Source organism: Streptomyces sp. NPDC030995, assembly GCF_055571215.1.
The window spans coordinates 1-55,400 of record NZ_JBVIFS010000028.1 but is presented as its reverse complement, the minus strand read 5'-3'; the positions used below and the strand labels follow the sequence as shown (position 1 = coordinate 55,400).

At 71.6% G+C, this 55,400-nt stretch carries 54 protein-coding genes and 1 pseudogene (1 of these 55 running past the window's edge); 26 read left to right on the top strand and 29 right to left on the bottom strand.

Annotated features, from left to right (window positions below; all coding sequences use genetic code 11):
* From ACZ45T_RS30630 to ACZ45T_RS30615, 4 genes are all read right to left on the bottom strand, one after another.
* Positions 1 to 69, bottom strand: partial view of a hypothetical protein gene (locus tag ACZ45T_RS30630; protein WP_468446997.1) — the 5' portion only. It extends 96 nt beyond the left edge of the window; only the first 69 of its 165 coding nucleotides appear in the window; the start codon lies at positions 67 to 69; the stop codon falls past the left edge of the window.
* 13 nt (positions 70 to 82) lie between these two features.
* A complete protein-coding gene (locus tag ACZ45T_RS30625) occupies positions 83 to 685 on the bottom strand; it encodes a hypothetical protein (protein WP_468446995.1) in 603 nt (200 codons plus the stop codon).
* A gap of 48 nt (positions 686 to 733) precedes the next feature.
* Positions 734 to 925: a DUF397 domain-containing protein gene (locus ACZ45T_RS30620; RefSeq protein ID WP_468446993.1), complete on the bottom strand. Its 192-nt coding sequence runs from the start codon at positions 923 to 925 to the stop codon at positions 734 to 736.
* A 282-nt stretch (positions 926 to 1,207) separates the two neighbouring features.
* Positions 1,208 to 2,338: a threonine aldolase family protein gene (locus ACZ45T_RS30615; protein WP_468446991.1), complete on the bottom strand. Its 1,131-nt coding sequence runs from the start codon at positions 2,336 to 2,338 to the stop codon at positions 1,208 to 1,210.
* Between the two features lie 110 nt (positions 2,339 to 2,448).
* On the opposite strand from ACZ45T_RS30615, the gene ACZ45T_RS30610 reads away from it, so the two are divergent.
* The 7 genes from ACZ45T_RS30610 to ACZ45T_RS30580 all read left to right on the top strand — a co-directional run bounded on the left by ACZ45T_RS30610 (position 2,449) and on the right by ACZ45T_RS30580 (position 10,840).
* Entirely contained in the window at positions 2,449 to 3,363 is a 915-nt protein-coding gene (locus ACZ45T_RS30610) for a Rossmann-like and DUF2520 domain-containing protein (RefSeq protein WP_468446989.1), read from the top strand.
* Complete coding sequence (gene panC, locus ACZ45T_RS30605; protein WP_468446987.1) at positions 3,360 to 4,352, top strand: pantoate--beta-alanine ligase; 993 nt, start codon at positions 3,360 to 3,362, stop codon at positions 4,350 to 4,352. Before ACZ45T_RS30610 ends, panC begins: the two co-directional genes overlap by 4 nt.
* Positions 4,349 to 6,100 (top strand): L-aspartate oxidase, encoded by a 1,752-nt coding sequence (locus ACZ45T_RS30600; RefSeq protein ID WP_468446985.1) that lies wholly within the window; start codon positions 4,349 to 4,351, stop codon positions 6,098 to 6,100. The genes panC and ACZ45T_RS30600 overlap by 4 nt, the downstream gene beginning before the upstream one ends.
* Before the next feature lie 2 nt (positions 6,101 to 6,102).
* Entirely contained in the window at positions 6,103 to 7,071 is a 969-nt protein-coding gene (gene nadC / locus ACZ45T_RS30595; protein ID WP_468446983.1) for a carboxylating nicotinate-nucleotide diphosphorylase, read from the top strand.
* A gap of 3 nt (positions 7,072 to 7,074) precedes the next feature.
* Positions 7,075 to 7,884, top strand: coding sequence for a type III pantothenate kinase (locus tag ACZ45T_RS30590; RefSeq protein WP_468446981.1), 810 nt, complete (start codon positions 7,075 to 7,077; stop codon positions 7,882 to 7,884).
* 154 nt (positions 7,885 to 8,038) lie between these two features.
* Positions 8,039 to 9,163, top strand: a complete 1,125-nt coding sequence (locus ACZ45T_RS30585; protein WP_468446979.1) for a DUF5937 family protein — start codon at positions 8,039 to 8,041, stop codon at positions 9,161 to 9,163.
* A 129-nt stretch (positions 9,164 to 9,292) separates the two neighbouring features.
* Entirely contained in the window at positions 9,293 to 10,840 is a 1,548-nt protein-coding gene (locus tag ACZ45T_RS30580) for a M28 family metallopeptidase (RefSeq protein WP_468446977.1), read from the top strand.
* 296 nt (positions 10,841 to 11,136) lie between these two features.
* On the opposite strand, the gene ACZ45T_RS30575 is transcribed toward ACZ45T_RS30580, so the two are convergent.
* Entirely contained in the window at positions 11,137 to 12,123 is a 987-nt protein-coding gene (locus ACZ45T_RS30575) for an SAM-dependent methyltransferase (RefSeq protein WP_468446975.1), read from the bottom strand.
* Between the two features lie 107 nt (positions 12,124 to 12,230).
* On the opposite strand from ACZ45T_RS30575, the gene ACZ45T_RS30570 reads away from it, so the two are divergent.
* The gene (locus ACZ45T_RS30570; protein WP_468446973.1) at positions 12,231 to 13,433 is read left to right on the top strand and encodes a sensor histidine kinase; all 1,203 of its coding nucleotides are present in this window, start codon (positions 12,231 to 12,233) and stop codon (positions 13,431 to 13,433) included.
* A 17-nt stretch (positions 13,434 to 13,450) separates the two neighbouring features.
* Positions 13,451 to 14,128 carry a response regulator transcription factor gene (locus ACZ45T_RS30565; RefSeq protein ID WP_468446971.1) on the top strand — a complete coding sequence of 226 codons (678 nt, stop codon included), beginning with the start codon at positions 13,451 to 13,453 and terminating at the stop codon, positions 14,126 to 14,128.
* A 419-nt stretch (positions 14,129 to 14,547) separates the two neighbouring features.
* Here the strand turns inward: ACZ45T_RS30565 and ACZ45T_RS30560 are convergent, their stop codons facing one another.
* A complete protein-coding gene (locus ACZ45T_RS30560) occupies positions 14,548 to 15,921 on the bottom strand; it encodes a PH domain-containing protein (protein ID WP_468446969.1) in 1,374 nt (457 codons plus the stop codon).
* Positions 15,918 to 16,409, bottom strand: coding sequence for a PH domain-containing protein (locus ACZ45T_RS30555; RefSeq protein WP_468446967.1), 492 nt, complete (start codon positions 16,407 to 16,409; stop codon positions 15,918 to 15,920). The genes ACZ45T_RS30560 and ACZ45T_RS30555 overlap by 4 nt, the downstream gene beginning before the upstream one ends.
* Before the next feature lie 63 nt (positions 16,410 to 16,472).
* Between ACZ45T_RS30555 and ACZ45T_RS30550 the strand changes: the two genes are divergently transcribed.
* Genes ACZ45T_RS30550 through ACZ45T_RS30540 form a run of 3 tightly spaced genes read left to right on the top strand, consistent with a single transcriptional unit; the run spans position 16,473 to position 18,730 of the window.
* Positions 16,473 to 17,615 carry an NADH-quinone oxidoreductase subunit D gene (locus ACZ45T_RS30550; protein WP_468446965.1) on the top strand — a complete coding sequence of 381 codons (1,143 nt, stop codon included), beginning with the start codon at positions 16,473 to 16,475 and terminating at the stop codon, positions 17,613 to 17,615.
* A 21-nt stretch (positions 17,616 to 17,636) separates the two neighbouring features.
* Positions 17,637 to 18,485, top strand: a complete 849-nt coding sequence (locus ACZ45T_RS30545) for an arylamine N-acetyltransferase family protein (protein ID WP_468446963.1) — start codon at positions 17,637 to 17,639, stop codon at positions 18,483 to 18,485.
* 29 nt (positions 18,486 to 18,514) lie between these two features.
* Positions 18,515 to 18,730: a hypothetical protein gene (locus ACZ45T_RS30540; RefSeq protein WP_468446961.1), complete on the top strand. Its 216-nt coding sequence runs from the start codon at positions 18,515 to 18,517 to the stop codon at positions 18,728 to 18,730.
* A 456-nt stretch (positions 18,731 to 19,186) separates the two neighbouring features.
* On the opposite strand, the gene ACZ45T_RS30535 is transcribed toward ACZ45T_RS30540, so the two are convergent.
* The gene (locus tag ACZ45T_RS30535) at positions 19,187 to 20,071 is read right to left on the bottom strand and encodes an NAD(P)-dependent oxidoreductase (protein ID WP_468446959.1); all 885 of its coding nucleotides are present in this window, start codon (positions 20,069 to 20,071) and stop codon (positions 19,187 to 19,189) included.
* Positions 20,072 to 20,187: 116 nt separating this feature from the next.
* On the opposite strand from ACZ45T_RS30535, the gene ACZ45T_RS30530 reads away from it, so the two are divergent.
* Positions 20,188 to 20,796, top strand: a complete 609-nt coding sequence (locus ACZ45T_RS30530; RefSeq protein ID WP_468446957.1) for a TetR/AcrR family transcriptional regulator — start codon at positions 20,188 to 20,190, stop codon at positions 20,794 to 20,796.
* A 54-nt stretch (positions 20,797 to 20,850) separates the two neighbouring features.
* Here ACZ45T_RS30530 and ACZ45T_RS30525 read toward each other — a convergent pair whose 3' ends face one another.
* The 4 genes from ACZ45T_RS30525 to ACZ45T_RS30510 form a co-directional block, all read right to left on the bottom strand.
* Complete coding sequence (locus tag ACZ45T_RS30525) at positions 20,851 to 21,882, bottom strand: hypothetical protein (RefSeq protein ID WP_468446955.1); 1,032 nt, start codon at positions 21,880 to 21,882, stop codon at positions 20,851 to 20,853.
* Positions 21,883 to 21,989: 107 nt separating this feature from the next.
* Positions 21,990 to 22,985: an ABC transporter substrate-binding protein gene (locus ACZ45T_RS30520; protein WP_468446953.1), complete on the bottom strand. Its 996-nt coding sequence runs from the start codon at positions 22,983 to 22,985 to the stop codon at positions 21,990 to 21,992.
* A 79-nt stretch (positions 22,986 to 23,064) separates the two neighbouring features.
* Positions 23,065 to 23,739 carry an ABC transporter permease gene (locus tag ACZ45T_RS30515; RefSeq protein ID WP_468446951.1) on the bottom strand — a complete coding sequence of 225 codons (675 nt, stop codon included), beginning with the start codon at positions 23,737 to 23,739 and terminating at the stop codon, positions 23,065 to 23,067.
* Positions 23,740 to 23,743: 4 nt separating this feature from the next.
* Positions 23,744 to 24,442 (bottom strand): ABC transporter permease, encoded by a 699-nt coding sequence (locus ACZ45T_RS30510; RefSeq protein ID WP_468446949.1) that lies wholly within the window; start codon positions 24,440 to 24,442, stop codon positions 23,744 to 23,746.
* Between the two features lie 131 nt (positions 24,443 to 24,573).
* On the opposite strand from ACZ45T_RS30510, the gene ACZ45T_RS30505 reads away from it, so the two are divergent.
* Complete coding sequence (locus ACZ45T_RS30505; protein WP_468446947.1) at positions 24,574 to 25,536, top strand: ABC transporter ATP-binding protein; 963 nt, start codon at positions 24,574 to 24,576, stop codon at positions 25,534 to 25,536.
* Positions 25,537 to 25,590: 54 nt separating this feature from the next.
* Here ACZ45T_RS30505 and ACZ45T_RS30500 read toward each other — a convergent pair whose 3' ends face one another.
* Complete coding sequence (locus ACZ45T_RS30500) at positions 25,591 to 26,700, bottom strand: alpha/beta hydrolase (RefSeq protein WP_468446945.1); 1,110 nt, start codon at positions 26,698 to 26,700, stop codon at positions 25,591 to 25,593.
* A gap of 152 nt (positions 26,701 to 26,852) precedes the next feature.
* On the opposite strand from ACZ45T_RS30500, the gene ACZ45T_RS30495 reads away from it, so the two are divergent.
* The 6 genes from ACZ45T_RS30495 (at position 26,853) to ACZ45T_RS30470 (ending at position 31,770) form a co-directional block, all read left to right on the top strand.
* Positions 26,853 to 28,703: a phosphatidylglycerol lysyltransferase domain-containing protein gene (locus ACZ45T_RS30495; protein ID WP_468446943.1), complete on the top strand. Its 1,851-nt coding sequence runs from the start codon at positions 26,853 to 26,855 to the stop codon at positions 28,701 to 28,703.
* 82 nt (positions 28,704 to 28,785) lie between these two features.
* Positions 28,786 to 29,658, top strand: a complete 873-nt coding sequence (gene folP, locus ACZ45T_RS30490) for a dihydropteroate synthase (RefSeq protein ID WP_468446941.1) — start codon at positions 28,786 to 28,788, stop codon at positions 29,656 to 29,658.
* Between the two features lie 25 nt (positions 29,659 to 29,683).
* Positions 29,684 to 30,127 carry a nuclear transport factor 2 family protein gene (locus ACZ45T_RS30485; protein ID WP_468446939.1) on the top strand — a complete coding sequence of 148 codons (444 nt, stop codon included), beginning with the start codon at positions 29,684 to 29,686 and terminating at the stop codon, positions 30,125 to 30,127.
* Between the two features lie 130 nt (positions 30,128 to 30,257).
* Positions 30,258 to 30,617, top strand: coding sequence for a dihydroneopterin aldolase (gene folB / locus ACZ45T_RS30480; protein WP_360894955.1), 360 nt, complete (start codon positions 30,258 to 30,260; stop codon positions 30,615 to 30,617).
* Positions 30,614 to 31,222: a 2-amino-4-hydroxy-6-hydroxymethyldihydropteridine diphosphokinase gene (gene folK, locus ACZ45T_RS30475; RefSeq protein WP_468446936.1), complete on the top strand. Its 609-nt coding sequence runs from the start codon at positions 30,614 to 30,616 to the stop codon at positions 31,220 to 31,222. Before folB ends, folK begins: the two co-directional genes overlap by 4 nt.
* A 59-nt stretch (positions 31,223 to 31,281) precedes the next feature.
* Positions 31,282 to 31,770, top strand: a complete 489-nt coding sequence (locus ACZ45T_RS30470) for a DUF3180 domain-containing protein (protein WP_468446934.1) — start codon at positions 31,282 to 31,284, stop codon at positions 31,768 to 31,770.
* 46 nt (positions 31,771 to 31,816) lie between these two features.
* On the opposite strand, the gene ACZ45T_RS30465 is transcribed toward ACZ45T_RS30470, so the two are convergent.
* The 7 genes from ACZ45T_RS30465 to dacB all read right to left on the bottom strand — a co-directional run bounded on the left by ACZ45T_RS30465 (position 31,817) and on the right by dacB (position 39,678).
* Positions 31,817 to 32,206: a hypothetical protein gene (locus ACZ45T_RS30465; RefSeq protein WP_468446932.1), complete on the bottom strand. Its 390-nt coding sequence runs from the start codon at positions 32,204 to 32,206 to the stop codon at positions 31,817 to 31,819.
* Between the two features lie 3 nt (positions 32,207 to 32,209).
* Positions 32,210 to 32,818 carry a GTP cyclohydrolase I FolE gene (gene folE, locus ACZ45T_RS30460; RefSeq protein WP_468446930.1) on the bottom strand — a complete coding sequence of 203 codons (609 nt, stop codon included), beginning with the start codon at positions 32,816 to 32,818 and terminating at the stop codon, positions 32,210 to 32,212.
* A 111-nt stretch (positions 32,819 to 32,929) separates the two neighbouring features.
* Positions 32,930 to 34,957, bottom strand: a complete 2,028-nt coding sequence (ftsH, locus tag ACZ45T_RS30455) for an ATP-dependent zinc metalloprotease FtsH (RefSeq protein WP_468446928.1) — start codon at positions 34,955 to 34,957, stop codon at positions 32,930 to 32,932.
* Positions 34,958 to 35,174: 217 nt separating this feature from the next.
* A complete protein-coding gene (gene hpt / locus ACZ45T_RS30450; RefSeq protein ID WP_030010907.1) occupies positions 35,175 to 35,735 on the bottom strand; it encodes a hypoxanthine phosphoribosyltransferase in 561 nt (186 codons plus the stop codon).
* Positions 35,736 to 35,800: 65 nt separating this feature from the next.
* Complete coding sequence (gene tilS, locus ACZ45T_RS30445; protein WP_468446925.1) at positions 35,801 to 36,835, bottom strand: tRNA lysidine(34) synthetase TilS; 1,035 nt, start codon at positions 36,833 to 36,835, stop codon at positions 35,801 to 35,803.
* Positions 36,836 to 37,015: 180 nt separating this feature from the next.
* Positions 37,016 to 38,152, bottom strand: a complete 1,137-nt coding sequence (locus tag ACZ45T_RS30440; protein ID WP_468446923.1) for a zinc-dependent metalloprotease — start codon at positions 38,150 to 38,152, stop codon at positions 37,016 to 37,018.
* A gap of 56 nt (positions 38,153 to 38,208) precedes the next feature.
* Positions 38,209 to 39,678 (bottom strand): D-alanyl-D-alanine carboxypeptidase/D-alanyl-D-alanine endopeptidase, encoded by a 1,470-nt coding sequence (gene dacB / locus ACZ45T_RS30435; RefSeq protein ID WP_468446921.1) that lies wholly within the window; start codon positions 39,676 to 39,678, stop codon positions 38,209 to 38,211.
* A gap of 139 nt (positions 39,679 to 39,817) precedes the next feature.
* Between dacB and ACZ45T_RS30430 the strand changes: the two genes are divergently transcribed.
* The gene (locus ACZ45T_RS30430) at positions 39,818 to 40,312 is read left to right on the top strand and encodes an inorganic diphosphatase (RefSeq protein WP_008742522.1); all 495 of its coding nucleotides are present in this window, start codon (positions 39,818 to 39,820) and stop codon (positions 40,310 to 40,312) included.
* 321 nt (positions 40,313 to 40,633) lie between these two features.
* Positions 40,634 to 42,277 (top strand): threonine/serine exporter family protein, encoded by a 1,644-nt coding sequence (locus ACZ45T_RS30425; protein ID WP_468446919.1) that lies wholly within the window; start codon positions 40,634 to 40,636, stop codon positions 42,275 to 42,277.
* A gap of 48 nt (positions 42,278 to 42,325) precedes the next feature.
* Here the strand turns inward: ACZ45T_RS30425 and ACZ45T_RS30420 are convergent, their stop codons facing one another.
* The 6 genes and pseudogenes from ACZ45T_RS30420 to ACZ45T_RS30395 all read right to left on the bottom strand — a co-directional run bounded on the left by ACZ45T_RS30420 (position 42,326) and on the right by ACZ45T_RS30395 (position 49,145).
* The gene (locus tag ACZ45T_RS30420) at positions 42,326 to 43,033 is read right to left on the bottom strand and encodes a DedA family protein (protein WP_468446918.1); all 708 of its coding nucleotides are present in this window, start codon (positions 43,031 to 43,033) and stop codon (positions 42,326 to 42,328) included.
* A 132-nt stretch (positions 43,034 to 43,165) separates the two neighbouring features.
* Entirely contained in the window at positions 43,166 to 43,924 is a 759-nt protein-coding gene (locus tag ACZ45T_RS30415; protein WP_468446916.1) for a MerR family transcriptional regulator, read from the bottom strand.
* Between the two features lie 66 nt (positions 43,925 to 43,990).
* A complete protein-coding gene (locus ACZ45T_RS30410; protein ID WP_468446914.1) occupies positions 43,991 to 44,503 on the bottom strand; it encodes a DinB family protein in 513 nt (170 codons plus the stop codon).
* Positions 44,504 to 44,618: 115 nt separating this feature from the next.
* Positions 44,619 to 46,700: pseudogene (gene mrdA / locus ACZ45T_RS30405) on the bottom strand (penicillin-binding protein 2); the annotation flags it as partial.
* A gap of 40 nt (positions 46,701 to 46,740) precedes the next feature.
* The gene (locus ACZ45T_RS30400) at positions 46,741 to 48,198 is read right to left on the bottom strand and encodes an aldehyde dehydrogenase family protein (protein ID WP_468446912.1); all 1,458 of its coding nucleotides are present in this window, start codon (positions 48,196 to 48,198) and stop codon (positions 46,741 to 46,743) included.
* 86 nt (positions 48,199 to 48,284) lie between these two features.
* Entirely contained in the window at positions 48,285 to 49,145 is an 861-nt protein-coding gene (locus tag ACZ45T_RS30395; RefSeq protein ID WP_468446910.1) for a helix-turn-helix domain-containing protein, read from the bottom strand.
* Positions 49,146 to 49,504: 359 nt separating this feature from the next.
* Here ACZ45T_RS30395 and ACZ45T_RS30390 point away from each other — a divergent pair, with 359 nt between their 5' ends.
* Positions 49,505 to 50,014, top strand: a complete 510-nt coding sequence (locus ACZ45T_RS30390; protein ID WP_468446908.1) for an ATP-binding protein — start codon at positions 49,505 to 49,507, stop codon at positions 50,012 to 50,014.
* Positions 50,015 to 50,123: 109 nt separating this feature from the next.
* Here ACZ45T_RS30390 and ACZ45T_RS30385 read toward each other — a convergent pair whose 3' ends face one another.
* Complete coding sequence (locus tag ACZ45T_RS30385) at positions 50,124 to 50,369, bottom strand: DUF397 domain-containing protein (RefSeq protein WP_360894997.1); 246 nt, start codon at positions 50,367 to 50,369, stop codon at positions 50,124 to 50,126.
* 251 nt (positions 50,370 to 50,620) lie between these two features.
* Between ACZ45T_RS30385 and tatA the strand changes: the two genes are divergently transcribed.
* Positions 50,621 to 50,791, top strand: coding sequence for a Sec-independent protein translocase subunit TatA (gene tatA / locus ACZ45T_RS30380; RefSeq protein ID WP_468446905.1), 171 nt, complete (start codon positions 50,621 to 50,623; stop codon positions 50,789 to 50,791).
* 19 nt (positions 50,792 to 50,810) lie between these two features.
* On the opposite strand, the gene ACZ45T_RS30375 is transcribed toward tatA, so the two are convergent.
* Entirely contained in the window at positions 50,811 to 52,022 is a 1,212-nt protein-coding gene (locus ACZ45T_RS30375; RefSeq protein WP_468446903.1) for a DUF2786 domain-containing protein, read from the bottom strand.
* On the bottom strand, positions 51,992 to 52,393 hold the full coding sequence (locus ACZ45T_RS30370; RefSeq protein WP_468446901.1) for a winged helix-turn-helix transcriptional regulator: 402 nt from the start codon (positions 52,391 to 52,393) through the stop codon (positions 51,992 to 51,994). The genes ACZ45T_RS30375 and ACZ45T_RS30370 overlap by 31 nt, the downstream gene beginning before the upstream one ends.
* 81 nt (positions 52,394 to 52,474) lie before the next feature.
* Between ACZ45T_RS30370 and ACZ45T_RS30365 the strand changes: the two genes are divergently transcribed.
* Positions 52,475 to 53,311 carry an NAD(P)H-binding protein gene (locus ACZ45T_RS30365; RefSeq protein WP_468446899.1) on the top strand — a complete coding sequence of 279 codons (837 nt, stop codon included), beginning with the start codon at positions 52,475 to 52,477 and terminating at the stop codon, positions 53,309 to 53,311.
* A gap of 251 nt (positions 53,312 to 53,562) precedes the next feature.
* Positions 53,563 to 55,266 (top strand): bifunctional 3'-5' exonuclease/DNA polymerase, encoded by a 1,704-nt coding sequence (locus ACZ45T_RS30360; protein WP_468446897.1) that lies wholly within the window; start codon positions 53,563 to 53,565, stop codon positions 55,264 to 55,266.
* The last annotated feature ends 134 nt before the right edge of the window (positions 55,267 to 55,400 follow it).

Here is a 55,400-nt window from a genome sequence, read left to right as displayed (position 1 = left end):
CGTCACGACGAGAGCGATGAAGAACGCGGCCATCGCGATGGGGGGCACGAGCGCGGAGACGTAGTCCATGCCCCCAGACTAGCTACCCGCAAGCCCACCCGGCCGCCGGGGGCGGAGCGGGCTTGCGACGCGGCGGGAAGACCTCGCCGGGGGTCGGAACCGGCCGCTCGGGACGCGGCGGCTCCTTGGGCTGCGGCGCGGGACGCGGCGGCTCCTCCTTGCCGCCGGCCAGGGCGAGCAGCCGCGTGCGGGGCGCGCGGGCCGTCGACAGCCGACGCCGTACGGAGCGCTCCGCGACGGACTGGGCCCGCTCCAGCAGCGCGGCCGCGACCGGATTGGCGCGGAGCGCGCGCAGGGCGGCCAGGTCGTCGGGCACCGGCTCGTAGCCGGCGGCCAGGGCGTCCTGGAGCAGCTCCAGGTAGCCGGAGAGGCTGCCGGGCAGGGCGCCGCGGTAGCGGGCGAGATCCTCCAGGAGGAACGCTCTGAGCCGGCCCGCCTCCTGGACCGCGTCGTCCACCGACTGCGCGAGGCGCAGGCAGTCCTGGACCTCCGCGGCCGTCAGAGCCGTCAGAGCCGGCAGGGGGGCCGAGGAGGGCTGAAGGGCGTGGGCGAGGAGGCGCCTGAGCACGTGCAGCTCAGCCGCGCTGAACGCCATGCCGCCGCGGGATCCGTAGGGCGTGGGCATGGGCCGAAGATACGCGCTAATCGGACAAAATCCCCTGAGGGTGAGCGGTTACGGCGCGGCGGTTTCTTTGACGGCCCGGATGAAATCGGCCCAGGCGGCCTGGGTGGTGGCGAGCACGAGATGGGCCGGGTCGACGCGGTCGGCGACGCGGACCAGGGCGCCGGGGGCGGTGGCGACGTAGACGCAGGCGTCGCCCTCACCGCAGAACGAGGACTTCTGCCACGCGGGCTGTGCGGTCATGGTGTCTCCTCCGGGTGCGGTGGCCGGTAATTGCCGTGGAGGGACGGTATCGCCGTGACCGGCCCGGGCCGATGACTTTCCCGGAATTCGGTGTTTCGTGGCGAAGCCCGTCCTCCGGGGGGTGCGGGGGTGCCGCTGCGCGGAGCTGGTCCCCGCCCCGCCCTTTCTCCGTATCCCGGGGCTCCGCCCCGGACCCCGGTCCTCAAACGCCGGACGGGCTGGATTTTCAGCCCCGCCGGCGTTTGAGGCGCGGGGTCTGGGGCGGAGCCCCAGTTTCGGGGGCTACAGCCTGGCCACGAAGGCCGCGACCGCTTCCTTCACGTCGGACTCCGTCCAGGACAGCCCCGGCTGCGTGATCTCCAGTTCCGTCATCGACAGACCCGGCGGCCCGTCGGGAGACCACCGGCGGAAGAGGACCGTCCCCGTCTCCTCCGCCTGCCGCAGGCCCGCCTCCGTCAGGCGGTCCGGCTCGTACGGGAGCCACACCTGGAACTGGTGCGTGTGCGGCTCCTGCGGGTGGATCCGGGACCACGGGACCCCCGCCTCGTCGAACGCCGTGCGCAGCGCGCCCGCCACCACCCGCGCCTGCGCCACGTACTGCGGCAGTCGCGGCAGCTCCCGCTCCAGCCCGGCCAGCGCGGACAGGGCCTGCGGGAACTGCCGGAAGATCTGGCCGCCGTACCGGTGGCGCCAGACCCGGGTCTCCTCCACGAACTCCCGCGACCCCGCCAGCGCGGCCCCGCTCAGGCCGCCCAGCGACTTGTAGAAGGAGACGTACACCGAGTCCGCCAGCGCGGCGATAACCGGCAGGGTGCGCCCGAAGTGGACGGTGGACTCCCACAGCCGGGCCCCGTCGAAGTGGACCACCGCCTCCCGCTCGCGGGCCGCGTCGACCAGGGCTTCCAGCTCCTCCCAGGAGGGCAGGAGGAAGCCCGCGTCGCGCAGGGGCAGCTCCAGCATCAGCGTGCCGAAGGGCTCCCGGAGCCCCGTGACCTCCGCCGGCGTCGGCTGGCGCGACTCCGTCGTCGGGTGCACCACCCGCAGCCCGGAGACGGCCGACAGCGCCTCCCCCTCCCACTTCTCCGGATGGCTCATCGGGTGCAGTGCCACCACCGGGTTCCCGGTCCGGCCGGCCCAGCACCGCAGCGCGATCTGCTGCGCCATCGTCCCGCTCGGGAAGAACGCCGCGTCCTGGGTCCCCAGCAGCTCCGCGACCCGGCGCTCCAGCGCTTCCACGACCCCGTCGCCGTACACGTCGGCGGGTCCGTCCATGTCGTACGGGGCTTCGGCGAGCGGCGCCAGCAGCTCGCCGACCGTGGGTTCCAGCAGGCTGCGGGAGAGTTTGCGCTCCGCCCCGCGCCAAGCGGCCACCAGCCGCCGCGTGCGTTCCGTGTCCTCGGTGTCGTCGCTCATAACGCCTGATCCTCGCCCCTGTCGCCGCCGACCCGCCAATAGCCCAGGAGCTAGCATGGCCGCGTAACGTCCGGTACCCCCCGCGGACTGGAACGGAAGGCCCTCCCCGCGTGAACTCATCACAGCAGCCGCGCCCTGCCCGGCTCGCCGTCGGCGTCGTCGGAGCCGGCCGCGTCGGTCCGGCGCTCGCCCGCGCGCTCCAGCAGGCCGGGCACCGGCCCGTCGCCGTTTCCGGAGTCTCCGACGCGTCCGTGCGCCGCGCCGCGCGGATGCTGCCCGACGTGCCGCTCGTAGCGCCCGGCCGGGTGCTGGAGCTGGCCGACCTGGTCCTCCTGACTGTGCCGGACGACGCGCTGCCGTCCCTCGTGGAGGGCCTCGCCGAGACCGGCGCGATCCGGCCCGGGCAGCTCCTCGTCCACACGTCCGGGCGGTACGGGACCGCCGTGCTGGATCCCGCGCGACGCGCGGGCGCGCTGCCGCTGGCCCTGCACCCCGCGATGACCTTCACCGGTACCGAGGTCGACGTGCAGCGCCTGGCCGGCTGCTCGTTCGGCGTCACCGCTCCCGAGGAGCTGCGGCTCGCCGCCGAGGCCCTGGTCATCGAGATGGGCGGGGAGCCCGAGTGGATCGCGGAGGAGAACCGTCCGCTCTACCACGCGGCTCTCGCCCTCGGCGCGAACCACCTCGTCACCCTGGTCGCCCAGTCGATGGAGCTGCTGCACAAGGCCGGGGTCGAGCACCCCGACCGGATGCTCGGCCCGCTGCTCGGCGCGGCCCTCGACAACGCCCTGCGCTCCGGGGACGCCGCCCTGACCGGGCCGGTGGCCCGCGGTGACGCCGGTACGGTCGCCGCGCACGTCTCGGAGCTGCGCAAGCACGCACCCAGCACGGTCGCCGGCTACCTGGCGATGGCCCGCACCACCGCCGACCGGGCCCTCGCGCACGGTCTGCTCAAGCCCGAACTCGCCGAGGACCTGCTCGGTGTTCTCGCGGACAGCGCCGACCCCGAAGGTGGTGACCAGTGAGCGAGCTGCTGATCGACTCCGCCGGGGAGCTCCTGGGGCTCCCGCGCACCGGCCGCCGGGCCGTGGTGATGACCATGGGCGCCCTGCACGAGGGCCACGCCACCCTGGTCCGTACGGCGCGCGAACTCGCCGGGCCCGAGGGGCAGGTCGTGGTCACCGTCTTCGTCAACCCGCTGCAGTTCGGGGCGGGCGAGGACCTCGACCGCTATCCGCGCACCCTCGACGCGGACCTGAGGATCGCCGAAGAGGCGGGCGCCGACGCGGTGTTCGCCCCGGCCGTCGACGAGGTCTACCCGGGCGGCGACCCGCAGGTGCGGATCAGCGCCGGCCCCATGGGCGAGCGCCTCGAAGGAGCCACCCGTCCCGGCCACTTCGACGGAATGCTGACCGTCGTCGCCAAGCTGCTCCACCTGACCCGCCCCGACCTGGCCCTCTTCGGCCAGAAGGACGCGCAGCAACTGGCCCTGATCCGGCGGATGGTGACCGACCTGAACTTCCCCGTCGAGGTGGTCGGCGTGCCGACCGTCCGCGAGGAGGACGGGCTCGCGCTGTCGTCCCGCAACCGCTACCTCTCCGCCGCCGAGCGGCACACCGCCCTGGCCCTGTCCCGCGCCCTGTTCGCCGGGCAGGACCGGCTCGCCGCACAGGCGGCGCTGCGCGCCCGCGCCGAGGCCGCCCCGGCCAGCGGCGAGCGGGCCACCGCCCTGGCGCGGCTCGGCGAGATCCGCGCCTCCGCCGACGCGCACGCCGTCTCGGCGGCGGGCGCGGGGCTGCCGGACGCCGTACGGGCCGCCGCGCGCCACGTCCTGGAGGAGGCGGGCCGCCACGAGCCGCCGCTCGTACTGGACTACCTGGCGCTGGTGGACCCGCAGGACTTCACCGAGGCCGGACCCGACTTCACCGGGCAGGCCGTGCTGGCCGTCGCCGCGAAGGTGGGCACGACCCGGCTGATCGACAACATCCCATTGGAGTTCGGAGCACACTCGTGAGCACCCCAGGCAGAGGCATCCCGTCGGACGGCGCAGGTGCGGGCACCGGCATACGGCTGCACGCACCGGCCCCCGGCTGGTCCCTCGACGCCGATGTCGTGGTCGTCGGTTCCGGTGTGGCGGGCCTGACCGCCGCACTGCGCTGCGCCGCCGGGGGCCGCCGTACGGTCGTGGTCACCAAGGCCCGGCTCGACGACGGCTCCACCCGCTGGGCCCAGGGCGGGATCGCCGCGGCCCTCGGCGAGGGCGACACCCCGGAGCAGCACCTGGACGACACCCTGGTCGCGGGCGCGGGCCTGTGCGACGAGGCGGCCGTGCGGCTGCTCGTCACCGAAGGCCCGGACGCGGTACGGCGGTTGATGGCGGCGGGCGCGGTCTTCGACACCTCCGAGGAGACCGGCGAGATAGAACTGACCCGCGAGGGCGGCCACCACCGCCGCCGGATCGCGCACGCGGGCGGCGACGCCACGGGCGCCGAGATCTCGCGGGCGCTCGTCGAGGCCGTCCAGGCCGCGGGCATCGAGACGGTGGAGAACGCGCTCGTACTGGACCTGCTCCAGGACGCGCAGGGCCGTACGGCCGGCGTCACGCTGCACGTCATGGGCGAGGGCCAGCACGACGGCGTCGGCGCCGTCCACGCGCCCGCCGTGATCCTCGCGACCGGCGGCATGGGCCAGGTCTTCTCGGCCACCACCAACCCGTCGGTGTCCACCGGCGACGGCGTGGCGCTCGCGCTGCGCGCCGGCGCCGAGGTCTCCGACCTCGAATTCGTGCAGTTCCACCCGACGGTGCTGTTCCTCGGGCCTGAGGCCGAGGGTCAGCAGCCGCTGGTGTCGGAGGCGGTCCGGGGCGAGGGCGCGTACCTCGTCGACGGGGACGGCGTCCGCTTCATGGTCGGCCAGCACGAGCTCGCCGAGCTGGCCCCGCGCGACATCGTCGCCAAGGGCATCATGCGCCGCATGCAGGAGCAGGGCGCGCAGCACATGTACCTGGACGCCCGGCACTTCGGCGCCGAGATGTGGGAGCAGCGGTTCCCCACCATCCTCGCGGCCTGCCGGTCCCACGGCATCGACCCGGTGACCGAGCCGATCCCGGTCGCGCCCGCCGCGCACTACGCGTCCGGCGGCGTACGGACCGACCTCCAGGGGCGGACCACCGTACGCGGCCTGTACGCCTGCGGTGAGGTCGCCTGCACCGGTGTGCACGGCGCGAACCGGCTCGCCTCCAACTCCCTGCTGGAGGGCCTGGTCTTCGCCGAGCGGATCGCCGAGGACATCATCACGCAGCGGTACGGCGGCGCCGGCCCGGTCGTCCCGGTTCCCGCGACCGGCCCGCTCCAGCCCGCGGGGGCGCGGCACGAGATCCAGCGGATCATGACGGACGGTGCGGGCGTGCTCCGCTCCGCCGAGTCGCTGCGTACGGCGGCCGGCGCCCTCGAAGCGCTGTACGCCACCGCCCTGAACGACCTGGAGTCGCACGGCAAGACCGCCGAGCCGGGTGTGGACACCTGGGAGGCCACGAACCTGCTGTGCGTGGCGCGGGTGCTGGTCGCCGCCGCCGAGCGGCGCGTGGAGACCCGCGGCTGCCACTGGCGCGAGGACCACCCGGACCGCGACGATGCCGACTGGCGCCGCCATCTCGTCGTGCGCCTCTCGGCGACCGAGAAGCGTGCCCTGGTCGTCATCCCCACCGATTCCGCGGATTTCCCCGCAGTGGAACCCCTGAACCCCCCGAGCCTGGAGCAGTGACCGTGAGCACCCCCGAACTTCCCCTGATCGACCAGAACGACGGCGGCTGCGGCGACGACTGCGGCTGCGGCGACGGCGAGGAGAGCGGCCTGGACCCGGCGCTCGCCCAGCTGCTCGCGGACGCGGGCCTGGACCCCATCGAGGTCGAGGACATCGCGCACATGGCGCTCTCCGAGGACCTGGACGGCGGCGTGGACGTCACCACCGTGGCCACGGTGCCCGAGGACGCCGAGGCCATCGCCGACTTCGTCGCCCGCGAGAACGGCGTCGTGGCCGGTCTGCGCATCGCCGAGGCCGTGTTCTCGGTGGTCTGCACCGAGGCCTTCGAGGTGGAGCGGCACGCGGAGGACGGCGACACCGTCGAGGCCGGGCAGCTGCTGCTGTCCGTACGCTCGCGCACCCGCGACCTGCTCACGGCGGAGCGCAGCGCGCTGAACATCCTGTGCCGGCTGTCGGGCATCGCGACCGCCACCCGCCGCTGGGCGGACGTGCTGGAGGGCACCGGCGCGAAGGTCCGCGACACCCGCAAGACCACGCCGGGCCTGCGCGCGCTGGAGAAGTACGCGGTGCGCTGCGGCGGCGGCGTCAACCACCGGATGTCGCTGTCGGACGCGGCGCTGGTGAAGGACAACCACGTGGTGGCGGCGGGCGGCGTCGCGCAGGCCTTCAAGGCCGTACGGGAGGCCTTCCCCGAGGTCCCGATCGAGGTCGAGGTCGACACCCTGGAGCAGATCGGCGAGGTGCTGGAGGCGGGCGCCGACCTGATCCTGCTGGACAACTTCACGGTCGCGCAGACCGCCGAGGCCGTGACCCTGGTGGCCGGCCGCGCGGTGCTGGAGTCCTCGGGCCGCCTGACCCTGGACACCGCCCGGGCGTACGCGGAGACCGGCGTGGACTACCTGGCCGTCGGGGGGCTGACCCACTCCTCCCCGATCCTGGACATCGGCCTCGATCTGCGCGAGGCGGTGTAACCCGTGCTCCTCACCATCGACGTAGGCAACACCCACACGGTCCTGGGCCTGTTCGACGGTGACGAGATCGTCGAGCACTGGCGCATCTCGACCGACCCGCGGCGCACGGCCGACGAGATGGCCGTGCTCATGCAGGGCCTGATGGGCATGCACCCGATGCTCGGCAGCGAGCTGGGCGACGGCATCCACGGCATCGCGATCTGCGCGACGGTGCCGGCGGTCCTGCACGAGCTCCGCGAGGTGACCCGGCGCTACTACGGCGACGTGCCCGCGGTGATCGTGGAGCCCGGCACCAAGACGGGCGTGCCGATCCTCACGGACAACCCGAAGGAGGTCGGCGCGGACCGCATCGTCAACGCGGTCGCGGTCGTCGAGCTCTACGGGGGCCCGGCGATCGTGGTCGACCTCGGTACGGCGACCACCTTCGACGCGGTGTCCGCGAAGGGCGAGTACGTGGGCGGGGTGATCTCCCCGGGCATCGAGATCTCGATGGAGGCCCTCGGGGTACGGGGCGCCCAGCTGCGGAAGATCGAGCTGGCCCGGCCGCGCAACGTGATCGGGAAGTCCACGGTCGAGGCGATGCAGTCGGGCGTGGTCTACGGCTTCGCGGGCCAGGTCGACGGGATCGTGGCCCGGATGGCGAAGGAGCTCGCGGGACCGGGCGGCGACCCGGACGACGTCCGCATCATCGCCACCGGCGGGCTGGCCCCGATCGTCCTCGGGGAGTCCTCGGTGATCGACGACCACGAGCCGTGGCTGACCCTCGTCGGCCTCCGCCTGGTGTACGAACGCAACGCGCCGAACTTCGCCTAGCCCGGAGCCGGCGGGGCTGGCCCATCCAGCCCCGCCGGCGTTTGAGGCGCGAGGGTCCGGGGGCAGAGCCCCCGGCAACGGCGCCGCACCGAACCACCCGTCCGCCACCTCGCGCCCATCACTCGTCAGACAAGCACACCGGCAGAATGGCCTGATGAGCGTCACCATCGACATCGCGGGCCTGCCCACCGAGCGGATCTCGTTCACCCCCTCGCCCCTCGCAGAGCTCTGCATGGCGCTGCACGCGCTCTCCCAGCCCGCCCACCACCCCGGCCTCACCTCCTGGACCACCGCCACCGCCGCCTCGCTCGACGCGACCCTCGCGGAACGGCTGCTGGAGGGCGACTTCATGTGGCGGAGCTCCTTCTCCGACATCTTCATGGCCTTCGCCGGTACCCCCGGCGGCACGGGCCTGCCCGCCGCGACCCTGGCCGAGGAGCTCGACGTACTCGACCGGATGGACGACGAGCGGTTCGTGACGGCCGCCCTGGAGCACTGCTGGCTGGCGCTCTACGACGCGGGCGGCTGGCCCTCACCGCTCCACGACCCCGCGGCCCGGGCCAGGGCCCTGGAGACGGCCGCCGCCCGCGGCCCGCGCCAGCTGGACTTCTCCATCCGGCTGCTGGACGACCCCGCGGGCGTACGCGTGTGGTTGCGGCGGCTCCTGGAGGACTGCGACGAGGCCTTCTTCGCCGAGACGTGGAAGCGCGTCGAGCCCGGGCAGAGCGCCGACGCCCGGCACAAGACGGAGCTGCTGCGGCGCAAGGGGCTGCCGGCCGCGCTGAAGGAGGTCTCGTCGGCGCTGAGCGTCGACGAGGACCACACCACCATCACCGTCGACAAGATGCTCAACGGGTCGACGAGCGCGGCCGATCCCCGAATAGGCGCCGGCCTGGTCTTCGTACCGACCAACTTCGGCTGGCCGCATCTGCTCGTGCTGCACGCACCGGGCTGGCGTCCGGTGGTCCACTATCCGCTCGGCACCCCCGAACTGGCCTCCGCGCCCGGCTCGGTGGAGCTGCTCCAGCGGCGGATGGAGGCCCTGGCGCATCCCATGCGGATGAGGCTGTGCCGGAGTCTGGCCCGGGCGCCGTACACGACGAGCGAACTGTCGACCGTGTACGGGATCAGCGCGCCGGAGGTGTCACGGCATCTGGCCGTCCTGAAAAAGGCTGGTCTGACGCATACGCGACGCGAAGGCCGCTATGTCCAGCATCAGTTGGATCTGGCCGCGGTCGCACGCATCGGCTCCGACTTCATCGAGGGCGTCCTGCGCTGACGCCCACTCGCCGATATACGGAATTCATAAACCGGAATCAGCTAAAAGTCTGGCCAGGGTGGCTGGTTGCTGCTTAACGTGCGTCCACTGCTCCTCCCTGCTCGCACATTTGCCGTGGAAGGACCTTGCATGCCCTCACGCCGTATAGCCGCAGCAACCGCCGCCCTGGCCGCCGCGGCCCTTGTTTCACCTCTGCTGCTCGCCGGACCGGCCGGTGCCACCAGCCCGCAGAGCGATGCCGCCCGGGGTGACGCGCTGGCCAGGAAGCTGGTCAAGGACGCGACCGGCAAGGGCGCCTACAACCACCTGAAGGTCCTTCAGTCGATCGCCGACTACAACAAGGGCACTCGCGTGGCCGGCTCCAAGGGCCACGTGCAGTCGGCCCAGTACGTCGAGGCCGTGATGCGGGCGGCCGGCTACAAGGTCACGAAGAACGAGTTCGACTTCGTGTACGTCGAGACCATCGCCGAGAAGCTCACGGTGAACGGCTCGAACGGCCGCGACGTCCCGATCCACCTGATGTCGTACACGACGAGCACCCCGGAGGGCGGCATCACGGCCCAGGTCGCCGTCGCCCCGGTCGACGCGGACGGTACGAACGGCTGCGAGCCAGGCGACTTCGCCCCGGGCACCTTCACCGGCAAGATCGCCCTGGTCAAGCGCGGCGGCTGCACCTTCGCGGCGAAGCAGGCCAACGCGGCCGCGGCCGGCGCGGTCGGCGCGATCATCTACAACAACACCGCGGGCGCCCTCAACGGCACCCTCGGCGACCCGAACGCGGGCAAGGTCCCGACGGGCGGCGTCACCCAGGCGGAGGGCGAGAAGCTCGCCGCCGAGGCCGCGGCCGGCCCGGTCGAGGTCACCCTCGACATCCGGCAGCTGCGCGAGAACCGCAAGACGTACAACGTCATCGCGGAGACCCGTGGCGGCGACGAGAACAACACCGTCTTCCTCGGCGCCCACCTCGACTCGGTCGCGGCGGGCCCGGGCATCAACGACAACGGCTCCGGCTCGGCCGGCATCCTCCAGGTGGCGCAGCGCCTGGCGAGCAGCCAGTCGAAGATCAAGAACAAGGTCAAGTTCGCCTGGTGGTCGGCGGAGGAGTTCGGCCTGCTCGGTTCGGAGGCGTACGTCGCCGGGCTGACGGACGAGCAGAAGAAGCAGATCAAGCTCTACCTGAACTTCGACATGATCGCCTCGCCCAACTCCGCGTACTTCGTCTACGACGGCGACGACTCGGACGCGACCGGCGCGGGCCCCGGCCCGGAGGGCTCCGCCCAACTGGAGAAGGGGATCACCGACTTCCTCGACTCGAAGAACGTCCCGCACGAGGGCACGGACTTCTCGGGCCGCTCGGACTACGGCCCGTTCATCGAGGTGGGCATCCCGTCCGGCGGTACCTTCACGGGCGCCGAGGGCATCAAGACGGACGCCCAGGCCGCGAAGTTCGGCGGCCAGGCGGGTGTCGCCTACGACGTGAACTACCACGGCGAGGGTGACGACATCACCAACATCGACCAGAAGGCGCTCGACATCAACGTCGACGTCATCGCGGACGCGGTCGGCCACTACGCCTTCGACCTCGCCCCGCTGGCGAAGCCGGTCGTCTCGCAGCCGACGGACGGCACGGGCAGCGGCGGCGGCCTGCACGAGGGCCACGACGAGGTCCAGCAGTAACAATCGCCCGACCCGCCGGGCGAGGCCGACCACCGACCTCGCCCGGCGGCTCCAGCCCGGCCGGCAAATCCAGCCCCGCCGCACAGTCCCCGCCGGCGTTTGAGGCGCGGGGCCCGGGGCGGAGCCCCGATCCGTCGGCCCCGCCGCACAATCCAGCCCCGCCGGCGTTTGAGGCGCGGGGCCCGGGGCGGAGCCCCGATCCGTCGGCCCCGCCGCACAACCCAGCCCCGCCGGCGCTTGAGGCGCGGGGTCCGGGGCAGCGCCCCGGCAGCGGTGCCGCAGGGCCGCGTCAGCCGTCAGCCGGTCGTCGCCCCCGGCCAAGCCGCCCGGACGCCCACCGGCTGGCAGAGCCACAGGAAGTCCCCCAGCCCGCCGCGGGCGGTCAGTTCCGCCGCCTCGCCCGCGGAGGCCAGCCCCCGGACGTACGCCGCCGGATCGGCAGAGGCCAGGGCCAGCGGCGGCCGCGCCCCCGAGACGCCCAGAGCGGCCAGCGCCTCGCGCTGGGTCAGCAGGACCGACCCCGGCCCCGCGCACGCGTCCAGCGCCACGTGCGCGGTGACATCGCAGCTGCCGTCCGGGACCGGCCGCACCTCCCGGCCCGAGCGGAACCCCGTCAGGGTGCCGTACGGCGGCCTCGCCTCGCGGGTGTGGGCGTAGTCCACCGCCACGGCCAGGCCCCGCTCCAGGGTCCCGACGGCCGCCGCCCAGGCCTCGTCGCGCGCCCGGCCGATCTCCGCGCGGCCCCCGCCCGGCCACCACCGCTCCAGCCAGGCCCGGTCCGCGCCGTCCAGGGGACCGCCCGCGGTCTCCGCACCGTCCGGCGCGACCAGAACGTAGCGCCCGTCCTCCGCGACCTCCAGCGGCACGTTGTCCAGCCACTCGTTGGCGAAGAGCAGCCCCGTCGTCCGTTCGGGCGCTTCGGCGACCCAGCGGATCCGCGGGTCGGTCCCGGCGGGCCGCTCCGCGCGCTCCACGGCGTACGGCCGCACCCGCGCGGCCAGCTCCGGCTCCAGCGCGGCGAGCACCCCGGTCAGCAGCTCCCCGCGCCCGGCCCCCACGTCGACCAGGTCGAGGCCCGCCGGGTGCCCGAGCTCCGCGTCCACCCACCGCAGCAGCCGGGCCACGGCCCCCGCGTACAGGGGCGAGGCGTGCACCGAGGTGCGGAAGTGCCCGGCGGGACCCGGCCCGCCGGGACGCACGTAGAAACCCCCGGGCCCGTACAGCGCGGTTTCCATCGCGCTGCGCCACCGGACCGGAGCCGCGTATTGGCCCTGAGTGCTCATCCCCCCAAGGCTAAGGTCGGCCTCCACCTTCGGGAGTACACCCAGGACGTGAGGTTCGAACCTCTGGTTGACTCCAGCACCTATCACAGTTCCCTACTCTGGGTTACGTGCAGCGCCTCTACGACTTCCTCCGCAGACACCCGACGGGCGTCGACAGCTTCTGGGCTGTCCTCCTCTTCGGGTTCTCGATGCTGGACGTGGCGGCCGACAGCCCGACGAGCACCGCCCTGAAGCTCGCGACCATCCCCGTGGTCGTCGCGCTGAGCACCGCCGTGGCCCTGCGCCGCAAGTGGACGCAGGCGATGTTCTGGCTCAGCCTCGGAGCGGGCGGGTACCAGCTGGCCCTGGGCGTCACCATGGGCGTCTGGGACGTCGCCATGTTCGTCATCCTCTTCACCGTCGCCGCGAGCGACGTCCCGCGGTGGGTCTCCCGCACGGCCCTGGGCTGGGGGCTGGCCGCCGCCCCGCTCTACTTCCTGCGGTTCGGCGTGGACAAGGGCACGAACGACGTCGACAACGTCCTCTTCACCCTCTTCATGATCGTCCCGTTCGTCCTCGCCTGGGTTCTGGGCGACTCCCTGCGCACCCGGCGGGCCTATTACGCCCAGCTGGTCGAGCGCAACCAGCGGCTGGAGAAGGAGCGCGAGGCCCAGGCCAAGGTGGCCGTGGCCGCCGAGCGCGCCCGGATCGCCCGCGAGCTGCACGACGTCGTCGCGCACAACGTCTCGGTGATGGTGGTCCAGGCCGACGGGGCCGCGTACGTCATGGACGTGGCCCCCGACCAGGCCAAGGAGGCACTCCAGACCATCTCCGGCACCGGCCGCCAGGCCCTCGCCGAGATGCGCCGGCTGCTGGGCGTCCTGCGCACCGGCGAGCCGCAGGAGTCCGAGGACTACGTGCCGCAGCCGGACGTCGAACAGATCGAGGTACTGGTCGAGCAGGTACGGGCCGCCGGGCTCGCGGTGGACTTCGAGGTCGAGGGCGCGCCGCGGCGGCTGCCCAGCGGCGTGGAGCTGACGGCGTACCGGATCGTGCAGGAGGCGCTGACCAACACCCGCAAGCACGGGGGCCCCGACGCGAAGGCCAGCGTCCGGCTGGTCTACTTCGACGACGGGCTCGGCCTGCTGATCGAGGACGACGGCCGGGGCGCGGCCCACGAGCTGTACGAGGACGGCGGCGCGGACGGCGCCGGGCACGGGCTGATCGGCATGCGCGAGCGGATCGGTATGGTCGGCGGAACCCTGGACGCGGGGCCGCGGCCCGGCGGCGGCTTCCGGATCAGCGCACTGCTTCCCCTGAAGAAGAGATGACGAGGACGAGGTAACTGATGTCCATCCGAGTGATGCTGGTCGACGACCAGGTGCTGCTGCGCACCGGCTTCCGGATGGTGCTCGCCGCCCAGCCGGACATGGAGGTCGTCGCCGAAGCGGGCGACGGCCTGGAGGCGCTGGAGGTGCTGCGGGCCACGAAGGTGGACGTGGTGCTGATGGACGTCCGCATGCCGAAGCTCGACGGGGTCGAGGCCACGCGGCGGATCTGCGAGCCGGACGAGCACCCCAAGGTGATCATCCTGACCACCTTCGACCTGGACGAGTACGCCTTCTCGGGCCTGAAGGCGGGCGCGAGCGGCTTCATGCTGAAGGACGTCCCGCCGGCCGAACTGCTGGCGGCCATCCGCTCGGTGCACAGCGGGGACGCGGTGGTCGCCCCGTCCACGACGCGGCGCCTGCTGGACCGTTTCGCCCCGATGCTGCCGACGACCACGCAGGAGCCGCGGAACAAGGAGATCGAGCGGCTGACGGAGCGCGAGCGCGAGGTCATGCTGCTGGTGGCCCAGGGCCTGTCGAACGGTGAGATCGCGGCCCGGCTGGTGCTGTCGGAGGCGACCGTGAAGACCCACGTGGGCCGCATCCTGACGAAGCTGGGGCTGCGCGACCGGGTCCAGGTGGTGGTCCTGGCGTACGAGACGGGCCTGGTGCGCGCGGGCGGCGGACCGGCGGTCTAGTGCTGTGACCGGAAAGGTTCACCGGGTCACAGCACTAGCTCCGCCGGCTCGCCCCCCGGGCGCGCTCGCGTCAGCGGATCACGAACTCGCAGTTCGCGCCCGCCGGGCGGTGTCGAGACCGGCGTTGTCGGCCACGACGATGTCGAAGCCGTGGCCACAGACGATCCGGTCGAAGCCGCCGTTCTTGCTGACGATGGTGTCGTTGGCGCCACGGCCGTCGAAGGTGTTGGTGGCGCCGGACGAGGCGTTCCGGCCGTCCGGGCCGGTCAGTCGGTCGGCGCCGCCACCGCCGGTGATCCGGTCGTCGCCCGATCCGCCGTCGATGTCGGACGGGATCGGCGTCTCGTTGAGTCTCGAGTACGGTCATCACACGGTTACCTCACGTGCCGCAATCAACCCCTCGTCCGGCCCTGCGCGGCCTACGTCATCCAGCGGTCCGGCCGCGCCGACGCCCGGGACGTGCGGGCGCGGGCGGCCTGGGCGGCCAGCAGGGTGGTGGCCTCGGCCGCCGCGCGCAGGCGGGCCGTGACCGTGCCGTTCGCGCCGGTGTCCACGTGGACGTCGGCCAGGCCGCGGGCGCGGGCCCAGGGGCCCTGGGTGAGCCGGACGCTCTGCACCTTGGCGTGCGGGACGATCTCCGTACGGCGGCACAGACGGCCGTGCCGGGCCGCGAACACCTCGGGGGACACCGCCAGGGCGTAGCCCTTCCACCACACCGGGACCACCCAGCGCGACCCGGCCCGCGGGGAGCCGGAGAAGGACAGGGCGGCCAGGTCCACCCCCGGCAGCACCCGGGCGATCACGGCGTGCGCGGCGGCCCGCGATGCCACCGGGACCAGGACCTCGTTCTTCGAGCCCGCCACGGCCAGCTCCACGCGGACCCGGTCGCGCCGCCGCCACAGCAGCGGCTCCACGATCCGTACGGTCTGCACGCGCCCCGGCGGCACGGTCTCGTGGGCCCGGTCCAACAGCCCGTGGTCCAGGCGCAGCCCGTCCGGGGACTCGGCGACCCGCCAGTCGTACTCCGCGAGGAAGCGGCCCGCGGTGCCCGCCCAGACCGCGCCGAGCAGGGGGAGCAGGGCGACGACGGCCGCCCACGGGCTGGCGCTGACCCACCACAGGACCACCGGACCGACGACCCCGCCGGCCAGGGCCGCCAGCACGCCGAGGCTGAGCAGCAGCGATACGGCGAGCTCGCGCGGGCTCACCCGCAGCAGCTCCCGGTCGGGGGCCTCGCCGAGGCGCACGGCCTCCTCGGGGGCGAAGCCCGCCGCCCGGGCGAGGAGCTCGGCGCGCAGGGCGACGGCCTCCTTCTCGCCGAGGAAGGCCAGCTGGTCCTTGTCGTCGGTGCCGATGACGTCGAGGCGCAGGGAGGCTACGCCGGTCAGCCGGGCCAGCAGCGGCCGGGTGACGTCCACGGCCTGGAGCCGGTCGAGGCGGATGTGCGCGGTGCGCCGGAACAGCAGCCCGCTGCGGATGCGCAGTTCGGTGTCGGTCACGGCGTAGTGGGTGAACCACCAGCTCAGGAATCCGTACACGCCGAACACCAGGACCAGGCCCGCGAGCACCGCCAACCGCAGGAGGGCGGACAGGTCCGACACCCATTCCGTGGCCCGGTCGCCCTGCTGGGCGACCACGCCGACGGTCGCGGCGATCGGCACCCAGGCGCGCCGCAGCGGGGTGAAGGGATGCAGCCGACGGCCTGCGGCGGGCTCGGCGGCGGGCACGGCGACGAGGTCGGCGGCGGGGCCGGCGGCGGGCAGCGGGTCGTCGCCCGCCGAGCCGGCGGTCACAGGCCCGCCGACCTTGCCTCGCCGAGGGCGGTGAGCCGGTCGCGCAGCCGCTCCGCCTCGGCCGGCGCCAGCCCGGGGATCTTGGCGTCGGTGGCCGCGGCCGCCGTGTGCAGCTGTACGGAGGCCAGGCCGTAGCGCCGCTCCAGCGGGCCGGAGGTCACCTCGACCAGCTGCATCCGCCCGTACGGGACCACGGTCTCCTCCCGCCACAGCACACCCCGGCTGATCAGCAGGTCGTCCGCGCGCTCCGCGTACCGCCAGGACCGCCAGTTCCGGCCGAGCAGCACCCAGCCCCAGGCCAGGACCGCCGCCCAGACCAGCGCGAACGCCGCCCACACCGGGCCCACGACCAGGCCGAGCACGACACCGGTCATCACCGCGAGGAGGACCGTCCAGAGCACCAGCAGCATCCGCCGCAGAGCGAGCAGCCCACCCGGAAGCCCCACCCACTCGGGCGACGCCGTCTCACCCACTGTCCCCGTTTCCATCCCTCCACAGTAGGGGGGTGGCCTGCCGCTCAGGCCACCCCCTTCGGCTGAGACAATGCCCGCATGACGGAGACCACGGTCGGCATCGGCGGGGCGGCGGAGAGCACCGACATGGTGCTCAACATCGGCCCCCAGCACCCTTCCACGCACGGCGTGCTGCGCCTGCGCCTCGTCCTGGACGGGGAGCGGATCGTCAGCGCCGAGCCCGTGGTCGGCTATATGCACCGCGGCGCCGAGAAGCTCTTCGAGGCGCGCGACTACCGGCAGATCGTGATGCTCGCGAACCGCCACGACTGGCTGTCCGCGTTCTCCAACGAGCTCGGCGTGGTCATGGCGGTCGAGCGGATGCTCGGCATGGAGGTCCCCGAGCGGGCCGTGTGGATGCGGACCCTGCTGGCCGAGCTGAACCGGGTGCTGAACCACCTGATGTTCCTCGGCTCGTACCCCCTCGAACTGGGTGGAATCACCCCGATCTTCCACGCGTTCCGCGAACGCGAGGAGCTCCAGGCCGTCATGGAGGAGATCTCCGGCGGCCGCATGCACTACATGTTCAACCGCGTCGGCGGCCTCAAGGAGGACCTCCCGGCCGGCTGGCTCGGCCGGGCCCGCGCCGCGATCGCCGACGTCCGCACCCGGATGGACGTCTACGACAAGCTGGTCCACGGGAACGAGATCTTCCGCGCCCGCACCCGCGGTGTCGGCGTCCTGTCCGCCGAGGCCGTGCACGCGTACGGGGTCTCCGGCCCGATCGCCCGCGCCTCCGGCGTCGACTTCGACCTGCGCCGCGACGAGCCGTACCTCGCCTACGGCGAGCTCCAGGACGTCCTCAAGGTGGTCACCCGCCCCGACGGCGACTGCCTGGCCCGCTTCGAGGTCCTGCTCGACCAGACCCACAACGCGCTCGACCTCGCCGTGGCCTGCCTGGACCGGATGGCCGAGCTCCCCCCGGGCCCGATCAACCAGCGCCTGCCCAAGGTCCTGAAGGCCCCCGAGGGACACACGTACGCCTGGACCGAGAACCCGCTCGGCGTCAACGGCTACTACCTCGTCTCCAAGGGCGAGAAGACCCCGTACCGCCTCAAGCTGCGCAGCGCCTCCTTCAACAACATCCAGGCCCTGGCGGTGCTGCTGCCGGGCCAGCTGGTCGCGGACATGGTGGCGATCCTCGGCTCGCTGTTCTTCGTGGTCGGGGACATCGACAAATAACCCGCCTACTACGCTGGCCAGATGATCTTTGGGATATACACCGACTATCTGCGCCGACTCGGGATCGCCGACCACGGATCCCCTTCCGTCGAAGGGCTGTTCGCACTCCACCGCGCCCATCTGGAGCGGGTTCCCTTCGAGAACACCGACATCCAGCTGGGCCGGCCGCCGGGCATCGACCCCGAGCTGTCCGTGAGCCGTCTCGCCGCCGGGCGGGGCGGGTACTGCTTCCACCTCAACGGTGCCTTCGCAGCGCTGCTGGAGCACCTCGGGTACGACGTGACGCGCCACGTCGGCGGGGTGTACGAGGATCTGGACGCCCGGGGCGTGAGCGGCGACCACCTCACCCTGACCGTACGGATCGACGAGCGGTCCTACTTCGTGGACGTCGGCCTGGGCGACGGACCCCTCGAGCCGCTGCCGCTGCGCGAGGGCCGGTACGAGCAGGGCTTCGAGTACGGCCTGGAGCCGCTGGCGGGCGCGGAGGGCGACGACGCGGGCTGGACCTTCCGCAACGACAAGAGCCCGTTCCAGGTGATGAACTTCCGCTCGACGCCGGCGTCCATGGCCGATTTCGCCGCCGAGCACCTGCGGCTGTCCACGGCCCCGGACTCCCCCTTCATGCAGTCCTTCTTCATGCTGCGGCGCGACGCCGGGGGCGTGCACCGGCTGCACGGCAAGGTGCTGCTCCACATCGACACGGACGGCGGGCAGAGCAAGCGGGAACTGGCTTCGCAGGAGGAGTTCTTCGACGCCGTCGCCACCGTTTTCGGGCGGGAGCTCGACGACCTGACCCCCGCCGACCGGGCGTCGCTGTGGGGCCGGGTGGAGCGGACGCACGAGGAGTGGCTCGCCTCCCAGCAGGGCTGATGTCGGTGCGGCAGGGCAGACTTGGGGGCATGTCCCATTCCCCCCGCCGGGCCTGCCCCTCCTGCGGCCGCGACTGCGCCGTCACGGCGGGCCGCATCGCCCGCCACGATCCGCCCGCCGGGCGGGGCCGCGGCGACCTGGTGTCCTGCCCGGGCTCCCGGGCCCGGGTGGTGCTCGGCGCGAGCGCGCCGACGCTGGACGGCTTCGTGCTGTCCGAACACCCGGGGCAGCTACCGCTGTTCTGAGCCGGCTGCGGCCCGGTGGCCGCGCCTCAAACGCCGGCGGGGCTGCATTGTGCGGCGGGGTCGGAGCCGGGGGGTGGGGGCGCGGGGCCGCCGGGGGGTGTCTCCTCGGCTTGCGAACCTTGGCGGAATCCGAGAAGTGGCGGGGTGGTTGGTTCGCCGCGCCTGCGGGGACACCCCCCGCCGTCCCCGCACCCCCACCCCGGGCCGATCCACCCCGCCTCGTACAGGGGGGCCGTGGGGCGGGGACACTGCGGGGGCTCCCCGCAGGCGCGGCGAACCAACCACCGCTCCGGGCTCCGACCCCGCCAAGGTTCGCAAGCCGAGGAGAGCCCCCGCAGGGGCACCGCCCCACCCCGAAGCCACCGACCTGGGTGATCCGGCCGCACAAACCCAGCCCCGCCGGCGCTTGAGGCGCGGGGGTCCGGGGGCAGGGCCCCCGGCAGACGGCCCGCAGGGTCAGATGCCCAGCAGCCCGATCAGGCGCGAGCTGCTGTCGGCGCCGAAGCCGGCGTCGACCCCGCGCCGGTAGAGCTCGGCGTGCGCGGCCAGGATCCCGGTGTCCACACCGGAGTCGGCGGCGGTGTGCAGGACGTGCTCGACGCTCGCCGCGCACATGGCGAGGCGCTCGTACGCGCCACCGTGCTCGTCGGCGTCGATGAGCGGGGCGCCCTGCGTGTAGAAGCCGCGCATGCTGTCGGCCGTGGGGCCGGCGTACGGGAGGATGTCGGCCGCCGTCAGGCCGTTGGCGCGGGCGACGGCGAGCGCCTGGTACCAGCCTGTGTAGGCGGTCCAGAAGAGGATCATGTTGAGCTGGTAGTAGAGCTGGGCGTGGCCGGGGTCGGTGCCCCGGAAGTCGCTGGCGGCGAGCACGTCGATCGCGGCGCGGTGACCTTCATACACCTCCCGCGGGCCGCTGATGAAGACGGAGGAGCCCTCCTGGCCGATGCCGGTCGGCGGCACGTTGACCCCGCCGGTGAGGTACGAGGCCCCGCGCTCCTCAGCCCACCGGGCGGCCTTGCGGGCCTGGTCGGGGACGTCCGAGGACAGGTTGATCAGCACGCGGCCGGCGAGGTCGGTGTCGCCGAGGGTGGCGTACATGGCGTCCACGTCGATGAGGCTGAGCACGGTCAGGGTGCTCGCGGCGACGGCCTCGGCGATGGTCGTGGCCCGCCGCGCCCCGCGGGCGACGAGCTCGGCGTCCTTGCCGGCACTGCGGTTCCATACGGTGACCTCGTACCCGGCGTCGAGATAGGCGGCGGCCATGGCGCGGCCCATGGGGCCGAGTCCGACGACGGTGATGGCGGTGCCGGTGGCGCCGGACAGGTTCGGTACCTGGTTCATGACGGTGTTCTCCCCAAACGAATCGCCTAGAACGAACGCTCTATCCAGCGCTCGGAGCGACCGTAGCACGGACTAGAACGAACGCTCTATCCAGAATCGGCGGTATGATCGCGCCCATGGCAGCAGCAGCTTCAGCTTCGGCTTCGACGAAGACAGGACCGGGAACGCGCGACCGGCTGGTCCGCACCGCCTCCCGCCTCATGCAGCACGGCGGTTACGAGAGCACCCCGGTCAAGCAGCTCGTCCGCGAGGCGGAGGCCACCCTGGGCTCGCTGTACCACTTCTTCCCGGGCGGCAAGCAGGAACTCGCGGTGGAGGCCATCCACTTCGGCGACCACGAGTTCGCGGAGGTGCTCCGCGCCGGCCTGGCCTCGCACCCCGACCCGGCAGCGGCCGTGGAGGCGGTGGCGGTGCTGCTCGCGCAGGCCCTGGCGGCCTCGGACTGGCGGGACGGCTGCCCGGTGACGGCGACCGCCCTGGAGACGGTGGGCCGCCTCCCGGACCTTCAGGAAGCCTGCGCCCGGGCGTTCGCCAACTGGCAGCACCTCGTGGCCGCGAAGCTCCTGGCCTCGGGCCTCCCGGAGCCGGAGGCCCGCGATCTGGCGGTGACCGTCATCAGCACCCTGGAGGGCGCCGAGATGACCGCCCAGGTGACCCAGAGCCGGACGCCGCTCCTGCTCGCGGGCCGGCACCTGGCCCGGCTGGTGGGCTCGTACACCGCCTGACCTGGCAGCGGGCCCACGGGACCGGCCCACAGGACCGGGTCTGCGCGAGGGGGCCTACGAGATCGCGGTGCGGAGCCGGGCCACGTCGATCGGCTCGGTCTCGTCGTGCGCCGTCAGGTCGATGACCTGGCCCACCGCGCGGGTCTCGGGCGTCGCCGCCTTGGCCGTGTCCTCACAAACCGCCGGCTCGGCGGGCGTCTGGGCGGACTCCGCCTTGTGGACCGCGAGGGCCTCGGCACCGACCACGTCGGCCAGGTCCTCGTTCTGGACCGCCTCGATCACCGCGCGGGCCTGCGCCGCGTTCTTGGTGCCGAAGAAGTCGAAGCCGCCCTCGACACGGGAGGCCGTACGGCGCTGGGCCGCGTACGGAGCCACGGCCGAAGCCGTACGGCGGGCCGGGAGCGCGGCCGCCGAAGCCGTCGAAGCCGCCGGAGCCGCTGCGGCCGACGGGCCCACAGAACCGGCCGGGCCGGCCGGACCGGCCACGGGCAGCTCCCGCGCCTGCCCCTTGCGGGCCAGCGCGTCCAGCGCCGCATGGGCCCGGGCGTAGCCGACCGAGGTGGGCGCGCCCGCGGAGTTGCGCTCCTCGGAGACGGCGGGAAGTTCCTTCGGCGCGGGGGCCGGGGACGCGGCGGCCTCGATGGCCAGCAGCCGGCGGCCCTCCAGGGCGCTGGCGCGCTCGGTCTCGGCGGTCGCGTACCGCCGCAGCAGCGACGCGTGCTCGCCCCGCAGCCCCGCCAGTTCGACCCGCTTGGCGCGCAGCTTGGTGTCGAGCTTGGCCCGCAGCATCCGGGCCTCTTCGAGGTCGGATTCGAGCTCGGCTATGCGCTCGTCCGTCTTCCACTCGTCCTTGACCCGCTCGCGCGCGAGCTCCGCGACGCGGCGGCCCGCCGAGCGGTCCCAGGCGCGCATCACGACGGCGCCGGCGACCCCGGCGGCGGCGGTGACGGCCACGAGCAGCCTCAGTGCCATCGGCTCCGCGAGCAGCCAGGCCGCTCCGGCGCTGGTGACGGACACGCCGGCCACGGTCGTCGGCGTGAGCAGCCGGTGCAGGGGTTCGGGATTGCGGTGGCGTCCACGGGGCATGGCCCGAAATTTACAGGGCGTGGAGGTCTAGTGCAGTACCTGCCCGGCAATCTCTTGTCCCTCTTCCCGGGCAGGTACTCCACATTTCTCCATCAATCCCGTGACGGCTACTTCTTCAGCAGGCCCTTGGACTGCAGATAGGCCTTCGCCACGTCCGCCGGCTTGGCGCGCTCCGCGTCCACCTTCCGGTTCAGCTCGACCAGGTCGGCCGTCGTCAGCACCTTGGTCAGCTTGTCGAGCGCGGCCGCGACCTCCGGGGCGCCCGCGTCCTTGGCGTTGACCACCGGCAGCACGTTGTCGGCGTTCTGGAGCTTCTTGTCGTCCTCCAGCAGGACCAGGCCGTAGCTGTCGAGCGTGGCGTCCGTGGTCGTGGTCAGCACGAGCTGGTCGGCGCCGTCCTTGACCGCCTGCTTGGCCTGCGGGGTGCCGACGCCCTTCGGGTCAATACCGGAAACCTGAATTCCGTATGTCTTCGTCAACCCCGGGGCGCAGAACGGCCGGACGGAGCATTCGTCGCCCGCCGCGATCTTCACCTTCAGTCCGGACTTCCCAAGATCGGAAAGAGCCTTCAGGTTGTTCTTCTGGGCGAATTCCCTGGACACGGCGAATGCGTTCTGGTCGACCGCCGCCCCCGCGGGCAGCGCCTTGAGGCCGAGCGGGCCCGCGAGCTTCTCCAGCGCCGCCACCGTCGCCGCGACGTCGCTCGACGCGACCGGCTTCTCCTCGGCCGCCTTCGAGCCGTTCACCTTGGCGTTGAGGAACTCCGCGAGCGTGGCCGCGTACTCCGGGACGACGTCGATCTCGCCCTTCTCCAGCGACGGTTCGTACAGCTCGCGGTTGTTGACCGTCTTGATCGACGTGCTGTAGCCCGCGTCCTTGAGGGTCTGCGCGTACAGCTCCGCCAGCACGTTCGACTCGGTGAACCCGGCCGCGCCGATCACCAGGCTGCCCTTGTCGCCCCCCGAGCCCGAGGAGGACTCGGGGGCGGCGGCCGAGCCGCCGTCCTTGCTCTTCTCCAGGCTGTCGCCGCCGCACGCGGCCAGCGACACCGTCAGGGCGAGGGCGCCCAGGGACGCGCCGAGGACGCGCGTGGTCTTGGTCATGGAGATACTCCGTTCGAGGCGATGGACAGGGATCAGCGGAAACGGACAGGCATCAGAGGCATCAGCGGCGTCAGCAGCATCAGCGGGACGTCGCGGGCCGCGGCAGCAGCCGGTCCGCCGCCACCAGCGCGCCCTCCACGAGCAGGGCCAGCGCCGCCACCAGCAGGGCGCCCGCGACGACCTGCGGGGTGTTGTACGTGTTGAAGCCGGCGGTGATGATCCGGCCGAGGCCGCCCTGGCCCACCATCGCGGCGATCGTGGCCGTGGCGACGACCTGCACGGCGCCCGAGCGCAGCCCGGTCATCACCAGACCGCGCGCGAGCGGGAGTTCCACGCGCAGGAAGAGCTGGCGGCCGGACATGCCCATGCCCCGGGCGGCCTCCACCACCGAGCGGTCCACCTCGCGCATGCCGACGTAGGCGTTCGTCAGCAGCGGCGGTATGGCGAACAGCACCAGTGCGGCGATCGTCGGCAGATAGCCCGCGTTGCGCAGCGGGGAGACCATGAACAGCGCCAGCACCGCGAAGACGGGCACGGCCCGGCCGATGTTGGAGACGTTGACGGCGAGGGCGCCGCCCTTGCCGAGGTGGCCCAGGAACAGGCCGACGGGCAGCGCCACCGCGCAGGCGATCGCCAGCGCGACCCCGCTCACGTAGACGTGCTCGCCGAGCCGGTGCCAGACACCGCTCTCCCCCGACCAGTTGGCGCCGTTCGCCAGCCAGTCCCAGGTCTCTCCCAGTACGCCCACGCCCATGGCCTCAGGCCCCCTTCCCCGAAGCGGCCGGCCGGGCGCCGGCCCGGGTCCACGGCGTGAGCACCCGCTGTATGCCGAGCAGCAGCAGGTCGGCCACCAGCGCGAGCAGCACGCACAGCACGGAGGCGGTGAGCACCTGGGCCTTGAAGGAGCTGTTCACGGCGGGGGCGATGAGGTTGCCCAGCCCGCCCTTGCCGACGATGGAGCCGACCGTGGTCAGCGCGACCGTCGAGACCGTGGCGATCCGCACGCCGGCGAGCAGCGCGGGCAGCGCCAGCGGCAGTTCGACCTGCCACAGCAGCCGCCCCGGGCCGTACCCCATGCCGCGCGCGGCCTCCCGTACCTCTTCGGGGACGGCTTCCAGCCCGGCCAGCACATTGCGGACCAGGATGGTCAGCGAATACAGCACCAGCCCGGTCACCACCAGCGCGGCGGACAGTCCGAAGAACGGCAGCAGCAGGGAGAACATGGCCAGCGAGGGAATCGTGTAGAGCAGGGTGGTGAAGGCCAGAACGGGCGCCGCCCAGCGCCGGCCGCGGCGGGCCAGCAGGGCGAGCGGCACGGCCACCGCGAGGCCGATGAGGACCGACACGCCCGTGATCCAGACGTGTTCGAGGGTGGCGTCGGTGAGCTCCTGGGAGCGGGAGGAGACGTAGTCCCAGCAGATCCAGTCGTTCGCCACCAAGCAGCTCCGCGCGGCCATGCTCCTCACCCCCGTTACCGAACACATGTGGGATCGACCTTAACCCCCGGCACTGTCAATGGCCGGAATCCTTCGCACATGGGCAACAGGCCGTTCACAAACCGGTCGACGCGGTAGGGAAGGATGGCGGGGTGATCCGATTCGAGCACGTGACCAAGCGGTACCCCGACGGGACGACAGCCGTCGAGGACCTGTCCTTCGAGGTGGCGGAGGGCGAGCTGGTCACGCTCGTGGGACCGTCCGGCTGCGGCAAGACCACCACGATGAAGATGGTCAACCGCCTCATCGACCCGACCTCCGGCCGGATCCTGCTGAACGGCGAGGACATCGCGGCCGCCGACCCGGTCGAGCTGCGCCGTCGGATCGGCTACGTCATCCAGCAGGTCGGGCTGTTCCCGCACAAGACGGTGCTGGAGAACACGGCGACCGTGCCGCAGCTGATCGGCACTCCGAAGGCCAAGGCCCGCGCGCGGGCGGCCGAGCTGCTCGAACTGGTGGGGCTGGACCCGGCCGTGTACGGGGGCCGTTACCCGGAGCAGCTTTCGGGCGGGCAGCGCCAGCGCGTCGGCGTGGCCCGCGCGCTCGCCGCCGATCCGCCGGTGCTGCTGATGGACGAGCCGTTCGGCGCGGTGGACCCGGTGGTGCGCGAGCGCCTGCAGAACGAGTTCCTGACGCTGCAGAAGACGGTGCGCAAAACGATCCTGCTGGTCACGCACGACCTGGAGGAGGCGATCCGGCTCGGCGACCGCATAGCGGTCTACGGGACGGGCACCATCGAGCAGTTCGCCCGCCCGGCGGCGGTGCTCGGGGCGCCGGCCACCGCGTACGTGGCCTCCTTCGTCGGCTCCGACCGGGGGCTCAAGCGGCTCGCGGTCACCGCGGTCGAGGCGGCCGACCTGGCGGCGGCGGACGGGAAGGCCCCCGAGTCGGCGGTGGAGTTGGGGGCGACGCTGCGCGAGGCCCTCGCGGCCCTGCTGCAGGAGGACTCGGGCCGGATCGGGGTCACGGACCCGGACTCCGGCGCGCTGGTCGGCGTACTGACCCCGGAGGGCGTCCACCGGGCGCTGCGCCGGGCCCATCTGCAGGAGGCATGAGAAAGGGCCCGACCGGAGTCGGGCCCTTTCACCTGCTGCCGGGTCGCACGGCCGTCAGGCCTGGATGCGGCCGCTCATCCACATCAGCATGGGCGGGATCTCGCGGCGCCACGTGTTGAAGTTGTGGCCGCCGCTGTCGAGGATGATCGAGGAGACCCGGTCCGGGCCCTTCACCTTCTTGATGAACTTCCGGGTGTCGCCGAGGTTCGGCTCGCCCTTCTCGCTGCTGGTGACGAGGAAGGACGTACCGCTCGGCTTCTTGTTCTCGATGCTGTGCAGGACGTTCGCCCGCTTCTTCAGCTGCTCGTCCCCGTGGAACAGGTCGCCGGTCGTCGGGTCGTCCGGGGCGTCGTAGTACGCGGACAGGCCGGCGGCGGCGCCGAAGGTCTCCGGGTAGTGCGCGGCGATCTTCAGGGCGCAGTAACCGCCGGTCGAATTACCGATGAAGCCCATGTTCTCCGGCTTCTTGCCGACCCGGAAGGTGTCCTGGATGGCCTGCGGCAGGTCCTGGCCGAAGAAGGTCTCGGTCTGCGGGCCACCGGGTATATCGACGCACTCGGTGTCACGCGGCGGCGCGATGGTCGGGCGCAGCATGACCAGGATCATCGGCTTCATCTTGCCGGCCTTGGACAGGCTGAAGGCCTTCATGGGGTAGTCGAGCCCTTTGATCAGGTTCTCGGCGGTGCCCGGATAGCCCGTCAGCACGATCGACGCGGGGAAGTTCTGGTCCTTGTTCTGCGGCTGGAAGTACTCCGGCGGGAGCCACACGTAGCCGGGACTCGTTATCTTCGACTTCTGCCCCGTTATGGCAACCTTCAGGATCTGACCGCCGACCTGCGGCTTGGCACCACCGGGCACGTCAAGCTTCTGCTTGTCGATGACCTTGATGTCCTTGCTGTTCATCGAGTGGTCGACGACCTTGCCGATGGACGTCTCCTGGCCGAACAGGTCGGCCCAGGAGCCGTAGAAGAGGAACGACTTGTTAGCCGCGAGCCCCACAGCCGAGAACAGTGCCAGCTGCGTCGCCAGCAGGAGCCCGATCCGGCCGGTGATTGCGCGCCAGGTGCGGCCCGAGAGCTTCGGCCAGAGCCAGACCGTGGCCGCGAACAGCAGCACACCGGCGAGGATGGCCAGCGCCAGAACCGTAGTACTCGTGAGACCCATGAGACGTCAGTCGACTTTCTGGTGGCAGGACAGTTTTTTTCCGACGAAAGAGTGAACCCGCTCCTCGTCGATGTCGTCCTAAGGGACGCACCACACACCGGAGGCTGTCGCAGTCTTCGGCCACATGATCTCTCGCGGAGCAACGGGAAGCGATGTCTAGCAGGATAGATGGCGATAAGTCGGGACAGGTTCCGAGCGGGGTCCGCCGAATCCTCCGAGGCCCACAGCCGGAGTCGGTGCCCGGCCTGGTAGGTACGGCCGTCATGATCGTCGGCCTTCTGGACATCGCGGCGGGTGTCTTCCCGCGCTTCCGGTACAGCCGGATCCACGCGGTCGCCGAAGTGCTGCCGGTCTTCGGACCCTTCGCGGCGGCCCTCGCCATCAGCGCGGGCGTACTGCTCCTGCTGCTCGCGCACGGCCTCAAGCGCCGCAAGCGCCGGGCCTGGCGGGCGGCGGTCGTGCTGCTGCCGGCCGGGGCCGCGGCGCAGTTCGCGTACCGGCACTCGATCGTCGGCGTGGTCATCGCGGCGGCGCTCTTCGCGCTGCTGCTGCGCCACCAGGGCGAATTCAAGGCGCTGCCGGACCCGCGCAGCCGCTGGAAGGCCCTCACCAACTTCGTACTGATGAGCGCCGGATCCATCGGGCTGGGCCTGGTCATCGTCAACTCCCACCCGAACCGGGTCGTCGGCAACCCCGGGCTGTCCGAGCAGCTCAGGCACGTCGTCCAAGGCCTCTTCGGCTTCGAAGGTCCCGTGGACTACGCCGGAAAGGTGTCCTGGACCGTCGGATACTCCCTCGGCGCCCTCGGCATGCTGACCGCCCTCACCACCATCTACCTGGCCTTCCGCCCCGAGCACCCGGCCGCCCGGCTCACCGCCGACGACGAGACCAAGCTGCGCGAGCTGCTCGCCAAGCACGGCGGCCGCGACTCGCTGGGCCACTTCGCGCTCCGCCGCGACAAGGCCGTCGTCTTCTCCCCCAGCGGCAAGGCCGCCGTCACCTACCGCGTCGTCTCCGGCGTGATGCTCGCCTCGGGCGACCCCATCGGCGACGTCGAGGCCTGGCCCGGCGCGATCGAGCGGTTCATGGAGGAGGCCAAGGCCCACTCCTGGACCCCGGCCGTCGTGGGCTGCAGCGAGACCGGCGGCGAGGTGTGGACCCGCGAGACCGGTCTGGACGCCTTGGAGCTGGGTGACGAGGCGATTGTCGATGTCAAAGACTTCTCCCTCTCCGGCCGCCCCATGCGCAATGTCCGCCAAATGGTGAAGCGCATCGAGCGCAACGGCTACACCACCAAGGTCCGCCGGGTCAGCGAACTGACCGAGGAGGAGCTGGAGCAGGTGCGCGGCGCCGCCGCGGCCTGGCGCGGCACCGACACCGAGCGCGGCTTCTCCATGGCTCTGGGCCGGGTCGGCGAGGAGGGCGACGGCGACTGCTTCATCGCCACGGCCCACCGCATCGAGGAGGGCGACACCAGCCCGTTCGGTGACCTCAAGGCCGTCCTGCACTTCGTGCCGTGGGGCAAGGACGGCATGTCGCTGGAGCTGATGCGCCGCGACCGCGCCGCCGACCCCGGCATGAACGAGCTGCTCATCGTGGCCTCCCTGGAGGCCTCCCCCGCACTGGGGATCGAGAAGGTCTCGCTGAACTTCGCGATGTTCCGCGCGGCCCTCGCCCGCGGCGAGAAGATCGGCGCCGGCCCGGTGCTGCGGATGTGGCGCAACCTGCTCGTCTTCCTCTCCCGCTGGTTCCAGATCGAGTCGCTCTACAAGTTCAACGAGAAGTTCCGCCCCCGCTGGGAGCCGCGCTTCATGGTCTACCGCACCCACCGCGACCTGCCCCGCATCGGCTTCGCCGTGATGCAGGCCGAGGGCTTCGTCACGCTGGCCCTGCCCCGGCTGTTCGAAAGCCGTCGCCGTCCCAAGCCGGTGCGCACCTGCGCCCACACCCACACCGCCGCCAAGGTCCCCGCCCAGACGGAGCGCGAGGTCCAGGCCGCGTAGCGGTCCGTACGGTCTCCAGGGCCCCGGCAGCCGACAGGCGCCGGGGCCCTGGCCAATCCAGGTCAGCCCTACCCTTGGACCTATGAACACGAAGCGCGGAGCCACCGGCAGGGGCCGGGTCGCAGGTCTGCCCGAGTGGGACCGCTGCGCGGTCATGGGCGTCGTCAACGTCACCCCGGACTCCTTCTCCGACGGCGGCCGCTGGTTCGACACCACCGCGGCCGTCAAGCGCGGCCTCGACCTCGTCGCCCAGGGCGCCGACCTCGTCGACGTCGGCGGCGAGTCCACCCGCCCCGGAGCCACCCGGGTCGACGAGGAGGAGGAGCTGCGCCGGGTCGTCCCCGTCGTGCGCGGCCTCGCCTCCGAGGGCGTCGCCGTCTCCGTGGACACCATGCGCGCGGCCGTCGCCGCCCGGGCCGTGGCGGCCGGTGCCGTACTGGTCAACGACGTCAGCGGCGGACTCGCCGACCCCGGGATGATCCCGGCCGTCGCCGCCGCCGAGGTGCCCTTCGTGGTCATGCACTGGCGCGGCTTCAGCGCCGGCATGAACAGCCTCGCCGTCTACGAGGACGTACTCGCCGAGGTCACCTCCGAGCTCCGGGCCCGCATCGACGCCGTCGTGGCCGGCGGCATCGCACCCGAGCGGCTCCTCGTCGACCCCGGCCTCGGCTTCGCCAAGAACGCCGAGCACGACCTGGCCCTGGTCGCCCACCTGCCCGAGCTGCGCGCGCTCGGCTTCCCGCTGCTGGTCGCCGCGTCGAGGAAGCGTTTCCTCGGCCGGGTCCTGGCCGGCACGGCCGACGCCGCCCCGCCGCCCGCCCGCGAGCGGGACGCCGCCACCGCCGCCGTGTCCGCCATCGCCGCCCACCAGGGCGCATGGGCCGTACGGGTGCACGAGGTACGGGCGACCGCGGACGCGGTTCGGGTGGCCCGCGCCGTGGAAGGGGCACTCTGATCCCCGCAACCCGAGAAGGAGCCACGTGAGCAGAACCGACATCGAAGCGGTCGAAGAGGTGAACACGGCCTTCTACGAGGCCATGGAGCGGGGGGACTTCGACACACTGTCGGCGCTCTGGCTCGAGGACGAGATCTCCTGCGTACACCCCGGCTGGCCGGTGCTCTCCGGCCGCGGCGAGGTGCTCCGCTCGTACGCGCTGATCATGTCCCACACCGACTACATCCAGTTCTTCCTCACCGACACCAAGGTGGCCGTCATAGGTGACACCGCCCTGGTGACCTGTACGGAGAACATCCTCAGCGGCGGCCCCGCCGAGGACGGCGGAGAGCTCGGCCCGCTGGTCGGCCAGCTGGTCGTCGCCACGAATGTGTTCCGACGCACATCCGAGGGCTGGCGGCTCTGGTCCCACCACGGTTCTCCCGTCCTCACCGAGTCCGACGAAGAGGACGAAGAGGACACCTCCTGACCCCCTCGGGCGGGGTCCCGGATATTTCGCAGGTAAATTCGAAGACGGACGACGCCGACCGCACTCGGCGTAGGCCCATGGTTTCGGGGAGTCCCGGACCGGAAGCACCTACGAAACAGGAGTGATTCGCGTGGATCGTGTCGCGCTGCGCGGCCTCAAGGCTCGCGGGCACCACGGCGTCTTCCCCCGGGAGCGCGAGGAAGGCCAGACCTTCATCGTCGACCTGGTGCTGCACCTCGACACCCGCCCCGCGGCGGCCGGAGACGACCTGGCGAAGACCGTGCACTACGGGGTCGTCGCCGAGGAGGTCGTCGACGTGGTCCAGGGAGAGCCCGTCGACCTGATCGAGACCCTCGCCGAGCGGATCGCCCAGCGGTGCCTCAAGCACGAAGCGGTGGCGCAGGTGGAGGTCGTCGTGCACAAGCCGGACGCGCCCATCACCGTCCCCTTCGACGACGTGACCATCACGATCACCCGGAGCCGCGCATGAACAACGGACTGAACGCTCAGAGCGACCCCACCGTCCAGCCGGTACCCGCCTCCGTCGTCGAGACGGTCGACGCGGCGGACGTCACGCTGTCCAACCCGAAATGGGCCGTCATCGCGCTCGGCGCGAACCTCGGCAACCGGCTGGAGACCCTGCAGGGCGCCATCGATGCCCTCGGCGACACCCCGGGCCTGCGGGTCAAGGCCGTCTCCCCCGTCTACGAGACCGAGCCGTGGGGCGTCGAGCCCGGCTCGCAGCCCTCGTACCTCAACGCGGTCGTCCGGGTGAAGACCACCCTGCCCCCGTCCTCGCTCCTGGAGCGCGCCCACGCCGTCGAGGAAGCCTTCGACCGCGTGCGCGAGGAGCGCTGGGGCCCGCGCACGATCGACGTCGACATCGTCGCGTACGCCGACCGGGTCTCCGACGACCCCGTCCTCACCCTCCCGCACCCCCGCGCCCACCAGCGCGCCTTCGTGCTGGCCCCCTGGTACGACATCGACCCGGAGGCCCAGATCCCCGGCCGCGGCCCGGTCACCGCACTCCTGGCCGAAATCGGCCTGAGCGGCGTGACGCCGCGCCCCGACCTGGAACTCCACCTCCCGGAGTAGTCGTTGGTTAGCCTGTGGACTGCTGACGGATGGCAGCGCAGAAAGCGGGGAACAGGCAAGTGAAGCAACTGAGGCCGGCGGTCCTGGCGGGCATCTTCGTGGTCGCCGGGGTCCTGTCCTGGGCGGGCGCCCGCCTGTGGAACGCGTACGGCACGCTGCCGGGCGTCCCCCTGGCCGCGCCGATCGTCCTCGGGGTGATCGCGGTCGTCCTGCTGGCCACGGCCCTCTCGCTGCGTTCCCGCCTCAGGGCCCAGCGCGAGCGGCGCCCGGGGGCCAAGGGCGTGGAGCCGCTGATGGCGGCCCGCGCGGTGGTCTTCGGGCAGGCCAGCGCCCTGGTGGCGGCGCTGGTGGCGGGCATGTACGGCGGCGTGGGCGTGTTCCTGCTGACCGACTCCCTCGACGTACCCGCCCGCCGCGACCAGGCCTGGTACGCCGGCTTCTCGGTCCTGGCGGGCGTGGCGGTCATCGCCGCCGCCCTCTTCCTGGAGCACGTCCTGAAGCTCCCCGAGGACGACGACCAGGCCCCGGAGGCCTCGGCCCGGGCGTAGGTCGCCGGGTTTTTCCAGGCGCCGGGTCCCCGGGCGCCAGGGCCTGTCAGAAGGCCTTGAGGCGCTCCCAGAGCGGCAGGTGCAGCTCCCCCAGCTGGGGCCAGTAGGAGACCTCCAGGGTCGCCAGGTACCCCGTCACGAACAGCAGCACCTCGGCGACATGAGCCCCCTCGGTGCTGCTCAGCGTCCCGGTGGCCACCACCGGATCCCGGTCCGTGACCGGCGCCTCGGGCACCGCTGATTCGTCCACCCGCAGGGACATGCTGGGGCAGCAGGTGCACCAGGGAGTCATCTCCGCGTGGGGGATCTGCGCCCGGTAGGCCCGGCGCTGCTCGTCGTCCCCGTGCAGCAGCAGCTCCAGGCACCGCCGCACGTCGTCGCTGAGCGGCCGCCAGTCCTCCGGGGGGTGGTGCGGGTCGGTCGCGCTCCCCGGCACCGGCTAGCGGGCCATGATCAGGCTCATGGCCTCGTTGCGGGTGGCGGGGTCGCGGAGCTGGCCGCGGACCGCCGAGGTGATGGTCTTGGCGCCGGGCTTGCGGACCCCGCGCATGGTCATGCACATGTGCTCGCACTCGATGACCACGATGACCCCGCGCGGGTCCAGGATCTCCATCAGGGAGTCTGCTATCTGCGTGGTCAGCCGCTCCTGCACCTGGGGCCGACGGGCGTAGACGTCCACCAGGCGGGCGAGCTTCGACAGGCCGGTGATCTTGCCGTCGGTGGACGGGATGTAGCCGACGTGCGCGACACCGTGGAAGGGGACCAGGTGATGTTCGCAGTTGCTCATGACTTCGATGTCCTTCACCAGGACCATCTCGTCGTGGCCGAGGTCGAACGTCGTCGTGAGGACCTCTTCGGCCTTCTGGTACAGGCCGGCGAATATCTCCTTGTACGCCCGCGCCACGCGCGCTGGGGTCTCCAGGAGGCCCTCGCGGTCCGGATCCTCGCCGACCGCGATCAGGAGCTCTCGGACGGCCGCCTCGGCGCGCTTCTCGTCGAACTCGCCGATCGTGCCCTCGCCACCGGTCAGGGTCACTGGGTCGGTCATCTCATCCTCGTTCCTGTGTGCACAACGCTCGCGACCATGTGAAAAGTGCCGCGCCCCCCAGGCTAGAACCTGGGGGGCGCGGCTTCCATTCCGGGTGTACCGGGCTACGGACTAGTCCGTGAGCTCCTCCGGCGAGGCCTCCGGGGCCTTCTCCACGGACACGGCCGACGCACCGGCCGACGTGCCGTTCGCCGAGTTCGTCAGCTGGAGCTCCTTGGGAGAGAGCACCGGCGGACGGGTGGAGGGGGTGCGGCGGGCGGAGCCGGTCCACGCGGGGCGGGCCGGACGCTTCACGATCGTGGAGAAGATCTCGGCGATCTGCTCCTTGTTCAGCGTTTCCTTCTCCAGCAGCGCGAGGACCAGGTTGTCGAGAACGTCACGGTTCTCGACGAGGATCTCCCAGGCCTCGTTGTGCGCGGTCTCGATGAGCTTCTTGACCTCTTCGTCGACCAGCGCCGCGACCTCTTCCGAGTAGTCCCGCGGGTGCGACATCTCGCGCCCGAGGAACGGCTCGGTGTTGTCGCCGCCGAACTTGATCGCACCGAGACGCTCGGTCATGCCGTACTGCGTGACCATGGCCCGCGCCGTGGCGGTGGCCTTCTCGATGTCGTTCGCCGCGCCCGTCGTCGGGTCGTGGAAGACCAGCTCCTCGGCCGCGCGCCCGCCCAGCATGTACGCCAGCTGGTCGAGCATCTCGTTGCGCGTGGTCGAGTACTTGTCCTCGTCGGGCAGGACCATGGTGTAACCCAGGGCCCGGCCGCGGGACAGGATCGTGATCTTGTGGACCGGGTCGGAGTTCGGGGAGGCCGCCGCGACCAGGGCGTGTCCGCCCTCGTGGTACGCGGTGATCTTCTTTTCCTTGTCCGACATGATCCGGGTCCGCTTCTGCGGACCCGCCACGACACGGTCGATCGCCTCGTCCAGCGCGTGGTTGTCGACCAGCTTCTTGTCCGAGCGGGCCGTGAGCAGCGCGGCCTCGTTCAGGACGTTGGACAGGTCGGCACCGGTGAAGCCGGGCGTGCGACGGGCGACGGCGCCCAGGTCGACGTCCGGGGCGACCGGCTTGCCCTTCTGGTGGACCTTGAGGATCTCCAGACGGCCCTGCATGTCCGGACGGTCGACCGCGATCTGCCGGTCGAAGCGGCCCGGGCGCAGCAGCGCCGGGTCGAGGATGTCCGGACGGTTCGTGGCGGCGATCAGGATGACCCCGCCCTTCACGTCGAAGCCGTCCATCTCGACCAGCAGCTGGTTGAGGGTCTGCTCGCGCTCGTCGTGGCCTCCGCCGAGGCCCGCACCGCGGTGCCGGCCGACGGCGTCGATCTCGTCGACGAAGACGATCGCCGGGGCGTTGGCCTTGGCCTGCTCGAACAGGTCGCGGACACGCGAGGCACCGACACCGACGAACATCTCGACGAAGTCGGATCCGGAGATCGAGTAGAAGGGAACACCGGCCTCGCCCGCGACGGCGCGCGCGAGCAGGGTCTTTCCGGTGCCGGGCGGGCCGTACAGCAGCACGCCCTTGGGGATCTTGGCGCCGACGGCCTGGAACTTCGCCGGCTCCTGGAGGAACTCCTTGATCTCGTGGAGTTCCTCGACGGCCTCGTCCGCGCCCGCGACATCGGCGAACGTGGTCTTCGGGGTGTCCTTGGTGATGAGCTTGGCCTTGGACTTCCCGAAGTTCATGACCCGGGAGCCGCCGCCCTGCATCTGGTTCATCAGGAACAGGAAGACAACGACGATGAGGACGAAGGGCAGGAGCGAGAGCAGCACGCTCAGGAACGGGCTGGTCTTGTCCGGAGTGACGGAGTATCCGTCAGGGATCTGACCGGCTTCGTACTTGGTCTGGAGGTTCTGGGCGAGCTGGACGCCCTGATCCCCGATGTAGTTGGCCTGGAACTTGGTGCCGTCGTGCTTGCCGAGCTTCTGGCCTTGGCCGAGCTCGATCTTGATCATCTGGCTGTCGCCGGTGGTCAGCTTCGCTGTCTCCACCTGGCCACTGTTGATCGCCTTGATGACCTCGCTGGTGTCCACCGACTTGTAGCCGCCGCCGGAGCCGACGACATTCATCAACACGACCACGGCGAGGACGGCCAGCACGATCCACATGACCGGCCCACGGAAGTATCGCTTCACGTCCATCCATACGGGGCGCCAGGCACCCCGTCCCTCCTGCCCGTAGGTAAATGCTGCTGTGAGTAAAGACTGTTCTTCGGAATGTACCCCTGTATTGTCACCCGCGGCCTCGTGGGACGGCTGACAAACCCGCCTTCCCCTGCTCCAACGGCGGGAATCGCCCCCAGGTTCCCCGGAGCCGACTGTGCTTTCCCGCCGGGTCCTCCGGGGACCGGGAGCGGGATCAGCCGCCGTAGACGTGCGGGGCGAGCGTGCCCACGAACGGCAGGTTGCGGTACTTCTCCGCGTAGTCGAGGCCGTAGCCCACGACGAACTCGTTCGGGATGTCGAAGCCGACCCACTTCACGTCGATCGCGACCTTCGCGGCCTCGGGCTTGCGCAGCAGCGTGACGACCTCCAGGGAGGCCGGCTGGCGGGAGCCCAGGTTCGACAGCAGCCAGGACAGCGTCAGGCCCGAGTCGATGATGTCCTCGACGATCAGGACGTGCTTGTCCTTGATGTCGGTGTCCAGGTCCTTGAGGATCCGCACCACGCCGGAGGACTGGGTCCCGGCGCCGTACGAGGACACCGCCATCCAGTCCATGGTGAGCGGGGTGGACAAGGCACGCGCCAGGTCCGCCATCACCATCACGGCGCCCTTGAGCACACCGACGATGAGCAGATCCTTGCCCGCGTACTCCGCGTCGATCTTCGCGGCCAGCTCGGCCAGCTTCGCGTCGATCTCTTCCTTGGTGATGAGCACCGACTGGAGGTCGTTGCCCATGTCCTTCTCGTCCACCCGCATCACTTTCGTTGTCGGCCGGGGCTCCGGGGGTGACCCCGGAGGACTCAGCCGTGTTTCAACACCAATCAGCCCTGCCGGATGACAAGTCTGCCACCCTGCCGCTGGGCCTCGACCCGGCCGGGCAGGTTGATGGCGCCCTGACCGCGCCATCCGGTGATGAGACGGTCGACTTCCTCGATGTGGCGGGCGAAGAGGGAGCCCGCGGGAGAGCCCGCGGCGACCACGGCCCTGCGCAGCACCCGGCGGCGGACGGCCGGGGGCAGGGCGTACAGCTTGGCGCATTCCAGGCGGCCGTCCGCGTCCCGCACTCCGGTCTCCGCCTCGGCGGCCCAGGAGTCCAGGGCGTCGGCGTCGTCGCGGGAGAGCTGGGCGGTGCGGGCGAGCGCCTCGACGACCCCCTTGCCCAGCGCCTTCTCCAGGGCGGGCAGTCCCTCGTGGCGCAGGCGGGAGCGGGTGTAGGCGGGGTCGATGTTGTGCGGGTCGTCCCAGACGGGGAGGGACTGGACCATGCAGGCCTTGCGGGCGGTCTGCCGGTCGACCTGGAGGAAGGGGCGGCGGTAGCGGTTGCTGCGGCCGGGTCCTCCGCTGACCTCCGCCATGCCGGAGAGCGAGCGGATGCCGGAGCCGCGGGCGAGGCCCAGCAGGACGGTTTCGGCTTGATCGTCCCGGGTGTGGCCGAGCAGCACGGCGGCAGCGCCGAGACGGTCCGCGGCCTCGTCCAGGGCTCCGTAGCGGGCATCGCGGGCGGCGGCCTCGGGTCCGCCGTCGCGGCCGACGCGCACGGCTACGGACTCCACCGGGTCGAGGCGGAGCGCGGTCATACGGGTGACGACCTCGGCGGCGCGCAGGTCGGAGCCGGCCTGGAGTCCGTGGTCGACGGTGATGCCGCCGGCGCGGATGCCGAGCTTGGGGGCCTCGAAGGCGAGGGCCGAGGCGAGCGCCATGGAGTCGGCGCCGCCGGAGCAGGCGACGAGGACGAGTGGCGGGGTGCCGGCTCCGGCGCGAGGGTCGGCAGGACGGTCGGTGAGATCGGTGAGGACGTCGTGGAGTACGCGGCGGACCGCCAGGCGTATCGCCGCGACCGCTGGATGGGGACCCATGTCCGGTGCCCTTCGATGGAGTTCGGAGTTCGGATGCCTCAAGGCGTGGTGGCTGGGATCGAGATGTCACTCAGAGTGCGTTGATGGTGACAGAACCGAGCCGTTCCCCGAGCATCGCACGCCCTTCATGCGCTCACGGTCCCTCGGACGGGTGACGCTGCTTCCCCCAGTGAGACATGTTTACGCCTCTTCTCCTGTCGCCTTGCGGTGCACTCGGGCCACCCAGTCGGCGGGCTTGGCGATCTCGGCCCTGGTCGGCAGCGTGTTCGGGGAGGTCCACACCCGGTTGAAGCCGTCCATGCCGACCTGACCGACGACGGCCCGTACGAAACGCTCGCCGTCGCGGTACTGGCGCAGCTTGGCGTCGAGGCCGAGGAGCTTGCGCAGGGCGACGTCGAGGCGGCCGGCTCCGCTGGCCCGGCGCTGCTGGAACTTCTCGCGGATCTCGGCGACCGAGGGCACCACCTCGGGCCCGACCCCGTCCATGACGAAGTCGGCGTGGCCCTCCAGCAGGGACATGACGGCGGTGAGCCGGCCGAGGATCTCGCGCTGCTCGGGGGTCTGCACGAGCTCGACGAAGGAGCGCCCCTCCTCCCCCTGCTCGGCTTCGGGGCGGGCGCCGGCGAAGGACTGGGCGGCCTCCCGGAGGCGCTCCAGGACGGTCATCGGGTCCATGTCGGTGGCGCCGAGAAACGTCTGGATTTCGCCTTCGAGGTGGTCGCGGAGCCACGGGACGGCAGTGAACTGCGTACGGTGCGTCTCCTCGTGCAGGCAGACCCACAGCCGGAAGTCGTGCGGGTTCACCTCCAGCTCGCGCTCGACGTGCACGATGTTGGGGGCGACGAGCAGCAGCCGCCCGCCCCCGGCGGAGGCCGGCAGGTCGCGGGAGGCCGGCGCGAAGGTCTCGTACTGGCCGAGGACCCGGGAGGACAGGAAGCTCAGCAGCATGCCCAGCTCGACGCCGGTGACCTTGCCGCCGACCGCACCGAGGACGGCTCCGCCGGGCGTGCCCGCGCGGCGGTCCTGCATCTTGCCGAGGAGCGGCTGGAGCAGCTCGCGGAAGCCGGCCACGTTGGCCTTGACCCAGCCGGCCCGGTCCACGACGAGGACGGGCGTGTCGTTGACCTCGGCCCCTTCCCGGATCATCCGGGTGAACTCGCGCACGTGCCGTTCCGAGGTCCTGGCGTGCCCCCGCAGCTCCGCGACGACGGCCCGGGCCTCGTCCCGGGTGACCTCCGGGCCGGGCCGCACCAGCCGGGTCGCGGTCGCCACCGCGAGGTTCCAGTCGACCATCTCCGCACCACTGATGCTCGTCATGCGTCAACGGTACGTGGACCGGGCGTCCGGCGGACCCCCTCGGGTCGCGTCCTCGCCTACGGTGTGGACGCCACGGCCGCGGCCAGCTTGTCGAGGGCCTTCTCGGCGCCTTCGGGCCCGGGGCTGTTCGCGGTCAGGAAGGCGAAGGCGAGGAGTCGGCCGGAGCGGTCGACGACGGTTCCGGAGAGGGAGTTCACGCCGGTCAGGGTGCCGGTCTTGGCGCGGAGCAGGCCGGCGGCCGGGGAGCTGCCGGAGTTGCGGGCGCGCAGTGTCCCGGTGAATCCGGCGACGGGCAGTCCGGTGAGGACCGGCCGCAGCTCCGGGCGCTGCGGGTCGGCGGCCTTGGTGAGGAGTCCGGTCAGCAGGCCGGCGCTGATCTTGTCGGCGCGGTTCAGGCCGCTGCCGTCGGCGAAGCGGGAGCCGGTCACGTCGACGCCGAGGGCGGCGAGCTTGGCGGTGACGGCCTTCTCGGCGCCTTCGAAGCTGGCGGGCTGGCCGGAGGCGAGGGCGGTCTGGCGGGCGAGGGCTTCGGCGATGTCGTTGTCGCTGTTGGTCAGCATCCGCTCGACGAGTCCGGCCACCGGGGTGGAGAGGGTGGCGGCCAGCGGCGGGGCTCCGGAGGGGGCCTTGGCCCGTGCGGGTTCGCCGGTGACCTTGATGCCGCGCTCCGCGAGCAGGGTGCGGAAGGCGCGGGCGGCGTCCTTGGAGGGGTCCTCGGTCCGGTCCACGGGCCCGGAGGTGGAGTCGTCGGGGCGGCCCTCGTCGGCCGTCAGGGCGGTCACGAGGGCGATGTTGGGGTTGCCGCCGATGGGGTGGCGGGCGGGGCCGGTGTAGAGGCTGTCGTCATAGCCGAGGGTCACGGTGTCCGTGCCGGCGGCCTTGAGTGCCTGGGCGGTGTCGGCGGCGAGGGCGACGAGGCTGCCGCCGGATCCGGCGGGGCTCTTCTTCTTCGCGGTGAGGGAGGGGTCGCCGCCGCCGACCAGGACGATCTGGCCGGGGCCGACTCCGGGCACGACGGTGGTCCGGATCCGGTGCTCGGGCCCGAGGGCGGCCAGTGCCGCGGCGGCCGTGGCGATCTTGATGGTGGAGGCGGGGGTCATCGCGTCCCGCGCCCCGGTCTCGTAGAGCACCTGCCCGGTGGCGGTGTCGACGACGGAGGCGGTACGGACGGTGCCGAGCGCGGGATCGGCCAGCAGCGGCTTCAGTGCGGCGGCGAGGTCCTCGGGGCCGCCCTGGGCCGCGGGGGCGGCGGGCTGCTTGCCCGGGGCGCCGGGGCCGATCGCGCCGAGCACCCCCGGGGCGCTCGGCGCGGCTTGCGGCAGGGGCCCGGCACCGTGATCTGCGCCACCCGTACGGCCCCAGGAGGCGGCTCTGTCCCGCTCGGCCTTACGCTGGCCGGAGTCCCAGGGACCGGCGGCGGCTGCCACTGCCACCGACAGGGCCAGGCCGGCGACGGCCGAACCCGCGATGAGCTGCCACGTCTTGACCAATGGCACCTCGGACCAGCCCCTTTCGCGATCACACATATGCGTGAGGGACACTTAACCACTGCGTCTTGCCGCGAGCATGGCACCCCACCCGGGCTGGGCCGGACGCGCGCGTATCGAATCAAATGCGGTCTCGAAGCGATTCGGACCGCTGAAGCTGATCATGGAGGAGCAGGACGTGGAGTTCGACGTCACCATCGAGATCCCCAAGGGTTCGCGGAACAAGTACGAGGTGGACCACGAGACCGGCCGGATCCGTCTGGACCGTCGCCTCTTCACCTCGACCAGCTACCCGGCCGACTACGGCTTCGTCGAGAACACCCTCGGCGAGGACGGCGACCCGCTGGACGCGCTGGTCATCCTTGACGAGCCGACCTTCCCGGGCTGCCTGATCAAGTGCCGCGCCATCGGCATGTTCCGCATGACGGACGAGGCGGGCGGCGACGACAAGCTGCTGTGCGTGCCGGCCTCCGACCCGCGTGTCGAGCACCTGCGCGACATCCACCACGTGTCCGAGTTCGACCGCCTGGAGATCCAGCACTTCTTCGAGGTCTACAAGGACCTGGAGCCGGGCAAGTCCGTCGAGGGCGCGAACTGGGTCGGCCGCACCGAGGCCGAGGCCGAGATCGAGGCCTCGTACAAGCGCCTCGAGGCGCAGGGCGGCCACCACTAGGCTCCGCCGGTGAGCAGGTCGGAGGGGCTAGCCCCCCGGCCCCTGGCTTCGACAGCGGGCGGCACCCCCCTTTTCGGGGGGCGCCGCCCGCTGTCGTTTACGGACCCTAACGGCGCACCCTGCGGGGCGTTCCCGGGCTCTGCCCGGACCCGCGCCTCAATCGCCGGCGGGGCTGAAAGATCCAGCCCCGCCGGCGATTGAGGCGCGGGGTCTGGGGCGGAGCCCCAGCACCGGCGCGGCACGGTTCCCGTGGCTCGGTTTCGACGGGGAGGAAACGGTTCCGCATACTGATACCCCGGGTGATCACGGACTGGAGGGCGCGTGGCGGAGGCCGATGGGGCAGAGGACAGGAAGCCCCAGTCCGACGAGGCGCACAGCGCCTTCGCGCCGCCGCCGGGGATGGAGCCCGAGGTCCCCGACGAGGACCAGCCCACCTCGGAATTCGCCCGTCCGGCAGCCGCCGAGCCGGTGCAGCCCGAGCCCGGGGGATCCGCCTTCGCGACCCCGGCCACCTACAGCGCGGCGCACTCCCCGCCCGCCTACACGCCCGGCCACGGCTTCCCCGTCGCCGGGCCGAAGGAGTCCCCCTGGCAGGACCGCATGCGCACGATGCTGCGCATGCCGGTCGACGTGCGTCCCGTACCGGACCTCGTACAGCGCCCGAGCGAGGCCGGGCCCGCCGTGGGCCGCGTGCTCGACCTGACCCTGCGCATCGGCGAGCTGCTGCTCGCGGGCGGCGAGGGCTCCGAGGACGTGGAGGCCGCGATGTTCGCCGTGGCCCGCTCCTACGGGCTGGACCGGTGCGAGCCCACCGTCACCTTCACCATGCTGTCGATCACCCACCAGCCCTCCCTGGTCGACCACCCCGTCTCGGCGAACCGGACCGTACGCCGCCGGGGCACCGACTACACCCGCCTGGCGGCCGTGTACCGGCTCGTGGCCGACATCAGCGCCCCCGAGATCGACATCTCGCTGGAGGAGGCCTACCGGCGCCTCGCCGAGATCCGCCGCAACCGGCACCCGTACCCCACCTGGGTGCTCACGGCCGCCGCCGGGCTGCTCGCGGGGGCCGCCTCCACGCTCGTCGGCGGCGGGGTGATCGTCTTCTTCGCGGCGGCTCTCGGCGCGGTCCTCGGCGACCGGCTGGCGTGGCTGTGCGCCGGCCGGGGGCTGCCGGAGTTCTACCAGTTCGTCGTCGCCGCGATGCCGCCCGCCGCGTTCGGGGTCGCGCTCAAGCTCGCCGAGATCGAGAACATCAAGGCCTCCGCCGTGATCACCGGCGGGCTGTTCGCGCTGCTGCCCGGGCGGGCCCTGGTCGCGGCCGTCCAGGACGGTCTGACCGGCTACTACATCACCGCGTCCGCCCGGCTGCTGGAGGTCATGTACCTCTTCATCGGCATCATCATGGGCGTGCTGGTCGTGCTCTACCTCGGGCTCCAGCTGGGCGCCTCCCCCAAACCGGAGGAGGTCCTCCAGATCACCCAGCGGCCGCTGATCCAGATCGCGGCCTCGATGGTGCTGGTGTTCACCTTCGCGATCCTGCTCCAGCAGGAGCGCTCCACCGTCTGGATAGTGACCCTCAACGGCGGGGTGGCGTGGGTGACCTTCGGGGCCCTGCACTACGCGGGCGGGATCCCGCCGGTGCCGTCCACTGCCGTCGCGGCCGGGCTGGTGGGCCTCTTCGGGCAGCTGCTCTCCCGCTACCGCTTCGCGTCCGCCCTGCCGTACGTGACGGCCGCCATCGGGCCGCTGCTGCCCGGCTCGGCGACGTACTACGGGCTGCTGCTCATCGCCGAGGACCGGCTGAACGAGGGGCTGGGCTCGCTCGTGAACGCCGCGGCCATCGCGCTGGCCATCGCGATCGGGGTCAACCTGGGGTCCGAGACCTCCCGGCTGTTCATGCGCATCCCGGGAGCCGCGAGCGCCGCCAAACGCCGTGCGGCGAAGCGGACCCGCGGCTTCTAGTGCTGTGGCCGGAAGGGACGGTGGGTCGGGCCGTCAGGCCCTCAGGCCCTAGCGCTTGGCGTGGCGGCCGCGCTGGCCCGGGGCCTGGGGGCCCGTGCCCTCGATGCCGGCGGTCTCGGCCGCGGCCTCGGCGCCGTTGGCCTTCTCCTTGCGGGCCTTGAGGACCTCGAAGATCACCGGGATGACGGAGATGAGCACGATGCCCACGAGGATCGGCTCGACGTTGGTCTTGATGAACTCGATCTGACCGAGCCAGTAACCCGCGACCGTGACACCCGCGCCCCAGCCGATGCCGCCGATGATGTTGTACGTCAGGAAGGTGCGGTACTTCATCGAGCCGGCGCCCGCGACCATCGGCGCGAAGGTGCGGATGATCGGCACGAAGCGGGCGAGCACGATGGCCTTCGGGCCGTGCTTGTCCATGAATTCGTGGGCCTTGTCGAGGTTCTCCCGCTTGAAGAGCTTCGACTTGGGCCGGTTGAAGATCTTCGGCCCGAAGAACTTGCCGATCAGGTACCCGACCTGGTCACCGATGATCGCGGCGGCCACGATCAGGGTGCAGACCAGCCACAGCGGCTGCTTGATGTACTGCCCGTCCGCGACCAGCAGACCCGCCGTGAACAGCAGGGAGTCGCCGGGCAGGAAGGCGAAGAGCCCCGACTCCGCGAAGACGATGACCAGGATGCCGATCAGGCCGAAGTGCGAGATCAGATAGTCCGGGGTGAGCCACTCAGGGCCGAGCGCAAGCGTATACACGGTTTCCGGGCTCTCCTGGATCGGGGGGTGTCGTGCGGGGGCGGGCGGTTTCAATTATCAACGCACACGACCCCCGCCCGGTTCCAGGGACCGGAGGGGGGCCGTACACCGAATTTTCCGCTTGCGCCCCGGCTACGCCTTGCGCACCGCGTTGGCCAGGATCGCGTCCCGCAGATGCTCGGCGAGACCGGGCCGCATGGAGTCGTAGAACTCCTTGAACCGCTCGTCCGAGACGTACATCTCGCCGAGGCCCGTGTGGATCTCGTACGAGCAGTCGTAGTACCAGGTGGTGATGTGCAGCCGGTGCTCCTCGGCCATGTCCATCGCGCGCTCGCCCTCGGCCGGCTCACCGGCCTCCATCAGGGCCGCGTAGCGGGCGCCCCAGTCGGCGGCCTGGTCCTGGATCCGCTTCCAGTCGTCCTTGGTGTACGAGGCGACCCGTCGCTGCGACTCCGCGTACTCCTCGGTAACGCCCCAGCGCCGCTCGGCCTCCTCCGCGTACTGCTCGGGGTCCTTGTCCCCGAAGACCTCGAACCTCTCCTCGGGCGTGAGGTTGATGCCCATCTTCTTCGCCTCCATGGCGTGCTCAACGGCCTCGGCCATCTGCTGGAGCCGGGCGATCCGGTCGGTCAGCAGGGCATGCTGCCGGCGCAGGTGCTCCCGCGGATCCGATTCCGGGTCGTCCAGCAGGACCGCGACCTCGTCGAGGGGGAAGCCGAGCTCCCGGTAGAACAGGATCCGCTGCAGCCGGTCCAGGTCGGCGTCGTCGTACCGCCGGTGACCTGCGTGGCTGCGGCCGCTCGGGGAGAGCAGACCGATCTCGTCGTAGTGGTGCAGGGTGCGCACCGTGACTCCGGCGAATCCGGCGACCTGGCCCACGGAGTAGCCCATCGCTTCCGCTCCTCTGGTTGGGTACGCCCTTCACTGTGGTCCCTCACGTGGCGTGAGGTGCAAGTCCTAGCCCATCGCTTTGGTCCCGTCGATGGATTCGCGGACGATGTCCGCGTGGCCCGCGTGCCGGGCGAACTCCTCCACCAGGTGCAGGAGCATCCAGCGCATCGAGACCTTGCCGTCCTTGGGGAACCAGGGCGCCTCCGGCAGCGGGAAGGTGTCGTCCAGGCTGGGGACGGCGGCGATGAAGGCCTCCGTCTCCTGCCGGACCTCGTCCCAGAAGGCCAGGACGGCGGGGACGGACTCGTTCCCGACCAGACGGAACATCTCCCCCCGGGTCTCCTGCGTACGGTGCCGCTCGTTGGGCCGCTGCTGGGCCATCCGCAGCCAGGCCAGCTCGACCTCGGCCACGTGCTTGAGCACCCCGGACAGCGTGAGCTCGCTGGCGCTGGGGCGGCTCGCGGCCTGCTCCTCGCTCATGCCGAGCAGGGTTTCGCGGATCGCCGTGCGCTGGGCCTCGACGAAGGAGAGGAGCGTGCCGCGCTCGTCGCCGGGGACCTCGGTGGAAATCTGAGCCATGACCAACCGCCTCGTGCGTGTGGGGTGTTGCCCCGGGGGGCTTCTTCCTGACACCCCACACGCTACGGAGCATTGCGGTCAGATTCTGTCCTCAATGCGCTTTCGGACGTCAGTTGGCGGAGATTTCCCCGTCGGGGCGGATCGCCGGCAGTGCGGTGGCGGGCTGCGGGAGCAGGGCCTTGGAGAGGTCCTGCCTGCCCGTCGGGTCGAGCCCGTACATCGCCTCGTAGATCTTGCGGACCGCCGGTCCCGACGCGCCCGAGCCGGTGCCGCCCTGGGAGATCGTCATGATGATCGCGTAGTCCTCGGTGTACGAGGCGAACCACGAGGTCGTCTGCTTGCCCTGGACCTCCGCCGTGCCCGTCTTGGCGTGCATCGGGATCTGCTTCTGCGGCCAGCCGCCGAAGCGCCAGGCGGCGCTGCCGTTGGTGGCCACGCCGGCGAGTGCCTCGTCGATGTCGTCGCGGGTCTTCTCGTCCATCGGGAGCTTGCCCCGCACCTTCGGCGCGATCTCCTGGACGGACGTACCGTCGGCGCTGACGACCGCCTTGCCGATGCTGGGCTGGTGGAGGGTGCCCCCGTTGGCGATGGCCGCGTACACGGAGGCCATCTGGACCGGGGTGACGAGGGTGTCGCCCTGCCCGATCGAGTAGTTGATGGCGTCGCCCTCGCGCATCTGGTTGCCCTGACGGCAGTTCTCGTAGGCGATCTTCTCGGCGAAGGTGCCGTTCTTCTTGCCGTCGCGGCACCAGGCGGCCTTGTTCGCCTCGAAGAAGTCCTGCTTCCACTTGCGGTCGGGGATCCGGCCGTTGACCTCGTTGGGAAGGTCGATGCCGGTGGCCTTGCCCAGCCCGAAGTCGTGGGCGGTCTTGAAGAACCAGTCGTTCGGGGTCTTCTTCGGGTTGATCCCGCCGTCCTTCTTCCACTCCTGGTCCGCGATGGCGTAGTAGACGGTGTCGCAGGAGACTTCCAGGGCCCGCCCGATGGTGATGTCGCCGTGGCCCTGCGACTCGAAGTTCGTGAAGGTCTGGTTGCCGACCGAGTACGAGCTGGGGCAGGGGTAGCGGTTGTCGAACGGGTACCCGGCATTGACCGCCGCGGTCGAGGTGACCACCTTGAAGATCGAGCCCGGCGCCGCCTGGGCCTGGATCGCGCGGTTCAGGAGCGGATAGTTCGACTCCTTGTCGGTGAGCCCGGCGTAGTCCTTGGCGGAGATGCCGCCCACCCAGGCGTTCGGGTCGTAGGTCGGGTTCGAGGCCATCGCCACGACGCGGCCGGTCTTGGTCTCCATCACCACGACGGCGCCCGAGTCGGCCTCGTAGTTCCTGCCGGTGTTCTTGTCGTTGACCTTGCGCGCCTCGACCATCGCGTTGTTCAGCTCGCGCTCGGCGACCGCCTGCACGCGGGAGTCGATCGAGGTCACGATGTTCGAGCCGGGCTGCGCCGGGTCGGTCTGCCCCTGCCCGATCACCCGGCCGAGGTTGTCCACCTCGTAGCGGGTGATGCCGGCCTTTCCGCGCAGCTCCTTGTCGTACGTGCGCTCCAGGCCGGAGCGGCCCACCTGGTCGGAGCGCAGGTACGGCGAGTCGGACTTCTTCGCCTTGGCGATCTCCTCGTCGGTGACCGGCGAGAGGTAGCCCAGCACCTGGGAGGTGTTGGCCTGGTCCGGGCCCGCGTAGCGGCGCAGGGCGGTCGCCTCGGCCGTGATGCCCGGGAAGTCCTCGGGGTGCTCGCGGATCTGCAGGGCCTGCTCGGTGGTGGCTTCGTCACTGACCGGGATCGGCTGGTAGGGGGAGCCGTTCCAGCAGGGCTGCTTGGTCTTGGAGTCGCAGAGCCGGACCTTGTCGATGACCTCCTGGGCGTCCATGCCCAGCACCTCGGCGAGGCGGATCAGCACGGACTTGCCCTTGTCCTTCATCGTGAGCAGCTCGGTGCGGCTGGCGGAGACCACGAGGTGGGTCGCGTTGTCGGCGAGCGGGACGCCGCGCGAGTCGAGGATCGAGCCGCGCACGGCGGGCTGGACCACCTGCTGGACGTGGTTGTTCTTCGCCTCGTCCGTGTACTCCTGGCCATTGCGTATCTGGAGGTACCAGAGGCGTCCGCCCAGGGTGAGCAGCAGCGAGAAGACCACGATCTGGATCACGACGAGCCGGTTCTGGACCCGAGGGGTCCGGCCGGTCTCCGGTATGTTGCTCAACTTGCTCTCCCCCGGACGCATGCCGTACGCCCGGTTGAGTCTAGAACGGGAAGTGGGTCCGCCCGTGCTGAACCGAGATCCACTTCTGGGTGGTGAAGGCCTCGACGGTGGATTCGCCGTTCAGGCGGCCCAGGCCGGAGGCCTTCTCGCCGCCGAAGGCGGCCAGCGGCTCGTCCCCGATCGTGGAGTCGTTGACGTGGATCATGCCCGTCTCGATCCGCTGGGCGAAGCGGACGCCCCGTTCCACGTCCCGGGTGTGCACGGCGCCGCTCAGCCCGTAGGGGGTCGCGTTGGTCAGCCGTACGGCCTCGTCCTCGCCGTCGAAGACCACGAGCAGGGCCACCGGGCCGAAGATCTCCTGGCCCAGCAGCGGGGAGTCCTCGGGGATCCCGGCGAGCACCGTCGGCTCGACGAGGTTGCCGCGCGTAGAACCGCGTACCAGCGCCTGGGCGCCCTCTTCCACGGCCCGGTCCACGAGCGCGGTCAGGGCGTCGGCCTGGAAGGAGTTGATCAGCGGGCCGATGTGGGTGTCGGCGTCGTGCGGGTCGCCGGTCTTCAGGCCGCGCACGCGGGCGGTGAACTTCTCGGTGAACTCCTCGGCGACAGACGCGTCGACCAGGATCCGGTTGGCGGCCATACAGACCTGGCCCTGGTAGACGAAGCGGCTGAAGACGGCCGCCTCCACCGCGTAGTCGAGGTCGGCGTCGTCGAGGACGACGAGCGCGCTGTTGCCGCTGAGCTCCAGGACCGTGCGCTTGAAGTGGCGGGCGGCGACCGCTCCGACGTGCCGGCCGACCCGGTCCGATCCCGCGAAGGAGATGACCTTGGGGACGGGGTGGGTGAGGAGCGCGTCGCCTATCTCGGCTATGTCGGTGACGAGGACGTTCAGCAGACCGGCGGGCAGTCCGGCGTCCTCGAAGATCTTGGCGATGACCCCGCCGCCGACGACGGGCGCGTTCTGGTTCGGCTTGATCACGACCGCGTTGCCCAGCGCCAGGGCCGGGGCGACCGACTTCAGGGTGACCAGGAAGGGGAAGTTGAAGGGGCTGATCACGGTGACCACGCCGACGGGCAGGCGCTGGACCCGGTTCTCCTTGCCCTCGACCGGCGAGGCCAGGATCCGGCCCTCGGGCCGGACGGCGAGCTGGATGGACTCGCGGAGGAACTCCTTGCCGAGGTGGACCTCGTACTCGGCCTTGGGACGGGTCCCGCCGAGCTCGTCGATCATCGCCTCGACGATCTCCTTCTCGCGGAGCTCGGTGATCCGCAGGGCACGTTCCAGGACCGCGCGTCTGGTGTACGGGCTGGTGGCGGCCCATTCCTTCTGGGCGCGCTCGGCGCCGCGGTAGGCCTGGTCCACCTGCTCGACGGTGGCCACGGTGATGGCCGCGAGCTTCTCCCCGTTGTACGGGTTCACGTCGATGATGTCCCACGAACCGTTGCCGGCCAGCCATTCGCCGTCGATGTACTGGTGAGCCAGGTCGCTGAATATGGACATGCCATCCCTTACTGCGAGCGCGCACCCGTGCGCTGCACCGGAGACCGATCGGTCATGCACTGATCAGGCGTCATACTACGTGCGAATCAAGACAGTTGGAGCAGGCCACGAAGAAGATCCCTGGTCCGGTCGGCGTCGGGGCAGTCGGCCTGGAGGCGCTCCATCGCTCGCCCGTACTGCCCCACTTCCTCGTCCTTGTCCAGGTAGAGGGCACTGGTGAGCTGTTCCAGATAGACGATGTCCTGGAGGTCGGACTCGGGGAAGCGCAGCAGGGTGAAGGCTCCGCTCTCGCCCGCGTGGCCGCCGAAGGAGAAGGGCATCACCTGGAGCTGCACGTTGGGCCGCTGGGAGACCTCGATGAGGTGCTCCAGCTGGCCGCGCATGACCTCGCGGTCGCCGTACGGGCGGCGCAGCGCGGCCTCGTCGAGGACGGCGTGGAAGATCGGCGCGTTCTCGGAGACGAGGACCTTCTGCCGCTCCAGGCGCAGGGCGACGCGGCGGTCGATCTCGGCGGCGGTGGCTCCGGGCATGCCGCGGCTGACGACGGCGTGGGCGTAGGCCTCCGTCTGCAACAGGCCGTGGACGAACTGGACTTCGTAGATCCGGATGAGCGACGCGGCGCCCTCCAGACCGATGTACGTCTGGAACCATCCGGGCAGCACGTCGCCGTAACTGTGCCACCAGCCCGTCGCGTTGGCCTCGCGGACCAGACCCAGCAGCGACTCGCGCTCGGTGCTGTCCGTCACTCCGTAGAGCGTGAGGAGGTCCTCGACGTCTCTGGCCTTGAAGCTCACCCTTCCCAACTCCAAGCGGCTGATCTTCGATTCGGATGCGCGGATCGAGTAGCCGGCCGCCTCACGGGTGATGCCGCGGGATTCTCGGAGTCGCCTGAGCTGGGAGCCCAGGAGGATGCGGCGCACCACAGAACCGCTTGCTTCTGCGGTCACTAGTACTGCCCTCCCCATCGCATTGGTGTGCGCGTGGCGTGCGCGTGCGTCGCGGGGCCCCCGTACCCCAGGGGCCGCAGTCTGCCACCAAAACGCATCGGCCCGTACTCGTTCTGTAACGGAATCCTGCCTCCGGGAAAAGAAGTCCGCATGCATGCGTAGGAAGAAATGAGCAAGAACCGTCACGGGAGTGGACAGGTCCGGCGCGTGCACGTGCATCTGCCCTTGCATCCGGCTCCGCCATTCGGAACGATGGTCCCCGCGCACCTGCGTGCTCTTCGCGCCGGCGCCGGACCCACCCCGCAGTTCTTTCTGGACGGAGATGACCGCTCCGCCCGCGAATCCCGGGAGTGCCTCGCATGGGGACGAATGGATCGACCATGCTCGAGCCGTTACGGCAGGGGCTGCCCCCGGTCGACCCCACGGCTGTCTCCGGGTCCGCCTCCTGCGCCCTGCCCGCCCGCTTCGAGGCGGTGCGGGGAGCACGCTCCTTCTGCCGGTCGACCCTGACCCAGTGGGGTCTCGACGACCGCTTCGACGATGTCGCCCTGGTCGTCTCCGAACTCGTCACCAACGCGCTGCGCCATGCCCTGCCGGACGACGCGCGGGGAGCGGACGCCGAGTCGGAGCCGTCCGTACGGCTGCACCTGATGCGGTGGAGCACCCGGCTGGTGTGCGCGGTGCGCGACCCGAGCGAGGACCGGCCCGGCGGGGCCTTCTCACCGGAGCGCACGGAGGAGAACTTCGACCTGGAGTCCGGGCGCGGGCTGTTCCTGGTGGACTCGTACAGCGACAGCTGGGGCTGGCACCCGCTCGCGGGCCGGCTGACCGGCAAGGTGGTCTGGGCGCTGTTCCTGCTCCAGGACTGAACCGCCGCGCCGGCGGGCCGCCGGGCGAAACACGACAACTGGCCGGGATTGATCATTGTGATCAATCCCGGCCAGTGCACGTGCATGGCTTGATGGATGCGCTGTTCCGTCAGCCGATCAGGTGATCGAACTCGCCGTCCTTGACGCCCAGGAGCAGGGCCTCTATCTCGGCCGGCGTGTAGACGAGCGCCGGACCGTCGGGGAAGCGCGAATTGCGCATGGCGACATCGCCCCCCGGCAGCTTGGCGAACTCCACGCAGGAACCCTGCGAGTTGCTGTGTCTGCTCTTCTGCCACGTCAGCTCATACAAGGAAGCGAGCTCGGCACCTGCCATCCCGTTGTACGCGTGGTCCACAGGAAGCCCCCGATAGTGCAGATGTCAACTCCACCGGATCATAGCTGTGTTCACTTGCTGCTGCACGGGCAGATGCACGTGCACGCGGGGTGGTGCGCTGATCACAGACAGGTTCACCCTCGGACGAAGGCCGGCGCTCCCCCACCGCTCGGCATTCAGGACTTCTTCAGATTTGTCCCCACCGCGCGGATGCCTGTTCCATGAGCCGGTCCCCCGACAAGAAGCCGGATCGTCCGAAAGGTGGAACGCCCGTGTTCCGCAACGCCGTCCAGCCGTGGCACCTGCTCGTTGTTCTAGTCGTCTGCCTGCTGGTGTTCGGTTCCAAGAAGTTGCCCGACATGGCCCGCTCGCTGGGGAAGTCGATGCGCATCCTGAAGTCCGAGGCGCGGGCCCTGCGCGCCGAGGACGCGCCCAAGCCCTAGCCGAGGACTCGCCCAAGTCCTAGGGGAGGGGCTTTCGCTTGCCCCCGACGTGGGCGCGGTCGGCGGCCGCCGTGCCGTCCTCCCAGCCCGCGTGGTCGGTGGCGCCGCGCAGCCGGGTCGTGGTCGTCCGGGGGAACATCTCCTCCGCCCGGGAGGTGACCGCCACGTCGCGGGCCACCAGGGCCGGCAGGTTGTCGGGGGTCTCCGTGGCCGTGTGCGCGGCCGTCTCGGCGAGCCGGTGCCCGAGGCGGCTGGCGTAGGCGAGCAGGAAGGACTGCCTGAAGGTCTTCGTCCGCTTGCGTCCGCCCGAGCGCTGGGCGGCCTCGGCCCGAGTCATCGCCGCCGTGCCCTGCACCAGCAGCGAGGTGTACAGCAGCTCCACCGCCTCCAGGTCGCTCTCGAAGCCGACCACCGTGGAGAACTCGAAGCCGCTGTTCCACACCGCCCGGCAGCGGTTGGCCGTGGCCACCGCGTCGAGCAGCACCGCCTTGGCCTCCTCGTACGGCGGCTCGACGCCGATCCGGCAGGCGGCGGGGACCTGGGCCGGCCCCTTGCCGCTCGCCGCGAGCAGGGCCTCGTCGACGGTGTGCCGGGCCATCAGCTCCTGGGCCTTGGCGCTGAGCGCCTCCGCCTCCTCCGGGAAGGTGGTCGCCTCGGCCTTGGCGAGCAGGGCCCGGATCCGGCCCAGCATGCGCGGCTCGATGTGGGCGTGCTCGGCGAGGGCGTCGACCGGGTCACCAGGAAGCGGACCCACCGGTTCGATCGAGGGCAGCCGGATCAGCAGCCTCAGCACCTCCAGGAAGGCGGTCGCCAGGGTGAACCGGTCCGCCTTCTCCCGCTGCGCGAGCCGTTCGGCGTACGTGTCGTCGCCCTTCCACCACACCTCGGCGTCGGTCCACCGCTCGGGGAGCCGGGCGTAGCGGCGCGCCTCGGCGGCGATCAGGTCCCCGGTGATCCGCGCGTGCCGCTCGTCGAGGTCCCGGCGCACGAGCCGCAGCACGTCGGCCGGCTGCCAGCCCCGCTCCCAGCCCTGGCGTACGTACGCCTCCCCGCGCGCCAGCAACTCCCGCCCGATCCCGGCCCAGCGCCCCTGCTCGGCGACGAGCAGCGAGGCCCCGGTGTCCAGCCCGGCGTCGTCCTGGGCGTAGAGGGCGGCGGCGAAGGCTCGGTCGACGGTCTCGGCTAGGTCTCTCACACCCTTCAGCTTGGCATGTCCGCCTTCGCGTCCCATTCCCGGCGGGCGGCCTCGATCTGCGGGCGGTGCGCGAGCGACCAGTCCGCGAGGCCCTTGACCAGCCGGGTCAGGCTGTGGCCGAGCTCGGTCAGCTCGTACTCGACCTGCGGGGGCACGGTGGGGTACACGGTGCGGGTGACCAGCCCGTCGCGCTCCAGGCGGCGGACGGTCAGGGTGAGCATCCGCTGCGAGATGCCGTCGACCGCGCGCTGGAGCTCCTTGAACCGGCGCACGCCGGCCGCGAGTTCGACCACGACGAGGACGGACCACTTGTCGCCGAGCCGGTCGAGGACATCGCGGATGCCGCAGTCGTCGTCGCAGCTCACCAGCGGATCGGGGGTGGTTATCCCGGTGTGCCCTACTGACATGAAAGTGCCTCCTTACGCTGCGTGCGCCCGTCCGCACACGATGTCCGTGTACCCAACCACGACGCGGACCAAGGACTTCCCATGCTTTTGATCACCGGCGCCTCGGGCGGACTCGGCTCACTCGTCGCGCGGCGGCTCGCGGGCCGGGCGGACGTACGGTTCGGCACGCGGGCGCCGGGGCCGGCCCCGGCGCCGGCCCCGGCCCCGGACGGCCCGGCCCGGGTCCGGGTGGACTTCGACGACCCGGACTCCCTCGACTTCACCGGGGTGGACACCCTCCTGCTCATCTCCGCCGGCTACGGGGAGGACGACCAGGTCATCGCCCGCCACGGGGCGGCGATCGCGGCGGCCGAACGGGACGGGGTGCGCCACCTCGTCTACACCAGCCTCACGGAGGCCGGCGACCACCTGCCGTACGCGCTGCCGCACCGCTGGACCGAGCGCCGCCTGCGCGAGTCCTCCCTCGCATGGACCGTCCTGCGCAACGGCCTGTACGCGGAACTCCTGGCCGCGCTGGCCGCCCCGGGCCCCGACGGCCTGATCACGGCCCCCCTGGGCGGGGGCCGGCTCGCGGCGGTCGCACGGGAGGACCTGGCGGAGGTGGCGGTACGGGTGGCCCTCGCGCCGGACGCGCATGCCGGGCAGGTGTACGAGCTGGTCGGCGACCGCCCCCTGAGCGGCGCGGACCTGGCCGAAGCCGTGGGCGCCCGCTACGCCCCCGGCTCCCTGTCCGAGGCCCGCGCGGCCCTGTCGGGCCCGACCGCGCAGCCGTTCCAGCCGCCGATGCTGGTGGCGACGTACTCGGCCATCGCGGCGGGCTTCCTGTCCACCCCGGACGCGGACGTCCTCCCGAAGCTCCTGGGCCGTGCCCCTCGATCGGCGCTGGAGGTGTACGCGCAGTCGATGACAGCCGCATAGCCCCCGCGGCGCCGCTGTCGGGGGCCAGCCCCCGAACCCCCGCGCCTCAAACGCCGGCGAGGGTGAAAGACCGGGGCTCCGCCCCGAACCCCGCTCCTCAAACGCCGGAGGGGCTGAAACATCCAGCCTCGCCGGCGTTTGAGGCGCGGGGTCTGGGGCGGAGCCCCAGGAACGGACCCGCACCCGGCACGGCACCGCACCCCCGGCCCGGCGGCCCGGGACTGTCAGACCCCGGTGGGACACTCGCACCCATGAGCGACCGCACTCCTCGGTGGGCCCTCGCCGAGGACGGCGACGGCTGGTGGCACGCCGCGCCCGCAACCCCCGGGGCCGGCCCCCGGCTGCGCGTCCGCGACCCGGCGGAAGCCATCCGCGCCGCCCCACCCGCCACCCGCTGGATCTGGCGGTCCACCGCCGCCGTCTACCCCCGCCTGCTCGCCGCAGGCACCCGCGTCGAGCGGTGCCACGACATCGAGGCCGCCGAGCTGTTGCTCCTCGCCCACGAGGGCCGCTTCGGCGAGCCCCGCTCGGCCGCCGCCGCCTGGGCCCGGCTCAACAACGCCCCCGTACCGCCCGATCCACGGCCGCGCGCCGCCGCGCCCCGCACCCAGGATTCCCTCTTCGACCCGCAGCCCGCCCCCGTCCCCCTGGACGCGCTGCTCGCCGTCCACGCCGACCAGGCGAAACGGCTCGACGCCACCGCCCACCCCGACCGGATGCGGCTGCTCACCGCCGCCGAGTCCGCGGCCTTCCTCGTCGCCGCCGAGATGAACCGCGCGGGCCTGCCCTGGCGGGCCGACGTCCACCGCGCCCTGCTGACCGAACTGCTCGGCGAGCGGTACGCGGGCGGCGGGGAGCCCCGGCGCCTCGCCGAGCTGGCGGACCAGATCTCGGCCGCCTTCGGCAGACGCGTACGCCCCGACCTGCCCGCCGACGTCATCAAGGCCTTCGCCGAGGCCGGCATCAAGCTCAAGTCCACCCGCCGCTGGGAGATCCAGGAGCTCGACCACCCCGCCGTCGAGCCCCTCCTCGCCTACAAGAAGCTGTACCGGATCTACACCGCCCACGGCTGGGCCTGGCTCGCGGACTGGGTCCACGACGGCCGCTTCCGCCCGGAGTTCATCCCCGGCGGCACCCTCACGGGCCGCTGGGTCACCAACGGCGGCGGGGCCCTGCAGATCCCCAAGGTGATCCGCCGGGCCGTGGTCGCGGACCCCGGCTGGCGGCTCGTCGTCGCCGACGCCGATCAGATGGAACCGCGCGTGCTCGCCGCGATCTCCCGCGACCCGGCCTTCATGGAGGTGGCCGGGGAAGCCGCGGACCTCTACACCGCCGTCTCCCGCCAGGGCTTCTCCGGCGACCGGGACAAGGCCAAGCTCGCCGTCCTCGGCGCCGTCTACGGCCAGACCTCCGGGGACGGCCTGAAGAACCTGGCCGCGTTGCGCCGCCGCTTCCCCCGGGCCGTGGCGTACGTGGACGACGCGGCCAAGGCCGGGGAGGAGGGCCGGCTCGTACGGACCTGGCTCGGCCGGACCTGCCCGCCGCCCGTCGGCTCCGCCGACGAGGATTCCGGCGAGGGCGCGGCCGGAGGGCAAGGGGAGGGCGAGGCCGGGATCCCGCAGGACCGGGAGGACGGCTGGACCCCGAGCTACGCCTCCACCAACACCCGGGCCCGCGGCCGGTTCACCCGTAACTTCGTCGTCCAGGGCAGCGCCGCCGACTGGGCCCTGCTGCTGCTCGCGGCCCTGCGGCAGGCCACCGCCGGGATGCGCGCCGAGCTGGTGTTCTTCCAGCACGACGAGGTGATCGTGCACTGCCCGGCCGAGGAGGCCCCGGCCGTCGTGGAGGCGATCCGCGCCGCCGGCGACCGGGCCGGCCGGATCGCCTTCGGCGACACCCCGGTCCGGTTCCCGTTCACCACGGCGGTCGTGGAGTGCTACGCGGACGCCAAATGAGCCGGGGGACGAGCTGGGCCCTGCCCGGGCGGACCGGACCTAGGTCGTGTCGTCAAAGTCCCGTCTGGCTGGCGGGGTCTGGCACGCACGCTCGCCGCGTTGTCGTCGGTCGCCGACGCTCCGCGTCGCCTCCC

Coding starts and splice junctions, on each gene's coding strand:
- folE (WP_468446930.1), bottom strand. CDS start 32,818: ATGACCGACCCAGTGACCCTGACCGGTGGCGAGGGCACGATCGGCGAG.
- tilS (WP_468446925.1), bottom strand. CDS start 36,835: ATGGGTCCCCATCCAGCGGTCGCGGCGATACGCCTGGCGGTCCGCCGC.
- ACZ45T_RS30510 (WP_468446949.1), bottom strand. CDS start 24,442: ATGGCCGCGCGGAGCTGCTTGGTGGCGAACGACTGGATCTGCTGGGAC.
- ACZ45T_RS30625 (WP_468446995.1), bottom strand. CDS start 685: ATGCCCACGCCCTACGGATCCCGCGGCGGCATGGCGTTCAGCGCGGCT.
- ACZ45T_RS30375 (WP_468446903.1), bottom strand. CDS start 52,022: ATGGGACGCGAAGGCGGACATGCCAAGCTGAAGGGTGTGAGAGACCTA.
- ACZ45T_RS30555 (WP_468446967.1), bottom strand. CDS start 16,409: ATGGAAACGGGGACAGTGGGTGAGACGGCGTCGCCCGAGTGGGTGGGG.
- ACZ45T_RS30575 (WP_468446975.1), bottom strand. CDS start 12,123: ATGAGCACTCAGGGCCAATACGCGGCTCCGGTCCGGTGGCGCAGCGCG.
- ACZ45T_RS30540 (WP_468446961.1), top strand. CDS start 18,515: ATGTCCCATTCCCCCCGCCGGGCCTGCCCCTCCTGCGGCCGCGACTGC.
- folK (WP_468446936.1), top strand. CDS start 30,614: ATGAACAACGGACTGAACGCTCAGAGCGACCCCACCGTCCAGCCGGTA.
- dacB (WP_468446921.1), bottom strand. CDS start 39,678: ATGTGTGATCGCGAAAGGGGCTGGTCCGAGGTGCCATTGGTCAAGACG.
- ACZ45T_RS30520 (WP_468446953.1), bottom strand. CDS start 22,985: ATGACCAAGACCACGCGCGTCCTCGGCGCGTCCCTGGGCGCCCTCGCC.
- ACZ45T_RS30585 (WP_468446979.1), top strand. CDS start 8,039: ATGAGCGTCACCATCGACATCGCGGGCCTGCCCACCGAGCGGATCTCG.
- hpt (WP_030010907.1), bottom strand. CDS start 35,735: ATGCGGGTGGACGAGAAGGACATGGGCAACGACCTCCAGTCGGTGCTC.
- ACZ45T_RS30535 (WP_468446959.1), bottom strand. CDS start 20,071: ATGAACCAGGTACCGAACCTGTCCGGCGCCACCGGCACCGCCATCACC.
- ACZ45T_RS30440 (WP_468446923.1), bottom strand. CDS start 38,152: ATGACGAGCATCAGTGGTGCGGAGATGGTCGACTGGAACCTCGCGGTG.
- ACZ45T_RS30620 (WP_468446993.1), bottom strand. CDS start 925: ATGACCGCACAGCCCGCGTGGCAGAAGTCCTCGTTCTGCGGTGAGGGC.
- ACZ45T_RS30580 (WP_468446977.1), top strand. CDS start 9,293: ATGCCCTCACGCCGTATAGCCGCAGCAACCGCCGCCCTGGCCGCCGCG.
- ACZ45T_RS30530 (WP_468446957.1), top strand. CDS start 20,188: ATGGCAGCAGCAGCTTCAGCTTCGGCTTCGACGAAGACAGGACCGGGA.
- ACZ45T_RS30370 (WP_468446901.1), bottom strand. CDS start 52,393: ATGTCAGTAGGGCACACCGGGATAACCACCCCCGATCCGCTGGTGAGC.
- ACZ45T_RS30415 (WP_468446916.1), bottom strand. CDS start 43,924: ATGGGCTACTCCGTGGGCCAGGTCGCCGGATTCGCCGGAGTCACGGTG.
- ACZ45T_RS30360 (WP_468446897.1), top strand. CDS start 53,563: ATGAGCGACCGCACTCCTCGGTGGGCCCTCGCCGAGGACGGCGACGGC.
- ftsH (WP_468446928.1), bottom strand. CDS start 34,957: ATGGACGTGAAGCGATACTTCCGTGGGCCGGTCATGTGGATCGTGCTG.
- ACZ45T_RS30615 (WP_468446991.1), bottom strand. CDS start 2,338: ATGAGCGACGACACCGAGGACACGGAACGCACGCGGCGGCTGGTGGCC.
- ACZ45T_RS30410 (WP_468446914.1), bottom strand. CDS start 44,503: ATGGCTCAGATTTCCACCGAGGTCCCCGGCGACGAGCGCGGCACGCTC.
- ACZ45T_RS30400 (WP_468446912.1), bottom strand. CDS start 48,198: ATGTCCATATTCAGCGACCTGGCTCACCAGTACATCGACGGCGAATGG.
- ACZ45T_RS30500 (WP_468446945.1), bottom strand. CDS start 26,700: ATGGGTCTCACGAGTACTACGGTTCTGGCGCTGGCCATCCTCGCCGGT.
- ACZ45T_RS30515 (WP_468446951.1), bottom strand. CDS start 23,739: ATGGGCGTGGGCGTACTGGGAGAGACCTGGGACTGGCTGGCGAACGGC.
- ACZ45T_RS30365 (WP_468446899.1), top strand. CDS start 52,475: ATGCTTTTGATCACCGGCGCCTCGGGCGGACTCGGCTCACTCGTCGCG.
- ACZ45T_RS30390 (WP_468446908.1), top strand. CDS start 49,505: ATGGGGACGAATGGATCGACCATGCTCGAGCCGTTACGGCAGGGGCTG.
- ACZ45T_RS30550 (WP_468446965.1), top strand. CDS start 16,473: ATGACGGAGACCACGGTCGGCATCGGCGGGGCGGCGGAGAGCACCGAC.
- folP (WP_468446941.1), top strand. CDS start 28,786: ATGAACACGAAGCGCGGAGCCACCGGCAGGGGCCGGGTCGCAGGTCTG.
- ACZ45T_RS30565 (WP_468446971.1), top strand. CDS start 13,451: ATGTCCATCCGAGTGATGCTGGTCGACGACCAGGTGCTGCTGCGCACC.
- ACZ45T_RS30545 (WP_468446963.1), top strand. CDS start 17,637: ATGATCTTTGGGATATACACCGACTATCTGCGCCGACTCGGGATCGCC.
- ACZ45T_RS30525 (WP_468446955.1), bottom strand. CDS start 21,882: ATGCCCCGTGGACGCCACCGCAATCCCGAACCCCTGCACCGGCTGCTC.
- ACZ45T_RS30495 (WP_468446943.1), top strand. CDS start 26,853: ATGTCTAGCAGGATAGATGGCGATAAGTCGGGACAGGTTCCGAGCGGG.